At 70.3% G+C, this 55,039-nt stretch carries 46 protein-coding genes and 1 tRNA gene (1 of these 47 cut by a window edge); 26 read left to right on the forward strand and 21 right to left on the reverse strand.

Annotated features, from left to right (window positions below; translation table 11 throughout):
* Both ACIRVK_RS19495 and ACIRVK_RS19500 read right to left on the reverse strand, forming a co-directional pair.
* A protein-coding gene (locus tag ACIRVK_RS19495; protein WP_404248579.1) for an NACHT domain-containing protein crosses the window boundary here: on the reverse strand, window positions 1–1,905 show its 5' portion. The gene continues 1,440 nt to the left of window position 1, outside the view; only the first 1,905 of its 3,345 coding nucleotides appear in the window; the start codon lies at window positions 1,903–1,905; the stop codon falls past the left edge of the window.
* 258 nt (window positions 1,906–2,163) lie between these two features.
* Window positions 2,164–3,903: a dolichyl-phosphate-mannose--protein mannosyltransferase gene (locus ACIRVK_RS19500; RefSeq protein WP_404248580.1), complete on the reverse strand. Its 1,740-nt coding sequence runs from the start codon at window positions 3,901–3,903 to the stop codon at window positions 2,164–2,166.
* Window positions 3,904–3,999: 96 nt separating this feature from the next.
* Here ACIRVK_RS19500 and rsmI point away from each other — a divergent pair, with 96 nt between their 5' ends.
* The 11 genes from rsmI to ACIRVK_RS19555 all read left to right on the forward strand — a co-directional run bounded on the left by rsmI (window position 4,000) and on the right by ACIRVK_RS19555 (window position 17,475).
* Window positions 4,000–4,860, forward strand: coding sequence for a 16S rRNA (cytidine(1402)-2'-O)-methyltransferase (rsmI, locus tag ACIRVK_RS19505; protein WP_404248581.1), 861 nt, complete (start codon window positions 4,000–4,002; stop codon window positions 4,858–4,860).
* Between the two features lie 245 nt (window positions 4,861–5,105).
* Entirely contained in the window at window positions 5,106–5,543 is a 438-nt protein-coding gene (locus ACIRVK_RS19510; protein ID WP_404248583.1) for a hypothetical protein, read from the forward strand.
* Between the two features lie 48 nt (window positions 5,544–5,591).
* The gene (locus ACIRVK_RS19515; RefSeq protein WP_404248585.1) at window positions 5,592–6,524 is read left to right on the forward strand and encodes a TatD family hydrolase; all 933 of its coding nucleotides are present in this window, start codon (window positions 5,592–5,594) and stop codon (window positions 6,522–6,524) included.
* 88 nt (window positions 6,525–6,612) lie between these two features.
* Window positions 6,613–8,007 carry a ubiquitin-like domain-containing protein gene (locus ACIRVK_RS19520; RefSeq protein ID WP_404248587.1) on the forward strand — a complete coding sequence of 465 codons (1,395 nt, stop codon included), beginning with the start codon at window positions 6,613–6,615 and terminating at the stop codon, window positions 8,005–8,007.
* Between the two features lie 55 nt (window positions 8,008–8,062).
* Complete coding sequence (gene rsmA, locus ACIRVK_RS19525; RefSeq protein WP_404248589.1) at window positions 8,063–8,968, forward strand: 16S rRNA (adenine(1518)-N(6)/adenine(1519)-N(6))-dimethyltransferase RsmA; 906 nt, start codon at window positions 8,063–8,065, stop codon at window positions 8,966–8,968.
* Window positions 8,965–9,864, forward strand: coding sequence for a 4-(cytidine 5'-diphospho)-2-C-methyl-D-erythritol kinase (locus ACIRVK_RS19530; protein WP_404248591.1), 900 nt, complete (start codon window positions 8,965–8,967; stop codon window positions 9,862–9,864). The genes rsmA and ACIRVK_RS19530 overlap by 4 nt, the downstream gene beginning before the upstream one ends.
* Before the next feature lie 123 nt (window positions 9,865–9,987).
* Window positions 9,988–11,088, forward strand: coding sequence for a peptidoglycan recognition family protein (locus ACIRVK_RS19535; protein WP_404248593.1), 1,101 nt, complete (start codon window positions 9,988–9,990; stop codon window positions 11,086–11,088).
* Window positions 11,089–11,161: 73 nt separating this feature from the next.
* Entirely contained in the window at window positions 11,162–12,967 is a 1,806-nt protein-coding gene (locus ACIRVK_RS19540) for an ABC-F family ATP-binding cassette domain-containing protein (RefSeq protein ID WP_404248595.1), read from the forward strand.
* 205 nt (window positions 12,968–13,172) lie between these two features.
* Window positions 13,173–14,867, forward strand: coding sequence for a PQQ-binding-like beta-propeller repeat protein (locus ACIRVK_RS19545; RefSeq protein WP_404248597.1), 1,695 nt, complete (start codon window positions 13,173–13,175; stop codon window positions 14,865–14,867).
* 50 nt (window positions 14,868–14,917) lie between these two features.
* The gene (locus tag ACIRVK_RS19550; RefSeq protein ID WP_404248599.1) at window positions 14,918–16,576 is read left to right on the forward strand and encodes a PQQ-binding-like beta-propeller repeat protein; all 1,659 of its coding nucleotides are present in this window, start codon (window positions 14,918–14,920) and stop codon (window positions 16,574–16,576) included.
* A 197-nt stretch (window positions 16,577–16,773) separates the two neighbouring features.
* Window positions 16,774–17,475 (forward strand): LuxR C-terminal-related transcriptional regulator, encoded by a 702-nt coding sequence (locus tag ACIRVK_RS19555; protein ID WP_404248601.1) that lies wholly within the window; start codon window positions 16,774–16,776, stop codon window positions 17,473–17,475.
* Window positions 17,476–17,494: 19 nt separating this feature from the next.
* Here the strand turns inward: ACIRVK_RS19555 and ACIRVK_RS19560 are convergent, their stop codons facing one another.
* Together ACIRVK_RS19560 and ACIRVK_RS19565 are read right to left on the reverse strand one after the other, a co-directional pair.
* Entirely contained in the window at window positions 17,495–17,833 is a 339-nt protein-coding gene (locus ACIRVK_RS19560) for a hypothetical protein (RefSeq protein ID WP_404248603.1), read from the reverse strand.
* Window positions 17,834–17,862: 29 nt separating this feature from the next.
* Window positions 17,863–19,542: a sodium:solute symporter family protein gene (locus ACIRVK_RS19565; protein WP_404248605.1), complete on the reverse strand. Its 1,680-nt coding sequence runs from the start codon at window positions 19,540–19,542 to the stop codon at window positions 17,863–17,865.
* Window positions 19,543–19,664: 122 nt separating this feature from the next.
* On the opposite strand from ACIRVK_RS19565, the gene galT reads away from it, so the two are divergent.
* From galT to galK, 3 genes are read left to right on the forward strand one after another with little or no spacing between them, the layout of a single operon-like run.
* On the forward strand, window positions 19,665–20,723 hold the full coding sequence (gene galT / locus ACIRVK_RS19570; protein WP_404248607.1) for a galactose-1-phosphate uridylyltransferase: 1,059 nt from the start codon (window positions 19,665–19,667) through the stop codon (window positions 20,721–20,723).
* A complete protein-coding gene (gene galE / locus ACIRVK_RS19575; RefSeq protein WP_404248609.1) occupies window positions 20,723–21,685 on the forward strand; it encodes a UDP-glucose 4-epimerase GalE in 963 nt (320 codons plus the stop codon). Before galT ends, galE begins: the two co-directional genes overlap by 1 nt.
* Window positions 21,685–22,839 (forward strand): galactokinase, encoded by a 1,155-nt coding sequence (gene galK, locus ACIRVK_RS19580; protein ID WP_404248611.1) that lies wholly within the window; start codon window positions 21,685–21,687, stop codon window positions 22,837–22,839. Before galE ends, galK begins: the two co-directional genes overlap by 1 nt.
* Here galK and ACIRVK_RS19585 read toward each other — a convergent pair.
* Window positions 22,832–23,287: a GNAT family N-acetyltransferase gene (locus tag ACIRVK_RS19585; RefSeq protein WP_404248740.1), complete on the reverse strand. Its 456-nt coding sequence runs from the start codon at window positions 23,285–23,287 to the stop codon at window positions 22,832–22,834. The genes galK and ACIRVK_RS19585 overlap by 8 nt on opposite strands.
* Window positions 23,288–23,543: 256 nt before the next feature.
* Between ACIRVK_RS19585 and ACIRVK_RS19590 the strand changes: the two genes are divergently transcribed.
* Window positions 23,544–24,317, forward strand: a complete 774-nt coding sequence (locus ACIRVK_RS19590) for a LuxR C-terminal-related transcriptional regulator (RefSeq protein WP_404248613.1) — start codon at window positions 23,544–23,546, stop codon at window positions 24,315–24,317.
* Window positions 24,318–24,431: 114 nt separating this feature from the next.
* Here ACIRVK_RS19590 and tamR read toward each other — a convergent pair whose 3' ends face one another.
* Entirely contained in the window at window positions 24,432–24,929 is a 498-nt protein-coding gene (gene tamR, locus ACIRVK_RS19595; RefSeq protein ID WP_359015623.1) for a MarR family transcriptional regulator TamR, read from the reverse strand.
* 89 nt (window positions 24,930–25,018) lie between these two features.
* On the opposite strand from tamR, the gene ACIRVK_RS19600 reads away from it, so the two are divergent.
* From ACIRVK_RS19600 to ACIRVK_RS19610, 3 genes are all read left to right on the forward strand, one after another.
* Window positions 25,019–25,831, forward strand: a complete 813-nt coding sequence (locus ACIRVK_RS19600; protein WP_404248615.1) for a trans-aconitate 2-methyltransferase — start codon at window positions 25,019–25,021, stop codon at window positions 25,829–25,831.
* Window positions 25,831–26,193, forward strand: a complete 363-nt coding sequence (locus tag ACIRVK_RS19605; RefSeq protein ID WP_404248617.1) for a VOC family protein — start codon at window positions 25,831–25,833, stop codon at window positions 26,191–26,193. The genes ACIRVK_RS19600 and ACIRVK_RS19605 overlap by 1 nt, the downstream gene beginning before the upstream one ends.
* 77 nt (window positions 26,194–26,270) lie before the next feature.
* Window positions 26,271–26,444 carry a CsbD family protein gene (locus tag ACIRVK_RS19610; protein WP_404248619.1) on the forward strand — a complete coding sequence of 58 codons (174 nt, stop codon included), beginning with the start codon at window positions 26,271–26,273 and terminating at the stop codon, window positions 26,442–26,444.
* A 52-nt stretch (window positions 26,445–26,496) separates the two neighbouring features.
* On the opposite strand, the gene ACIRVK_RS19615 is transcribed toward ACIRVK_RS19610, so the two are convergent.
* Window positions 26,497–27,174 carry a TetR family transcriptional regulator gene (locus ACIRVK_RS19615; protein ID WP_404248620.1) on the reverse strand — a complete coding sequence of 226 codons (678 nt, stop codon included), beginning with the start codon at window positions 27,172–27,174 and terminating at the stop codon, window positions 26,497–26,499.
* Complete coding sequence (locus tag ACIRVK_RS19620; protein WP_404248622.1) at window positions 27,171–28,178, reverse strand: acyl-CoA desaturase; 1,008 nt, start codon at window positions 28,176–28,178, stop codon at window positions 27,171–27,173. Before ACIRVK_RS19620 ends, ACIRVK_RS19615 begins: the two co-directional genes overlap by 4 nt.
* Before the next feature lie 310 nt (window positions 28,179–28,488).
* Between ACIRVK_RS19620 and ppc the strand changes: the two genes are divergently transcribed.
* The gene (gene ppc / locus ACIRVK_RS19625; RefSeq protein WP_404248624.1) at window positions 28,489–31,239 is read left to right on the forward strand and encodes a phosphoenolpyruvate carboxylase; all 2,751 of its coding nucleotides are present in this window, start codon (window positions 28,489–28,491) and stop codon (window positions 31,237–31,239) included.
* A gap of 69 nt (window positions 31,240–31,308) precedes the next feature.
* Here ppc and ACIRVK_RS19630 read toward each other — a convergent pair whose 3' ends face one another.
* The 7 genes from ACIRVK_RS19630 to ACIRVK_RS19660 all read right to left on the reverse strand — a co-directional run bounded on the left by ACIRVK_RS19630 (window position 31,309) and on the right by ACIRVK_RS19660 (window position 36,898).
* Window positions 31,309–31,809, reverse strand: coding sequence for a hypothetical protein (locus tag ACIRVK_RS19630; protein ID WP_404248626.1), 501 nt, complete (start codon window positions 31,807–31,809; stop codon window positions 31,309–31,311).
* Between the two features lie 42 nt (window positions 31,810–31,851).
* Entirely contained in the window at window positions 31,852–32,454 is a 603-nt protein-coding gene (gene pth / locus ACIRVK_RS19635; protein WP_404248742.1) for an aminoacyl-tRNA hydrolase, read from the reverse strand.
* Window positions 32,455–32,524: 70 nt separating this feature from the next.
* A complete protein-coding gene (locus ACIRVK_RS19640; protein WP_404248628.1) occupies window positions 32,525–33,118 on the reverse strand; it encodes a 50S ribosomal protein L25/general stress protein Ctc in 594 nt (197 codons plus the stop codon).
* 189 nt (window positions 33,119–33,307) lie between these two features.
* Window positions 33,308–34,288, reverse strand: coding sequence for a ribose-phosphate diphosphokinase (locus ACIRVK_RS19645; RefSeq protein WP_404248630.1), 981 nt, complete (start codon window positions 34,286–34,288; stop codon window positions 33,308–33,310).
* 87 nt (window positions 34,289–34,375) lie between these two features.
* The gene (gene glmU, locus ACIRVK_RS19650; RefSeq protein ID WP_404248632.1) at window positions 34,376–35,824 is read right to left on the reverse strand and encodes a bifunctional UDP-N-acetylglucosamine diphosphorylase/glucosamine-1-phosphate N-acetyltransferase GlmU; all 1,449 of its coding nucleotides are present in this window, start codon (window positions 35,822–35,824) and stop codon (window positions 34,376–34,378) included.
* A 113-nt stretch (window positions 35,825–35,937) separates the two neighbouring features.
* Window positions 35,938–36,014 (reverse strand) — tRNA-Gln (locus ACIRVK_RS19655).
* A 14-nt stretch (window positions 36,015–36,028) separates the two neighbouring features.
* Window positions 36,029–36,898, reverse strand: coding sequence for a hypothetical protein (locus tag ACIRVK_RS19660; protein WP_404248634.1), 870 nt, complete (start codon window positions 36,896–36,898; stop codon window positions 36,029–36,031).
* Between the two features lie 160 nt (window positions 36,899–37,058).
* Between ACIRVK_RS19660 and ACIRVK_RS19665 the strand changes: the two genes are divergently transcribed.
* Window positions 37,059–38,363 (forward strand): sensor histidine kinase, encoded by a 1,305-nt coding sequence (locus tag ACIRVK_RS19665; protein ID WP_404248636.1) that lies wholly within the window; start codon window positions 37,059–37,061, stop codon window positions 38,361–38,363.
* 12 nt (window positions 38,364–38,375) lie between these two features.
* Here ACIRVK_RS19665 and ACIRVK_RS19670 read toward each other — a convergent pair whose 3' ends face one another.
* Both ACIRVK_RS19670 and ACIRVK_RS19675 read right to left on the reverse strand, forming a co-directional pair.
* Complete coding sequence (locus ACIRVK_RS19670) at window positions 38,376–38,870, reverse strand: SUKH-3 domain-containing protein (RefSeq protein ID WP_404248638.1); 495 nt, start codon at window positions 38,868–38,870, stop codon at window positions 38,376–38,378.
* Between the two features lie 76 nt (window positions 38,871–38,946).
* Window positions 38,947–39,486 (reverse strand): YwqJ-related putative deaminase, encoded by a 540-nt coding sequence (locus tag ACIRVK_RS19675; protein ID WP_404248640.1) that lies wholly within the window; start codon window positions 39,484–39,486, stop codon window positions 38,947–38,949.
* Between the two features lie 319 nt (window positions 39,487–39,805).
* On the opposite strand from ACIRVK_RS19675, the gene ACIRVK_RS19680 reads away from it, so the two are divergent.
* From ACIRVK_RS19680 to ACIRVK_RS19690, 3 genes are all read left to right on the forward strand, one after another.
* Window positions 39,806–40,789 carry an SMI1/KNR4 family protein gene (locus tag ACIRVK_RS19680; RefSeq protein ID WP_404248744.1) on the forward strand — a complete coding sequence of 328 codons (984 nt, stop codon included), beginning with the start codon at window positions 39,806–39,808 and terminating at the stop codon, window positions 40,787–40,789.
* 8 nt (window positions 40,790–40,797) lie between these two features.
* Entirely contained in the window at window positions 40,798–43,353 is a 2,556-nt protein-coding gene (locus ACIRVK_RS19685; RefSeq protein WP_404248642.1) for an SUKH-4 family immunity protein, read from the forward strand.
* A 189-nt stretch (window positions 43,354–43,542) separates the two neighbouring features.
* Window positions 43,543–44,430, forward strand: coding sequence for a cellulose-binding protein (locus ACIRVK_RS19690; RefSeq protein ID WP_404248644.1), 888 nt, complete (start codon window positions 43,543–43,545; stop codon window positions 44,428–44,430).
* 25 nt (window positions 44,431–44,455) lie between these two features.
* Here ACIRVK_RS19690 and ACIRVK_RS19695 read toward each other — a convergent pair whose 3' ends face one another.
* Together ACIRVK_RS19695 and ACIRVK_RS19700 are read right to left on the reverse strand one after the other, a co-directional pair.
* Window positions 44,456–46,069 (reverse strand): cation acetate symporter, encoded by a 1,614-nt coding sequence (locus tag ACIRVK_RS19695; protein ID WP_404248646.1) that lies wholly within the window; start codon window positions 46,067–46,069, stop codon window positions 44,456–44,458.
* On the reverse strand, window positions 46,066–46,524 hold the full coding sequence (locus ACIRVK_RS19700; protein ID WP_404248648.1) for a DUF485 domain-containing protein: 459 nt from the start codon (window positions 46,522–46,524) through the stop codon (window positions 46,066–46,068). Before ACIRVK_RS19700 ends, ACIRVK_RS19695 begins: the two co-directional genes overlap by 4 nt.
* Window positions 46,525–47,079: 555 nt before the next feature.
* Here ACIRVK_RS19700 and ACIRVK_RS19705 point away from each other — a divergent pair.
* Both ACIRVK_RS19705 and ACIRVK_RS19710 read left to right on the forward strand, forming a co-directional pair.
* Window positions 47,080–47,868 (forward strand): ABC transporter ATP-binding protein, encoded by a 789-nt coding sequence (locus ACIRVK_RS19705; RefSeq protein ID WP_404248650.1) that lies wholly within the window; start codon window positions 47,080–47,082, stop codon window positions 47,866–47,868.
* Window positions 47,865–50,444: an ABC transporter permease gene (locus tag ACIRVK_RS19710; protein WP_404248652.1), complete on the forward strand. Its 2,580-nt coding sequence runs from the start codon at window positions 47,865–47,867 to the stop codon at window positions 50,442–50,444. Before ACIRVK_RS19705 ends, ACIRVK_RS19710 begins: the two co-directional genes overlap by 4 nt.
* Window positions 50,445–50,526: 82 nt before the next feature.
* On the opposite strand, the gene ACIRVK_RS19715 is transcribed toward ACIRVK_RS19710, so the two are convergent.
* A complete protein-coding gene (locus ACIRVK_RS19715; RefSeq protein WP_404248654.1) occupies window positions 50,527–50,901 on the reverse strand; it encodes a type II toxin-antitoxin system VapC family toxin in 375 nt (124 codons plus the stop codon).
* A 6-nt stretch (window positions 50,902–50,907) separates the two neighbouring features.
* Complete coding sequence (locus tag ACIRVK_RS19720) at window positions 50,908–51,159, reverse strand: type II toxin-antitoxin system Phd/YefM family antitoxin (RefSeq protein WP_404248656.1); 252 nt, start codon at window positions 51,157–51,159, stop codon at window positions 50,908–50,910.
* Window positions 51,160–51,349: 190 nt separating this feature from the next.
* On the opposite strand from ACIRVK_RS19720, the gene mfd reads away from it, so the two are divergent.
* Window positions 51,350–54,904: a transcription-repair coupling factor gene (mfd, locus tag ACIRVK_RS19725; protein ID WP_404248658.1), complete on the forward strand. Its 3,555-nt coding sequence runs from the start codon at window positions 51,350–51,352 to the stop codon at window positions 54,902–54,904.
* The last annotated feature ends 135 nt before the right edge of the window (window positions 54,905–55,039 follow it).

The following is a 55,039-nucleotide window of genomic DNA, read 5'->3' on the forward strand; positions in this document are numbered from 1 at the left end:
GGCGTCGTTATTAATGGAAGGCATTCCGAGCAAAGAATACCGGATCTGTTCAACAGCTTGCTCTTCAGTGCAATCGGTCAATCCATTGCGGAGTAGCCAGTATGCAATTGTGCCCAGGATGTGCTTTTTTTGATGCAGGGTCAGATTTGGTGCATCGGGGTGGACAATCTTTCTTTCGTTGTCGCGGCGAACGAGTAGCATCTCAAGTGCTGCCGCATAGAGCTCCATACGTCCTCGAGGAAGCTGCATACGACGGTCGCGATTCAGGGTGCACAGCAGTGCGCACAGTAGTGGGTTCGCGGCCAGGCGCCTAAGTTGACGCTGAGTATTTACTTGCGTGATCAGCTCAGACTCATACGAATCCAAGTCGGCATGATCGGATTCCTCCGATTCTGAGCCTAAAGTCTCACGAGCCGCGTCGTGCCAGTGACGAATAAAGCTCTCGATGTCACCCTTCCCCATTGGGAGGAGATCCAGCGAAACGAAACTCTCCTTGGCTAGCCATTGTTCCTCAGCGGCGGCCGGGCGGGAAGTTACTATGTAGCGGCAATGAGGATAAGCTGTGATTAGGTCCTGTAGCCAATTCTTGGCCTCTTCCCTCTTGCCTTCAGGAAGTTCATCGACACCGTCAATCAATACCAGGGCCCGCCCCGTTCTCAGCACGCCATTGGCCCAGCCGCTGGGCATTTCGCCTGAGAGATTCTTTCCAACCTCGCTCAAGAATTCGTGTGGAGAAGGGAGGTCTCTGTCAGCAAAACGGCGCAGTGGAAGAATGAAGGGGACGTAGTTATTGATTACGTGCAGTTCGTTGTCGAGAGTACCGCGCGCTGAATTAACCGCGAGCCAAAATAGAAGTGTACTTTTCCCTGACCCGGCATCTCCTCTCAATAGGACTCGATCAAAGCTTGCGATAGCAACCTCCGATCTGACGCTACCTGCTGTGCTGGTTACTGAATTTTCGCCGCGGGAGGCGTCACCTTCACTCTTGAAGGATATGCTGCCTTGGAGTGAGGACTCAGGATGGTTTGCTGAACTGGCGTCGGCCAAGGCAAGACTTATGTATGCCGTGCTGAGCGGGTACGTTCTCGATTCGGGGTGGGCAAGAGTTAGGCCGAAAAGCTCAAGCTGGTCCAGCCTCTGAACGACGTACCTCTTGTATCGTGCTTCAAATTTAGCTGCTGCCGAGTCCACTTCTCCCGAAACGGCCCAACGCACCCGGTCTGTCTCTGTGAGAAGTTGGTTTAGCCTGGCTAGCTGCTCCTTGTTGACAATGGCGAGGAATGAGGGCCAAGTCGAAACAAACTGAATTACTTGGACTGAGCATTCAAAAACTATCCGCTGATAGAGCTGTTCCGCCTTTTCGCTCAACCGCTCGGAAGCGACTTGATTGCGAGCTTCCTTAATGACTTCGTCGGCGTAGGTTGCTGGATCCAGGCTGCACTCGAAGAGGTCGACGTGAGTAGATTGAAATGACTTGTTGGCTGCCTCTATGGCTGCCAAAATCTCATTTTCGGGTATCCCGTAAAATTCGCTCTCGATTAGCGGCTGGAGAGTAACTTTTACGAACTGAGAAAAATGCCTGACGTCCTTCTCTTGTACGTCCCGAGCGGGTCTCACCTTATTGATGAGGCGATTTCCCGCGGGGTTCTTTGCGGCGAGCGCACCGTGATTCGGCGTGGTCACAGCGCGGATTGCTGCTGAGCTGGCGGCCCGCAGTGCAGTACCAGCGAGCTTAAGAACGACGGCTTCCCACCCGAGCACAAGCCCTCCCCAGACCAGGTGCGTGATACGCGACTGTACCGAGACCCGCGGGCCCGTACAGACGTTTCGCGCGAAAGGCCATTGGCATGGCCTGTGGGGGCTCCAGTCACCTTCGCCACACGTGTCACCGTCCACGCCCGGCACGGTGCGCCCTCACCGACCGTAGATTCCCAAGATCAGGACGAGACATGGGCGGCATAGGCCTACCCGACGCTCGGACACGAATAAGTCGCAGGTCAGAGTGGGTGACGAGCCGCGATCTTGGGGGCACTGTAAATCTGCCGGTGCACGGAGCCGGGCCGTCCTCGGGCCGTTCGAGGGCGACCCACGACAACCGCCAACGACCAACAACGACCACGAGGGCGCGGCAGACCGCCGCGCCCTCGTGGTGCGTCTGTCCAGCTAGACCCAGGTATCCAGCCACATCCTCGACCGCCAGTCGTCGACCGGGATCGCCGTGCCGGTGTACAGGGGCCAGAAGTAGATGAAGTTCCAGGCGATCAGCAGGACGAGGACGCCCGCGCCCGTCGCGCCCGCGACGCGGCGGGTGTCGCTCGAACCCGGTGGGCCGACGATCGCGGCGAGCATCATGGTCACCGCCAGGCACAGGAACGGCACGAAGATGACGGCGTAGAAGTAGAAGATCGTCCGGTCCTGGTACATGAACCAGGGCAGCCAGCAGGCCGCGACACCGCAGGCGACGGCGCCGGCCCGCCAGTCGCGGCGGAAGAACCAGCGCCACAGGACGTACAGGAGCGCGAAGCAGGCCACCCACCACAGCAGCGGGGTGCCGATCGCGAGGACCTCGCGGGCGCACTTCTGCCCTGCGTTCACGGGGCAGCCGTCCTGGCCGGGCGAGGGCGACTCGTAGAAGAACGACACCGGGCGGCCGTCGACGATCCAGCTCCAGGGGTTGGACATGTACGTGTGCGGCGAGTGCAGGTTGACGTGGAACTCGTAGACCTCGTGCTCGTAGTGCCACAGGCTGCGCAGCCAGTCCGGCAGGAAGGTCCAGTGGCCGCCCTTGCCGTCGGTGGCGGCCCAGTTGCGGAAGTAGCCGCCGCTGCCGTTGGTGGGGGAGAGGATCCAGCCGGTCCAGGAGACGAGGTAGACGGCGGCGGCGACCTGGGTCATCGCCAGGTAGGTGACGAACCCCTCGCCCCAGAACAGGGCGGGCCAGCGGCGGCGGGCGCCGGCGACCTTGCGGGCGCTGACGTCCCAGACGAGGGCCATCACGAAGAAGAACAGCATGACGTACAGGCCGTTCCACTTCGTGCCGATCGCCAGGCCCAGCATGACGCCCGCCGCCCAGCGCCAGGGCCGCCAGCCGAGCCAGGTGGTCTCCGCGACGTGCGCGTCCGGGCGGGCCCGGCCGTCCGGGTCGACCGGCAGTGCGGCGGCCAGTCTGGCGCGCGCCCTGTCCCGGTCGACCAGCAGACAGCCGAAGGCCGCCAGCACGAAGAACATCAGCACCCCGTCGAGCAGCGAGGTGCGGCTCATCACGAAGTGCAGCCCGTCCACGGCCATCAGGCCGCCCGCCAGACATCCGAGGAAGGTGGAGCGGAACAGCCGGCGGCCGATCCGGCACAGCAGCAGTACCGACAGCGTGCCGAGCAGCGCCGTCATGAACCGCCAGCCGAACGGGTTGAACCCGAACATCAGCTCGCCAAGCCCGATCACGTACTTGCCGACCGGCGGATGCACCACGTACGCCGCGTCCGCCGGGATGGCGACGTGCCCGTGCGACGACAGGATCAGGTCGTTGGCGTTCTTGTCCCAGTTGACCTCGAAACCGCGGTGGACGAGCGCCCAGGAGTCCTTCGCGTAGTACGTCTCGTCGAATATCACCGCCCGGGGGGTGCCCAGGTTCCAGAACCGCATCACGCCCGCCATCAGCGTCACCAGCAGCGGACCGCCCCAGGCCGACCAGCGCGCGATCCGCTCGGCGAGCGTCGCCGGCACACCCAGGACCCGCCACAGCCGCGGGTTCGGCCGGACGAACGGCGGTACCAGACGCTCGCGGACATCGCTGCCGGGCGGCGCGACATAGCCGAAACGGCGCAGCCGCTGCTGCCACGACGGCCGCTGGTCCTGCGGGTTCTGGCCTTGCCGGGTGTCCGGGGAGGACGCGGTACTGGTCACGGCGCCATCGTAGGGAACCGTTCTGTGTGAGTCCCGTGCATGGCCGGTAAGGGTTCGGGCGCGTTCCCCTCCGCCCGCTCCTGGGAGGATGGGGGCGTGACTGGAACCCTTGTTTTGGCGGGCACCCCCATCGGCGACATCGCGGACGCGCCGCCCCGGCTGGCCCAGGAGCTGGCCGGTGCGGACGTGGTGGCCGCCGAGGACACCCGGCGGCTGCGGCGTCTGACACAGGCGCTGGGCGTCACGCCCAAGGGGCGCGTGGTGTCGTACTTCGAGGGCAACGAGTCCGCCCGCACGCCCGAGCTGGTCGAGGAACTCGTGGCCGGCGCGCGCGTGCTGCTGGTGACCGACGCCGGGATGCCGTCCGTGTCGGACCCCGGCTACCGGCTGGTCGCCGCCGCCGTCGAGAAGGACGTGCCGGTCACCGCCGTGCCCGGCCCGTCCGCCGTGCTCACCGCGCTCGCGCTGTCCGGGCTGCCGGTGGACCGGTTCTGCTTCGAGGGGTTCCTGCCCCGCAAGGCGGGCGAGCGGCTGAGCCGCCTGCGGGAGGTGGCCGAGGAGCGGCGCACGCTCGTCTACTTCGAGGCCCCGCACCGCCTGGACGACACCCTCGCCGCCATGGCCGAGGTCTTCGGCGCGGAGCGGCGCGCGGCCGTGTGCCGGGAACTGACCAAGACGTACGAGGAGGTCAGGCGCGGTCCGCTGGCGGAGCTCGCGGCGTGGGCGGCCGAGGGGGTGCGCGGCGAGATCACCGTGGTCGTGGAGGGGGCGCCCGAGCGGGCCGCGCAGGACGTGAGCGCCGAGGAACTCGTGCGCCGGGTGCGGGTGCGGGAGGAGGCCGGCGAGCGCCGCAAGGAGGCGATCGCGGCGGTCGCGCAGGCGGCGGGACTGCCCAAGAGGGAGGTTTTCGACGCGGTTGTGGCCGCGAAGAACACCGCTGCCCCGGGTGGTTCCTGAGGGTCTCGTGAAGTCGGCCACACCCCCTCTGAGCAGGGCGCATCTCTCCTGAGCACGCGCCCCACGGACGGGCAAAGGGCTGTCGCGGAAAGCAAAGGACCTTGGCCCGTTTCAGGGACCTTTGGTAACGAAAGTCCAAATCGGCTCCAACAGTCCGACAGGCCTGATGCATTCGCTCCGCAGGAGGCGTCCACTGGAGGAAGGGACGCACCCGTCCCTTTGTCCAGCGGACAAGAGGAGCTGGCATGAGCGAGATCGCAGGGCAGACCGGCCTCCGTGGCACGGCGGGCCCGGTCGTGCACGAGTCGTATTCCTTCGCCTGCATGCGCTGCGGAAGCGGCTGGGAGCAGTCGTACGAGATAGAGCACCACAGGGACGCCGAGGGGCACGAGTTCGTGATGTACGTGGCAGGCGGCCACATGGTGCCCTCGCCGCTGTCGAAGCCGACGTGTCAGAACTGCGACAGCCACGACGTACGGATCATGCGGGCGGGGCAGGTGTCGTCGGTGCGCGAGGCGGAGCACCGCTCCACGCGCCGTGCGTCGCAGGCCGGGTCCGTCGCGCCGCAGCCCCCGGCCGACGCTCAGCGCGGCGAGGGCGCCGAGGCCGCCGGCGCCAAGGCGGGCGACCACCACTGGCACCTGTCCGACCTTCTGCAGGCCTTCCACCGCAAGGAGAGCTGACCGCTCCCCGAGCAGGGCGGGCATGCCCCCCTTTCGTAGGATCGGGGCATGCCTTCCTCCACCTCCAGCGGCACCTCCGGCGGTGCCTCCCGCGCCGACAAGAACGCGGCGCCGCCGCTCCCGGAGCCCCTCCGGGTGCCCGTCGCCGACTCCCACACCCACCTCGACATGCAGTCCGGCACGGTGGAGGAGTCGCTCGCCAAGGCCGCCTCGGTCGGCGTGACGACGGTCGTGCAGGTCGGCTGCGACCTCCGCGGCTCCCGGTGGGCCGCCGAGACGGCCGCCGCCCACGAGAGCGTCCACGCGACGGTCGCCCTGCACCCCAACGAGGCGCCGCGCATCGTGCACGGCGACCCCGACGGCTGGTCCCGGCAGGGCGCGCGTCAAGCGGGGGGCGCGCAGGCGCTCGACGAGGCGCTCGCCGAGATCGACCGCCTCGCCGCGCTCCCGCAGGTCAAGGGCGTCGGCGAGACCGGCCTCGACTACTTCCGCACCGGGCCCGAGGGCAAGGAGGCGCAGGAGCGTTCCTTCCGCGCCCACATCGAGATCGCCAAGCGGCACGGCAAGGCCCTCGTCATCCACGACCGGGACGCCCACGCGGACGTGCTCCGCGTGCTGAAGGAGGAGGGCGCCCCCGAGCGCACCGTCTTCCACTGCTACTCCGGCGACGCGGAGATGGCGGAGGTGTGCGCGCGTGCCGGGTACTTCATGTCCTTCGCCGGCAACGTCACCTTCAAGAACGCCCAGAACCTGCGGGACGCCGTGGCGGTGGCGCCGCTGGAGCTGCTTCTGGTGGAGACGGACGCGCCCTTCCTGACGCCGGTGCCGTACCGCGGACGGCCCAACGCGCCGTACCTCGTTCCGGTCACGGTGCGTGCCGTGGCCGCCGTGCGCGGCATCGACGAGGACGCGCTGGCGTCGGCACTCGCCGCCAACACCGCACGCGCCTTCGGTTACCGACCCACCCGAACACAACTTTGAGTAGCCGCGTCGCTTGGGAGAGTGACGGTCGCTCCGCTAGGTTCTGGGGGCCCTTTCCGGACCCCTCCGGCCCCAGGAGCGTGTCGGCGTGAGCAACTCGCAGCAGCAGACGTACGAGCTGTACCGCAGGCAGCCGGCCTTCGAGCCGCCCACCGACCTGCACACCGCGCAGACGCCGGCCTACGGCGTGTACGCGGCCCCGGCGGACTACACGGACGTGAGCCGCCAGGACACCTACCGGCCCGCGTACGAGACGCGCGAGCCCTCCGCAGCGATGTTCCCGCGCCAGCAGACGCGCGGGGTGCGTCGGCAGGCGCCCCTCGTGGCGCAGGACCTCCCCGGCGTGGGGCGGGCCGCCCGGCGGCGCAGGGGCCGCGGCGTGGAGCGCTCGGACGGGTCCGTGCGCCGGCTGCTGCCGCAGGCGCTGGTCGTGGCCTTCCTGGCCGGCGGCACCACCGCGTTCGTCGCCAAGGACAAGGCGGTCGAGCTGACCGTCGACGGCAACCCGCGCACCCTGCACACCTTCGCCGACGACGTGGACGAACTCCTCGCTCAGCAAGGCGTGCGGGTCGGCCCGCACGACGTGGTGGCACCCGCCCCCGACACGGCCCTGTCCGGCGGCGGCGAGGTCGCCGTGCACTACGGCCGCCCCCTACGGGTCACCATCGACGGGCAGCGGCACGAGGTGTGGACGACCGCGCTCACGGTGGAGGAGGCACTCCGCCAGCTCGGGGTGCGCGCCGAGGGCGCGTACATGTCCGTCGCACGCTCCCAGCGCATCGGACGCGCCGGGCTCGCGCTCGACGTCCGCACCGAGCGCGCCGTGACGGTCCTGGCCGACGGCCGCGCCCGCACCGTACGGACGAACGCCGCGACCGTGCGCGACGTCGTCCGGGCGGCCGGCGTCTCGCTGCGCGGGGAGGACACCACGTCCGTCCCCGGGGACAGCTTCCCGCGCGACGGGCAGACCGTGACCGTGCTGCGGGTGACCGGGGCGCGGTTGGTGCGCGAGGAGGCGATCCCGTTCAAGGTGGAGCGCCGGGAGGACCCCACGCTCTTCAAGGGCACCGAGGTCGTCGAGGAGGTCGGACAGCCGGGGCTGCGGCGGGCCACGTACGCGCTGCGGACCGTCAACGGGGTCCGGCAGAGGCCCCGCAAGGAGGGCTCCGAGGTGGTGCGCCGGCCGCGGACGCAGATCGTGAAGGTCGGGACGAAGCCCCTGCCGACGTCCGTCTCCGGCGCCGAGGGGCTGAACTGGCACGGACTGGCCGCCTGCGAGTCGGGCGGGCGGCCCAACGCGGTCGATCCGTCGGGGACGTACGGCGGGCTCTACCAGTTCGACACGCGGACCTGGCACAGCCTCGGCGGCAGTGGGCGGCCGCAGGACGCGTCGGCGGCGGAACAGACCCTGCGGGCGAAGAAGCTGTACGTGCGGCGCGGGTCGACGCCCTGGCCGCACTGCGGTGCGCGGCTGCACGGCTGAGCGGGCCCCCGGCCGCCGCGCGAGGGCCGCGGGCGCTCCCCGTACCCTTGTCGCCGTGAGCACCAGCCCCTCCCCAGACGCCCTCCTCGGGCCCGCCGACGTCCGCGAACTCGCGGCAGCGCTCGGTGTGCGGCCCACCAAACAGCGCGGTCAGAACTTCGTGATCGACGCGAACACGGTGCGCCGCATCGTGCGCACCGCGGAGGTCCGGCCCGACGACGTGGTGGTGGAGGTCGGCCCGGGGCTCGGTTCGCTCACCCTCGCGCTGCTGGAGGTCGCCGACCGCGTCATTGCCGTCGAGATCGACGACGTCCTGGCCGCCGCGCTGCCCGCCACCATCGCGGCGCGCATGCCGGGGCGCGCGGACCGGTTCGCGCTGGTGCACGCCGACGCGATGCACGTGAGGGACCTGCCGGGCCCGCCGCCGACCGCGCTGGTCGCGAACCTGCCGTACAACGTCGCCGTGCCCGTCCTGCTGCACATGCTCGACACCTTCCCGAGCCTCGAACGCACCCTCGTCATGGTGCAGTCCGAGGTCGCCGACCGGCTCGCCGCCGCACCCGGCTCGAAGGTGTACGGCGTCCCGTCCGTGAAGGCCAACTGGTACGCCGACGTCAAGCGGGCCGGCGCCATCGGGCGCAACGTGTTCTGGCCCGCGCCGAACGTCGACAGCGGCCTGGTCTCGCTGGTCCGCAGGGCCGAGCCGGTCAAGACCAGCGCCTCCAGGGGCGAGGTGTTCGCCGTGGTCGACGCGGCCTTCGCCCAGCGCCGCAAGACACTGCGGGCCGCGCTCGCCGGCTGGGCCGGTTCGGCGGCCGCGGCGGAGGCCGCCCTCGTCGCGGCCGGGGTGTCCCCGCAGGCCCGGGGCGAGTCCCTGACGGTCGAGGAGTTCGCCCGCATCGCGGAGAACGCGGAGAACAAGGTCAGGATCGCCGACACCGAGGAGCCCGGTCGCCAGTGAGCGTCACCGTTCGCGTACCCGCCAAGGTCAACGTCCAGCTCGCGGTGGGTGCCGCCCGGGCCGACGGGTTCCACGACCTGGCCAACGTCTTCCTCGCGGTCGGCCTCTACGACGAGGTGACCGTGACGCCCGCCGACGAACTGCGCGTGACCTGCACGGGTCCCGACGCCGACCAGGTGCCGCTGGACCTCACGAACCTGGCGGCCCGGGCCGCGACCGCGCTCGCCGCACGCCGCGGGATCGAACCGGCCGTGCACCTCCACATCGCCAAGGACATCCCGGTCGCCGGCGGCATGGCGGGCGGCAGCGCGGACGGCGCGGGCGCGCTGCTGGCCTGCGACGCGCTGTGGGGCACCGGAGCCTCCCGGGCCGAACTGCTCGCCATCTGCGCCGAGTTGGGCAGCGACGTGCCGTTCAGCCTGGTCGGCGGCGCGGCCCTGGGCACCGGGCGGGGGGAGCGGCTGACGGCGCTGGAGGTCGGCGGCACCTTCCACTGGGTGTTCGCGATGGCCGGGCGGGGGCTGTCGACGCCGGCCGTGTTCCGGGAGTTCGACCGGCTGGCCGAGGGCCGCGCGATCCCGGAGCCGGTGGCCTCGCAGCGGCTGCTCGACGCCCTCGCGAAGGGCGACCCGGACGCGCTCGCCGCCGCCGTCTCCAACGACCTGCAGCCCGCCGCCCTGTCCCTCTTCCCCGAACTCGCCGACGCGCTCGCCGCGGGGCGCACCGCGGGCGCCCTGGCCGCGCTGGTCTCCGGCTCGGGCCCGACGACCGCCTTCCTCGCCCGGGACGCCGAGTCGGCGGCCAAGGTGGCCGAGGCGCTGCGGAGTTCGGGCACCTGCGCCACGGTCCGTACGGCGGCGGGGCCGGCGCCGGGCGCCACGGTGCTCGGCGGCTGACGGCCGTCCCGGCACACGAACAATCTTCGCCCGATCTCCACACGGAAGTAGCACTTTCGGAGTACGGATGGGACGGGTGGGACGGATAGGTTCCCTTGATACTTCAAGCGAAGGATCGAGTCCGTGTCCCAACCCCCCACCTCCTCACACCGCAGGAAGCGCTCCCTGCCCCGCCGCGGCGTCATCGCCGGCGCCGCCGCCGTGGCCGGCGGGGCCGCGCTGACCCCGGTGGTCTTCGCGGCCACCGACGCCGGTTCCGGTTCCGCCGACAACGCCGGCTCCGCCACCACCTCGCAGCAGTTCCCCGCCACCCGTACCGCCGCCGCGGACGGCACCGGTACGGCCACCACCCCCTTCGCCGCCTCCTATGTCGGCGTCCGCTGGAGCGGTGCCGCCGACGGGGCGGGCATCCGCTTCCCGGGCGACCCGTCGTTCCGGACCCTCGGCAGTGGCTGCGCGACCGTCGACGGCGGCGGTACGGCCCTGGTGGCGGCCGGCGACGCCAAGACCTACGACGTCAAGGCGCCGGACGGCACGACGGACGTGCGCTCGCTCGCCATCGACACCCGGCGCGGCCCCGACCGCACCTTCGACGTGCCCAGCGAACCCACGCGCGTGCGGGGCGTGCGCTACCTGTCCCGGCCCGCCTGGGGCGCCGACGAGTCCAAGCGGTACAAGGACGGCAAGGTCAACTCGCCGGAGAAGTACTACCCGTTGCAGGCGATCACGGTCCACCACACGGACACCCCGAACAACGACCCCGACCCGGCGGCGACCGTCCGCGCGATCTACGAGTACCACGCGGTCACCCTGGACTGGGGCGACATCGGCTACCACTTCCTGATCGACGAGGCCGGCGACGTCTACGAGGGCCGCTACTCCGGCGACGACGGCATCCCCGCCTTCGACCCCGCCGGCGACGTCGTCACCGCCTTCCACACCGCCGGCTTCAACTCCGGCAACCTCGGCATCGCCCTCATCGGCACCCTCGTCGACCAGGGGCCCACGGACGCCGCCAGGGCCTCGCTGACCCGTCTGATCAGGGTCGTCGCCCGCTTCAAGGGCCTCGACCCGCAGGCGCGGATCACCTACACCAACCCGGTCAACAGCGTCACCAAGGACGTCACCACGGTCGGCGGCCACCGCGACTGGCTGCAGACCGACTGCCCCGGCCAGCGGATGTACGACCTGCTGACCGAGGTACGAGCGGCCGCGTCCCGCTGACCTGCGCGGGGATCGGCCGCGACTGGCGGCCATTACGCTGGGAGGCTGATCGATCCCCCCGGGCAGGAGCGTAATGGCCGTCAATCTGGTCAATGTCGAGAACGTCAGCAAGGTGTACGGCACCCGTGCCCTCCTCGACGGCGTCTCCCTCGGCGTCTCCGAAGGGGACAGGATCGGGGTGGTCGGCCGCAACGGCGACGGCAAGACCACGCTGATCCGGATGCTGGCCAAGCTGGAGGAGGCCGACACCGGACGCGTCACGCACTCCGGCGGCCTGCGGCTCGGCGTGCTCACCCAGCACGACTCCCTCGACCCGGCCGCCACCGTCCGGCACGAGGTCATCCGGGACCTGGCCGACCACGAGTGGGCGGGCAACGCCAAGATCCGGGACGTGCTCACCGGACTGTTCGGCGGGCTCGACCTCCCCGGGTTCCCACAGGGCCTCGACACCGTCATCGCGCCCCTGTCCGGCGGCGAGCGCCGCCGTATCGCGCTGGCCAAGCTGCTCATCGAGGAGCAGGGCCTCCTCGTCCTGGACGAGCCCACCAACCACCTCGACGTCGAGGGCATCGCCTGGCTGGCCGGACACCTGCGCGAGCGCCGCTCCGCGCTGGTCTGCGTCACCCACGACCGCTGGTTCCTCGACCAGGTCTGCACCCGCATGTGGGACGTGCAGAAGGGCGACGTCTACGAGTACGAGGGCGGCTACTCCGACTACGTCTTCTCGCGTGCCGAACGCGAGCGCATCGCCGCCACCGAGGAGGCCAAGCGGCAGAACCTGGTGCGCAAGGAGCTGGCCTGGCTGCGGCGCGGGGCACCCGCGCGGACGTCGAAGCCGCGCTTTCGGGTCGAGGCCGCCAACGAGCTCATCAAGGACGTGCCGCCGCCCCGGGACAGCAGCGAGCTGATGAAGTTCGCCTCCTCGCGGCTCGGCAGGACGGTCTTCGACCTCGAGGACGTCACCGTGCAGGCCGGCCCCAAGGTGCTGCTCAAGCACGTCACCTGGCAGCTCGGCCCCGGCGACCGCATCGGCCTCGTCGGCGTCAACGGCGCCGGCAAGACCTCCCTCCTGCGGGCGATGGCGGACGCGGCCCGCAGCGACGGCGAGACACAGCCCGTCGGCGGCCGCGTCACCGTCGGCAAGACCGTCAAGCTCGCCTACCTCTCCCAGGAGGTCGCCGAGCTGAACCCGGCCACCCGGGTCCTGGAGGCCGTCCAGCAGGTGCGCGAGCGCGTCGACCTCGGCAAGGGCCGGGAGATGACCGCCGGTCAGCTGTGCGAGACGTTCGGCTTCGGCAAGGAGAAGCAGTGGACGCCGGTCGGCGACCTCTCCGGCGGTGAACGCCGCCGCCTGCAGCTGCTGCGCCTGCTCATGGACGAGCCCAACGTCCTCTTCCTCGACGAGCCCACCAACGACCTCGACATCGAGACCCTCACCCAGCTCGAGGACCTGCTCGACGGCTGGCCCGGCTCGATGATCGTCATCTCCCACGACCGGTTCTTCATCGAGCGCACCACGGACCGCGTGTTCGCCCTCCTCGGCGACGCCACCCTGCGCATGCTGCCGCGCGGCATCGACGAGTACCTGGAGCGCCGGCGGCGGATGGAGGAGGCGGTCGCGGCGGCCGCGACGCCCACCGCGGAGAAGGCCGCGCCGGAGAGGAGCGCCGCCGACCAGCGCGCCGCCAAGAAGGAACTCCAGAAGATCGAGCGGCAGTTGGACAAGGTCTCCGAGCGGGAGACCAAGCTGCACGCCCAGATCGCCGAGAACGCCACGGACTTCGCGAAGGTGGCCGAACTGGACGCCGAGCTGCGGGAGTTGGGCGTCCAGCGCGAGGAACTGGAGCTGCGCTGGCTGGAACTCGCCGAGGACGCGTGAAAGGTGAGTGAAGGCCGGTAACGAAGGCCGGTAACGGAGACATCACGGGCCGGTCGTCCCTTGGGAACAGGGGATGAACCGGCCCCGTGCGTTGTCGGTGGCGGGTGATAGAAAGGGCCGCCTGAGAGTCTTCTGAGACCACCGCGGGTCGTCGCGTACCCAGGTCGTGGCCGGAAATCAGTGATCGAACGGGGGAGAGGCGCTGATGGCTCAGCCGCCTGGTCAGCCGCCGCAGGGCGGCTTCGGACCACCGCAGGACCAGCCGCCGCAGGGCGCCTTCGGAGCACCGCCACCACCACTGGGCCCGCCCGCCGCGCCACAGCCCGGGTACGGCTATCCGCAGGCGCCCCACCAGCAGCCGGGCCCGTACGCCCAGCCCGGACCGTACGGCCGGCCCCCGCAGCCGGGTCCTTACGGCCGGCAGCCGGGTTACGGCCACCCGCCGCAGCCCCAGTACCCGGGCGGCCCCGGCAGGACCCCTCTCAAGAGCAGGACCGGCCTCGTGATCGCCGCGGCCGTCGCCGCGCTGGCCGTCGTCGGCGGCACCGTCTACGCGGTGACCGGCGGCGGTTCGGACGGCAAGAAGCCGGTGGCGGGGAAGAGTGACGGCGCCAGGCCGTCCGCCTCCGACACCCCGGTCGACCAGGGCGACGGCAGCGGCAACGGCGGCGCGGACCCGGAGAACCTCAACAAGGGCCGTCAGCCCGGCGAGGCGAGGGTCCTCTGGTACAAGTCGGCGCCGGACGCGCCCGGCGCGGGCGCCGACGCGCCCGGTATGTGGATCACCGGCAGCACAGCCGTGAAGGCCGCCTACAAGCAGGTCTTCGCCTACCGCGTCGCGGACGGCAGGCAGGCCTGGGCCACGGTCAGCTTCCCGCAGAAGATCTGCGCGGTCACCGCGGGGAAGTCCGCGAACGACAAGGTCCTGGTGGCCTACGAGAGCGGCACCAGCGACCGCGCCAAGTGCAACCAGCTCCAGCAACTCGACCTGAACACCGGCGCCCGGGGCTGGAGCACGACCCTCCCCGACGGCGCGCTGTTCGACAGCGCCATCAGCATCAGCATGTCCATCACCGGCAAGACCGTGATGGTGGGCCGCTCGCAGTCCGGGGCGGCCTTCGACATCGACAGCGGCCGGAAGCTGTTCGACAAGAAGAGGTACGGCGACGCGTGCTTCCCGACCGCCTTCGCGGGCGGCGGCAGGCTGATCTCCGTCGCGTCCTGCGACGCCGGCGGGGCGAACGAGCACGACGAGATGCAGGAACTCGACCCGCGGACCGGCCGGGTCAGGTGGACCCGGAAGTTCGACAAGGGCTGGACGGTCGCCCGCACGTACTCCGTCGACCCGCTCGTCGTCTACAGCACGAACGAGACCAAGAAGGCCTGGAACATCTCCACCTTCGGCGCGGACGGCAGGTTCCGCTCCCAGGTCGGCTTCGACGAGAACTTCGCCCCCCAGTGCGGCTGGGCGATCATCTCCCGCGACCTGCAGGGCTGCGAGGGCGTGGCCGCCGACGCGAGCACGCTGTACCTGCCGACCGACGCGAAGAGCGGGGCGAACGAGATCGTCGCCATCAACCTCGCCGACGGCAAGGAGAAGTGGCGGGTCACGTCCCCGGCGGCCGAGTCGATGCTGCCCATGAAGGTCGAGGGCGGCAGGCTCGTCGCCTATGTGGAGCCGTCGTACCGCGAGGGCGGCCGGGTCGTGTCGATCCCGACGGCCGGCTCGGACCACAGGCCGGCCACGCTGCTGCGCAACCCGGCGTCCACCGCGGCGATCGAGAACGGCTTCTTCTCCAAGGCCTTCGCCTGGGTCGACGGCCGCTTCTACCTCTCGACCACACGGCTGAACGGCAACGACACCACGAAGGAGAAGTTGATGCTCGCCTTCGGCAAGTAGCGCTTCCCCGCCCGCCGTCCGCCCCACCGCCGCCACGAGGTACCCACACCATGACCCAGCCCCCGCCCCCCAACCAGCCCCCACAGCAACCGGGCTTCGGCCCACCCCAGCCCCCCGGCCAGTCCCCCCAGGGCCCGCCCATCCCGCCGCCCGGTTACGGTTACCCGGGGCAGCAGCCGAACCCCTACGCGCAGCCCGCGCCGCCGTACGGGCAGGCGCCGAACCCCTATGGGCCGCAGGGCGGTTACGGCTATCCGCAGCAGGCCGTGCCGCCGCCACCGCAGGGCCAGGGCGGGCGGAAGGGCAACGCGCAGGTGGCCATCATCGTGTCCGCGGTCGTCGCCGTCGCGCTGATCGTCGGCGGTGGCGTCTGGTACGCGAACTCCGGCAAGAGCTACGGCAAGAAGGACCACACCGCGAACTCCAGCGGGGGCGACGCCTCTCCCAAGGGCGACGAGAAGGCGCCCGCGAACACCGCCTCGCGGGTGCTGTACCAGATCCCGATGCCCAAGGTCGACGACACCACCGCGGTCGCCGGCTCGTGGCTCACCGACAAGGCGTACGTCAAGAGCGGCGTCGCCGAGATCAACGGCTGGGACCGCGACAAGGGCTCCAAGCTCTGGACGATCAAGCTGCCCGGTCCGGTCTGCACGACCAGCAAGTACACGACGGACGACGGCCGCACGGCCGTCGTCTTCCAGCCCAGGACGCCCCCGAAGGGCCGCACGGCCGGCTGCACCCGGGTCGCCGCGATCGACCTGAACGCGGGCCGCATGCTGTGGTCCAAGGCCGTCGACTCCGGTGACCGGCCGATCACCTTCGACAACGTCACCGTCAGCGGCACCACGGTCGCCGTGGGCGGCACCAGCGGCGGCGCCGCCTTCGACCTGGCGAGCGGCCGCCGGCTGTGGGCCCCCAAGGCGACCGACACCTGCTACGACGCCGGGTACGGCGGCGGCCCGAAGCTGGTCGCGGTCCGCAAGTGCGGCCCCTACGGTCAGCGCCAGTTGCACATCCAGACCATCGACCCGGCCTCCGGGAAGGTGATCTCGGAGTACAGGATGTCCCAGGGCATCGAGTACGCGGCCGTCGTCTCGACGAACCCGCTGGTCGTGGCGGCCGACGTCGGCAACAGCGCGGGCGACGGCAGCGGCATCTCCGACTTCTTCTCCATCGACGACCGCACCGGGAAGCTGCTCACCCGGATCTCCGCGCCGGGCAAGCAGTACGCGGCCCGCTGCGACGACATCTCGGTCATCGAGCACTGCAGCGGCCTCGCGGTCGGCAACGGCAGGCTGTACATCCCGACCGAGCAGCACGACGGCTCCGGCCAGTTCAGCCGCACCAACGAGATCGTCGCCTTCGACCTGACCACCGGCAGGCAGACAGGCCAGCGCGCCGACGCCGGCAACGGCTACACGATCACCCCGCTGCGCATGGACGGCGGCAACGTGATCGCGTACAAGCGCCCCCCCTACGACAAGGGCGGCCAGATCGTCAGCATCGACGGCGGCAGCTTCAAGGAGACCAAGCTGCTGGAGAACCCGTCGACGCAGTCGGTGCGGGACGCCGAGGCGACCATGTCGCCGGACTTCTCCGAGATCCTCTACGGTCAGGGGCACCTGTACATGTCCGGGGTCTACGCGGACAAGCCGTCGGGTGCGAGCGACCGGAAGTACCTGGCCCTGGCCTTCGGCACTACCGGCTGAACCACCCGATTTGCAAGATATTCCGTCGATCCGGGGCACTTCTGGCCGGTAGGGGGAGCGCAACGTCGAACAAGCGTGTAGCTTCCGGGGGCATGAAGAGCGGGGGAGCCGGGAGGGGGCTCCTGTCCGCGCGGACCAGTGGGCATCCATAGTGGGGGATCCGTGGAGATCCACTGGGGGGACTGGGGGGTTGCTCGATGGGAGTGCGGCTCATGGTGGTCGACGACCACCGACTGCTCGCCGAGGCGCTTGCCTCGGCGCTCAAGCTGCGCGGGCACCGGGTGCTGGCCGCGGCGGCGCCCGCCGCCGGCGCGGCGGAACTGGTGATCACCCGTGCGCCGGAGGTGTGTCTGCTGGGTACGGCGACACCGGCCGAGCCGGGCATCTTCGACCCGGTGGTGCGGATCAAGCGGGAGCGTCCGCAGGTGGCGGTCCTGGTCCTGGGCCCGGTGCCCAGCCCGCGCGGCATCGCGGCGGCCTTCGCCGCAGGCGCCTCCGGTTACGTACGGCATGACGAGCGCATCGAGGGCGTCGAGCGGGCGATCATGAAGGCGCGGGCCGGCGAGGCGGCGGTGGCGCCCCAGCTCCTGCAGGGCGCCTTCAGCGAGCTGCTGAACCCCGCCGCCCAGCCCGACGACGAGGGCCAGCGGCTGCTGCAGATGCTCACCCCGAGGGAGGTCGAGGTCCTGGTCCGGGTCGCCGACGGCGAGGACACCCGCCTGATCGCCGCCGGCATGGGCATCGCCCCGTCCACCGCCCGCACCCACGTCCAACGGGTCCTGATGAAACTCGGCGTCGGCTCCCGCCTGGAAGCAGCGGCCCTGGCGGCCCGCACGGGCCTGCTGGACCGGGCGGGACCGGTGGCGCCCACGACCGGAACGGGGCCGCAGGCGCCGTAGCCCGCGGCCCCGCGGCCCGTCACGCGGCGGGCTTGTCCGGCAGGTCCTCGGGGGTGACCTCCGGGACCGTCGGAGGGGTCGGCCGCAGCTTCAGCCAGGCCAGGAAGAAGATGCCCAGCAGCAGCATCCCGATCCCGGTCCACAGGTTGATGTTGACGCCCTGCGCCTTGTCGATCGCCGCCTGGCCGTCGGTGATGCCGGCGATCGTGACGATGACGCCGTAGAGGACGAACAGGCCGCCGATGATGCGCCGCAGGTCGAAGATGCGGGCCGCGGTGGCCGACTTCTGCTGCAGTTCGGTGACCTCGCGCTGGACGTCCCTCTCGGAGTACCCGGAGTATCCGGACTGATCGGTCATGTTTTTCCAACTCCCCGGTCAGGATGCCATCAGAACGAGAACGGGATGTAGCAGGCGGCCGCGATGACCACCGCGCCCCAGCCCAGCAGGGCCGGCCGGCGGTACCAGGCGTCGTCGCCCACGGCGGGTGCCTCGGTCATGCCGGGGGACGTGGTGCCGTAGACCAGGCCCTGCAGCTCCTCGGCCGGCTTGGGCCTGGTGAACAGGGACACGACGACCATCACCACCGCGCCGGCGACGAAGCCGACGATCGCGGAGACGAAGTTGGCGCCCTGGTCGGAGGGGATGCCGATGATGCCCTTCTTGTAGATCACGAAGTAGTTCACCATCGCGGCCACGGTGCCCGCGAGCAGCCCCCAGAAGCCGGATTTCGTGGACGCCCGCTTCCAGAACATGCCGACGACGAAGACGACGAACATCGGGACGTTGAAGAAGGAGAACAGCGTCTGCAGGTAGCTCATGATGTTGGAGAACGAGGACGCCAGGAACGCCGTGCCGACCGAGGCGCAGACGCCGATCACCGTGATCAGGCGGCCGAAGCGGACGTAGTACTCGTCCTCACGGCCCCGGACCACGTACCGGCCCCAGATGTCGTTGGTGAACACGGTGTTGAAGGACGACACGTTGGCCGCCATGCCCGCCATGAACGCGGCGAGCAGACCGGTCACCGCGATGCCGAGGACGCCGTTGGGCAGCAGCTGGGACATGAGGTAGGGGATGGCGTCGTTGTACTGGTAGCCGGACTTCGCGGTGCCGAAGCCGGGGATCAGCGCGGCGGCGACCAGACCCGGGATCATGACCAGGAAGACGATGAAGATCTTGGGGTACGCGGCGATCAGCGGGGTGCGCTGACCGGCGGAGAGGTTCTTCGCGGACAGGGCGCGCTGCACCTCGGCGAAGTTGGTGGTCCAGTAGCCGAAGGACAGCACGAAGCCGAGGCCGAGCACGATGGTCAGCCAGTTGGCGCCCAGCGGGTTGGAACTGCCGATCCCGGTGCCGCCCCAGGCGGTGGTGAAGTTCGCTCCGTGGGTCGCGGTGAGCTTGTCGGTCAGGCCGCCCCAGCCGCCCACCTTCTTCAGGCCCAGCACGACGATCGGGATGAGGGCCGCGAGGATCACGAAGAACTGCAGCACCTCGTTGTAGATCGCGGAGGACAGACCGCCGAGGGTGATGTAGGCCAGCACGAAGGCGCCGGCCACCACGATCGCCACCCACTGCGGCCAGCCCAGCAGCGCCTCGACCACGATGGCCAGGGCGTACAGGTTGACACCGGCGATCAGAATGGCGGCGAACGCGAACAGGATGGAACTGAGGAGGTGTGCCCCCTTGTCGAACCGCAGCAGCAGCATCTCCGGGACCGAGCGGACCTTGCTGCCGTAGTAGAAGGGCATCATCACCAGGCCCAGGAAGACCATGGCGGGGATGGCGCCGATCCAGTACCAGTGCACGGTGTACGCGCCGTACTGCGCGCTGTTGGCCGCCATGCCGAGGATCTCGGTCGCCGCCAGGTTGGCGGAGATGAAGGCGAGGCCGGTGATCCAGGCGGGCAGGGACCGGCCGGAGAGGAAGAAGTCCAGACTGGTCTTCACCGATCTGCGGGCGGCGAAGCCGATGCCGAGGACCACCACGAAGTAGATGGCGAGGATCGTGTAGTCGAGCCCGTTCGTGGGGAGACGCAGCCCGGCGGCCAGGTATGGGGGGATATGCACCTGGTTATTCAACACTTCTGTTGATGTCCTTTGTTTGATTGTGCCGTTGACGCTCGTGGTGAGTTGTGTTTCGATGTGTTGAGTTCTGTTTGATGATTGAGTGGCTCGAATAGGGAGTCGCAGTGAAGAAGACCTCGACCCGACTGGCCGACGGTCGCGAGTTGATCTACTACGACCTGCGCGACGACAACGTCCGCGACGCGGTGGACAAGCGCCCGCTGGATCGGACCCACACCACCTCCGAGATCCGCCGCGACCCCCTCCTGGGTGACAGCGTTGCCATCGCCTCGCACCGTCAGGGCCGCACCTACCACCCCCCGGCCGACGAATGCCCCCTGTGTCCCTCCCAGGACGGCCGACTGAGCGAGATCCCGGACTCCTCCTACGACGTCGTGGTCTTCGAGAATCGTTTCCCCTCCCTTGCCGGTGACTCCGGCCGCTGCGAGGTCGTCTGCTTCACCTCCGACCACAACGCCTCCTTCGCCGACCTGACCGAGGAACAGGCCGCCCTCGTGCTGGAGGCGTGGACGGACCGCACCTCGGAGCTGTCCCATCTCCCCTCCGTGGAGCAGGTGTTCTGCTTCGAGAACCGTGGCCCGGAGATCGGTGTGACGCTCGGTCATCCGCACGGCCAGATCTACGCGTACCCGTTCACCACGCCCCGCACCGCCCTGATGTTGCGTTCCCTCGCCGCGCACAAGGAGGCGACCGGCGGGCAGAACCTCTTCGATCATGTTCTCGAGCGTGAACTCGCCGACGAGCGGGTTGTCCTGGAGGGTGAACACTGGGTGGCCTTCGTGCCGTACGCGGCGCACTGGCCCTACGAGGTCCACCTCTACCCCAAGCGCCGGGTCCCGGACCTGCTCGCGCTCACCGAGGAGGCGCGCACAGAGTTCCCCCAGGTTTATCTGGAACTCTTGAGGCGCTTCGACCGGATCTTCGGTGCGGGGGAGCCGCCCACGCCGTACATCGCGGCCTGGCACCAGGCCCCCTTCGGCGCGCTGGAGGAGTTCGAGGCCGTCAACCGGGACGACTTCGCGCTCCACCTCGAGCTTTTCACCATCCGCCGGACGTCCGGCAAGCTGAAGTTCCTCGCGGGTTCCGAGTCCGGCATGAGCGTGTTCATCAACGACATCCGGCCGGAGGCCGCGGCCGAGCGACTGCGAGAGGTAGCGAGTTGATGAAGTACCTGGTGACGGGTGGCGCGGGTTACATCGGCAGTGTCGTGGCCCAGCACCTGCTGGAGGCCGGGCACGAGGTCGTCGTCCTCGACAACCTGACGACCGGCTTCCGCGAGGGCGTCCCCGCCGGGGCCACCTTCGTCGAGGCCGACATCCGCGACGCCGCGAAGTGGCTGGACTCCTCCTTCGACGCCGTCCTGCACTTCGCCGCCTCCTCGCAGGTCGGCGAGTCCGTCGTGAAGCCCGAGAAGTACTGGGACAACAACGTCGGCGGCACCATGGCGCTGCTCGGCGCGATGCGCGAGGCCGGCGTGCGCAGGCTCGTCTTCTCCTCCACCGCGGCCACCTACGGCGAGCCCGAGCAGATCCCGATCGTCGAGACCGCGCCCACCAAGCCGACCAACCCCTACGGCGCCACCAAGCTCGCCGTCGACCACATGATCACCGGCGAGGCGAACGCCCACGGCCTGGCCGCGGTCTCGCTGCGCTACTTCAACGTGGCCGGCGCCTACGGCACCTGCGGCGAGCGCCACGACCCCGAGTCGCACCTCATCCCGCTCGTCCTGCAGGTCGCCCAGGGCCGCCGCGAGGCCATCTCCGTCTACGGCGACGACTACCCGACCCCCGACGGCACCTGCGTCCGCGACTACATCCACGTCGCCGACCTGGCCGAGGCCCACCTGCTCGCCCTGACGGCCGCCACCGAGGGCGAGCACCTGATCTGCAACCTCGGCAACGGCGAGGGCTTCTCGGTGCGCGAGGTCATCGAGACCGTCCGCAAGGTCACCGGCCACCCGATCCCCGAGATCGTGGCCCCGCGCCGGGGCGGCGACCCGGCCGTCCTGGTGGCCTCGGCCGCCGCGGCCCGCGAGAAACTGGGCTGGAACCCGTCCCGCGCGGACCTCGCGGGAATCGTGGCGGACGCGTGGGAGTTCGCCCAGAACATCTCAAGGGAGCAGTAGTGGGTGCACAGCAGGTCCGGGAAGGCTTCACCGCGCTGTACGGGGCCGAACCGGAGGGTGTCTGGTCGGCGCCGGGACGCGTCAACCTCATCGGTGAGCACACCGACTACAACGACGGCTTTGTGATGCCCTTCGCGCTGCCGCACGTGGCGACGGCAGCCGTCTCCCGGCGCACGGACGGCGTCCTGCGCCTGCACTCGGCGGACGTCGAGGGCGGCGTCGTCGAACTGCGCCTGGACGACCTGGCCCCCGAGACGGACCGGAACTGGACGGCGTACCCGGCCGGCGTGGTCTGGGCGCTGCGCGCGGCCGGCCACGCCGTGACCGGCGCCGACGTCCACCTCGCCTCCACGGTCCCCTCCGGCGCGGGCCTGTCCTCGTCGGCGGCCCTGGAGGTCGTGATCGCGCTCGCGCTGGGCGACCTGTACGAACTGGGGCTGCAGCGCTGGCAGCTGGCCCGCCTGTGCCAGCGCGCCGAGAACGTCTACGTGGGCGCCCCGACCGGCATCATGGACCAGACGGCCTCCGCGTGCTGCGAGGAGGGCCACGCCCTCTTCCTCGACACCCGGGACCTCTCCCAGCAGCAGATCCCCTTCGACCTGGCCGCCGAGGGCATGCGCCTGCTGGTGGTGGACACCCAGGTCAAGCACTCCCACAGCGAGGGCGAGTACGGCAAGCGCCGCGCGGGCTGCGAGCGGGGCGCGGCCCTGCTCGGCGTCGACGCCCTCCGGGACATCACCTACGCCGACCTCGACGCGGCCCTGGCCCGGCTGGGCGACGACGAGGAGGCGGTGCGTCTGGTCCGCCACGTCGTCACCGAGGACGAGCGGGTCGAGAAGGTCGTCGCCCTGCTCAAGTCGGGCGAGACCCGCGGCATCGGCCCCGTCCTCGTCGAGGGCCACGCCTCCCTGCGCGACGACTTCCGCATCTCCTGCCCGGAGCTCGACCTGGTCGTCGACACCGCCCTCGCCTCCGGCGCCCTCGGCGCCCGCATGACCGGCGGCGGCTTCGGCGGCTCGGCGATCGTCCTCGCGGAGGCCTCCGACGTGGAGACGATCACGAAGGCGGTCCTCGAGGCGTTCGCCTCCGGCGGTCATGCGGCGCCCAGGGTGTTCGAGGCGGTGCCTTCGGCGGGGGCCCGCAGGATCAGCTGAGCCGCTTTGTCAACGTGTACTCCGTGATCCCCGGCGGATAGTCGGGGATCACGCACACCACCTCGTAACCCTGCTTCTTGTAGAACTCCGGTGCCTGGAAGTCCCAGGTCTCCAGGCGGGCGGAAACGCATCCGCGTTCGTCCCGTGCCAGGCGCTCCGCCGTCGCGAGCAGTTGCGAACCGAGGCCGGTGCCGCGGTGGCGTTCGTCCACCCACAGATAGGTCACGTGCAGCCACGTCGTCCACGTGTGCCCGACCAGTCCGCCCGCCAGTTCGCCCGTCCCGTCCAACCCCCAGACGTGGAGCGGACGTTCCCGTTCACCTGGGGTTCCACGCAGCGCCCGCAGCACCGGGGAGGCCGCCGTGTTGGTCTCCCGGAGCCGGGTTCGAAGAAGATCGCGCCGCTGACTGTCGACTTCTGTCTCAAGACGAAACATGCGGCTCACGATAAACGCGCCGGACAGCCAGTTCTGCAAATAACCTTCCCCTCCCGGCCCCCGGCCGTACCCTGATGAACAGCACCGGTGGGGGCCGGTGCCGATCAGGGGGCGAGACAGTCGGGTTCGACGCCCGAAGTGGGGGTAACAGTTTCCGCACGGCGGCGGCCGCGGCGGGCCATCGCGCTTCGGGCGTCGCACCCGCGCCCGTTCCGTCTCCCGACAAAGGGGTCCCCTGCTCTTCAAGGAGCTTGGGGAAGGGGGTTTCGTGGTTCGCATCCGAGTCCTGGTCGTCGACGACCACCGCATCTTCGCCGAGTCGCTCGCCGCAGCCCTGGCGGCCGAGCCCGACGTCGACGTCTCCGCCGCCGGCAGCGGTCCCGCGGCGCTGCGCAGCCTGGAGCGCGCGGCCGCCGAGGGCCGCCGCTTCGACGTCCTGCTCGTCGACTCCGACCTGGGCGGCAACCTGCCCGGCGTGCGGCCCGCCGTGCCCGTGCACGACAGCGACGAGGACGGGCTGGTCGACGGGATCTCGCTGGTCGCCGGGGTGCGCACCGCGCAGCCGGGCGTACGGATCGTCGTGCTCGCCGAGAAGGACGATCCGCGCCGCGCGGCCCTCGCTCTGCAGGCCGGTGCCTCCGGCTGGGTCGCCAAGGACTGCTCGCTGTCGAGGCTCCTCAGCGTCATCCGGGGCGTCCTGCGCGACGAGACCCATCTGCCGCCCGCCCTGCTGACAGGCGTCCTGCGGGAACTGACGGCCGCCCGCAAGCACCGCACCGAGAGTGAACGCCTGGTCGAGTCCCTCACCCCGAGGGAGCGCGAGGTCCTCCGCTGCATGGTCGCGGGCCTGGGCCGCAAGGCGGTGGCCGAACGCCTGTTCCTCTCCCCTCACACGGTCCGCACCCACATGCAGAACGTCCTGGGCAAACTGGGCGTCCACTCGACACTGGCCGCGGTCGCGCTGGCGCGCCGGGCAGGGGTAGGCCCGGTTGACCTGGCCCCGTCCGGCCGAATCCTCCCAGAGGAAAGCAGCAGCGCTTGACGAACACCGGCGAGCACCAGCGCCCCGATTAGGGGCGCGGGGCTGTATTCGATATGCGGCTCCGCCGCGCGGGCGCGACAAGCCACAACGAACCCGCAGACGAAAACGACGCCCCTACCCAGGGATGTTGTCAAATGGCGCGGTCAGTTGGCGCAGCAGTCCCGCCAATTCCCCCCGCTGCGCTCGCGAGAGCTCCGCGAGGATCGCCCGCTCCTGGTCCAGCAGTCCGGCAAGGGCCTGGTCCGCGCGGTCCTGGCCCTCGTCCGTCAGTCGCACCAGCACCCCGCGCCGGTCGCTGGGGTCGGGCAGCCGTTCCACCAGGCCCTTCTTCGCGAGCCGGTCGATGCGGTTGGTCATCGTGCCCGAGGTGACCAGGGTCTGGGTCAGCAGCTGGCCGGGGGAGAGCTGGTAGGGCGCGCCGGCGCGCCTGAGTGCCGTCAGCACGTCGAACTCCCACGGCTCCAGCGCGTGTTCGGCGAACGCCAGCCGACGGGCCCGGTCCAGATGCCGGGCCAGTCTGCTCACCCGGCTGAGCACCTCGAGCGGTTCCACGTCGAGGTCCGGGCGCTCCCGGCGCCACGCTGCGACCAGCCGATCGACCTCGTCCTCCATGGCGATCAGTGTAGTGGTTGTGTCGATGTGAAGTCTCTTGATGCCAAGTATCTTGACATCAAGGTAAATTCAACGGGAAGGTGGATGCCATGAGCACTCCCGCCTGGGATCCGGCCCAGTACCTCCGCCACGCCGGCCACCGCGCCCGCCCCTTCGTCGACCTCCTCGCCCGCGTCCCCGACCTGCCGAGCGCCGCCCCGGCCGTCGCCGACCTCGGCTGCGGCCCCGGCAACGTCACCGTCCTGCTCGCCGAGCGCTGGCCGACCGCCCACGTCACCGGGTACGACAACTCGCCCGAGATGCTCGACCGGGCGCTCACCGAGCACGAGGGGCCCACCCCCGGCGGGGGGCGCCTGGACTTCTCGTACGCCGACGTCCGCACCTGGGCGCCCCCGCAGCCGTACGACCTGATCGTCAGCAACGCCACGCTGCAGTGGGTGCCCGGGCACGTGGAGCGGTTCGCGGAGTGGATCGCGGGGCTCAAGCCCGGCGGGACCTTCGCCTTCCAGGTGCCCGGCAACTTCTCCGCCCCCAGCCACCGGCTGATGCGCGAGCTCGCCCACGCGCCCCGCTTCAAGGACCGGCTCGCCGACACCCTGCGCCACGACGACGCCGTCCTCGCCCCCGAGGCCTACCTGCAGCGGCTGACCGCCCTCGGCTGCGAGGCCGACGTGTGGGAGACGACGTACATGCATCTGCTGACCGGCGAGGACCCCGTCCTCGACTGGGTGAAGGGGACGGGGCTGCGGCCCGTCCTGACCGCCCTCGCCGACGATCCGGCGGCCCGGGAGGACTTCCTCGCCCAGTACCGGGCGGCCCTGCGCGAGGCGTACCCCGCCACCGCGCACGGCACGCCGTTCCCGTTCCGCCGCGTCTTCGCCGTGGCCCGCAGGGAGGCCTGATGCTCACCGTCGTCGACCACGTCCAGCTCGCCGCGCCCGCCGGTTCCGAGGACCTGCTGCGCGCCTACTACGTCGACGTCCTCGGCATGACCGAGGTCCCCAAGCCGCCCGTGCTCGCGGCGCGCGGCGGGTGCTGGTTCCAGGCCGGGCAGGTGCGGCTGCACCTGGGGGTGGAGGAGGAGTTCCGGCCGGCCCGTAAGGCACATCCGGGGCTGCTCGTCACCGGCATCGAGGCCTACGCCGCCCGGCTAGAGGCGGGCGGCGCGCGGGTCGTCTGGGACGGCGACCTGCCGGGGCACCGGCGTTTCTACTCCGAGGACCCGGTGGGCAACCGGCTGGAGTTCCTGGAGCCGGAACGCTGAGCGCCCGTTTGGGTACGGCCGCTTCGGTTACCCGCGGTGGTGACACCGACGTCGAACTCGACCGGGAGTGATCCACGGTGGCGAAGGACCAGAAGGCGAAGGCCAAGGCGGAACAGGCCAAGGGCAAGGCCAAGGAGGCCATGGGCCAGGCCGTCGGCAACGAGAGCAAGACGGCCAGGGGCAAGGGTGAGCAGTCGAAGGGCGACATGCGCCAGGCCAAGGAGAAGGCGAAGGACGCCTTCAAGCACTGAGTAAGCGCAGACGGGACGAGTCCCGTGCCGGCCGATCGCGCCGGTGCGGGACTCAGCTCTTGCGGCGGCCTATCAGATGCGGCTTGGCCTCCAGGCCGTCCAGCCCGTGCCAGGCCAGGTTCACCAGGTGGGCGGCGACCTCCGCCTTCTTCGGGCGCCGCACGTCCAGCCACCACTGCCCGGTCAGCGCGACCATGCCGACCAGCGCCTGCGCGTACAGCGGGGCCAGCTTGGGGTCGAAGCCGCGGCTCTTGAACTCGCGGCCCAGGATGTCCTCCACCTGGGTGGCGATGTCCGAGATCAGGGACGCGAAGGAACCCGTCGACTGCGGGATCGGCGAGTCGCGCACCAGGATGCGGAAGCCGTCCGTGTACTCCTCGATGTAGTCCAGGAGCGCGAACGCGGCCTGCTCGCACAGCTCACGCGGGTGACCGGCGGTCAGCGAGCTGGTGACCATGTCCAGCAGGCGCCGCATCTCGCGGTCCACCACCACCGCGTACAGCCCTTCCTTGCCGCCGAAGTGCTCGTACACCACCGGCTTGGACACCCCGGCCTTCGCCGCGATCTCCTCCACCGAGGTGCCCTCGAAGCCCTTCGCGGCGAAGAGGGTCCGGCCGATCTCCAGCAACTGCTGACGGCGCTCGGCACCGGTCATCCGGGTCCGCCGCACGCGCCGGGGTTTGTCGTTGCTCTCGGTGCTGCTGGAGTCGGTCGCCACGGCGTCAATCATGCCGCCTCGGCGGTCTCCTTCCGGCGCCGAGAGCCCTCTTCCCCGGTGTTACGGCGCGAATCGATACGCGAGCGTGACGGCCAGCGCACGTCGTACGCCCAGCCGAACGCCTCGAACCAGCGGATGATGCGCGCCGAGGAGTCCAACTGGCCGCGCATCACACCGTGCCGCGCGGAGGTCGGGTCGGCGTGGTGCAGGTTGTGCCAGGACTCGCCGCAGGAGAGCACCGCCAGCCACCACACGTTGCCCGAGCGGTCCCGCGACTTGAAGGGACGCTTGCCGACCGCGTGACAGATCGAGTTGATCGACCAGGTCACGTGGTGCAGCAGAGCCACCCGAACGAGTGAGCCCCAGAAGAAGCCGGTGAACGCGCCCCACCAGGACCAGGTCACCAGACCGCCGATGATGGGGGGGAGGGCCAGGGACAGCGCCGTCCAGAACACGAACTGGCGGGAGACCGCGCGGGTCGCCGGGTCCTTGATCAGATCCGGCGCGTACTTCTCCTGCGGGGTCTGCTCCTCGTCGAACATCCAGGCGATGTGCGCCCACCACAGGCCCTTCATCAGTGCCGGGACGGTCTCCCCGAAGCGCCACGGCGAGTGCGGGTCGCCCTCCGCGTCGGAGAACTTGTGGTGCTTGCGGTGGTCCGCGACCCAGCGGACCAGGGGCCCCTCGACCGCCATCGACCCCATGATCGCCAGAGCGATCCGCAGGGGCCGTTTGGCCTTGAAGGAACCGTGCGTGAAGTAGCGGTGGAAGCCGATCGTGATGCCGTGGCAGCCGAGGTAGTAGAAGAAGACCAGCAGACCGAGGTCCAGCCAGCTCAGCCCCCAGCCCCACGCCAGCGGCACCGCCGCCAGCAGCGCGAGGAACGGAACGGTGATGAACAGCAGCAGCGTGATCTGCTCGATCGACCGCTTCTGCTCACCGCCCAGCGTGGCCGAGGGAGTCGGGGTGTCGGTCGACTTCGGGGCGTCGTCGATCACATCGGAGCTCGTGGTCATGGGCGTCCCCTGGGGGGTTCGAGGGTTGAGACAGATGCCGCCGGGCTTCGACAACCGTGCCCGGGTCCCGTTACAACGGTCCCTACGGTTGCGTAACCTACGGCATCGTAAGTATGGCAGTGCGCTGCCCGGCGGCAAGAGCCCGACATTCTGCGCGTCCGCATGGACACCTATCCTTGGAGTCGGTCGGACAGCGCGGTCCGCTCTGATTCCTTCCCGGATGTCAGGGCCGTATGCGGCACCCGCCGCGCGGCCCCGGCCGCCGGGTTCCCCTCCCGGACGAGCTTCAACACTGCAAGGAGCCGCACCTGTGAGCAGTGCCGACGACCAGAACCCGACGACCAACAGCGAGCTGCGCGCCGACATCCGCCGGCTGGGTGACCTCCTGGGCGAGACCCTCGTCCGCCAAGAGGGCCCCGAGCTGCTGGAACTCGTCGAGAAGGTCCGCCGCCTCACCCGCGAGGACGGAGAGGCCGCCGCCGAACTGCTGCGCGGTACCGAACTGGAGACCGCCGCCAAGCTCGTACGCGCCTTCTCCACCTACTTCCACCTGGCCAACGTCACCGAACAGGTCCACCGCGGCCGCGAACTGCGCGCCCGGCGCGCCGCCGAGGGCGGACTCCTCGCCCGTACCGCCGACCGGCTCAAGGACGCCGACCCCGAGCACCTGCGCCAGACGGTCGCCAACCTCAACGTCCGCCCGGTCTTCACCGCCCACCCCACCGAGGCCGCCCGCCGCTCCGTCCTCAACAAGCTCCGGCGAGTCGCCGCACTCCTGGAGACCCCCGTCATCGAGTCCGACCGCCGCCGCCACGACACCCGCCTGGCGGAGAACATCGACCTCGTATGGCAGACGGACGAACTCCGCGTGGTGCGCCCCGAGCCCGCCGACGAGGCCCGCAACGCCATCTACTACCTCGACGAACTGCACGCCGGCGCCGTCGGCGACGTCCTCGAGGACCTCACCGCCGAACTGGAGCGCGTCGGCGTCAAGCTCCCCGACGACACCCGCCCCCTCACCTTCGGCACCTGGATCGGCGGCGACCGCGACGGCAACCCCAACGTCACCCCCCAGGTCACCTGGGACGTCCTCATCCTCCAGCACGAGCACGGCATCAACGACGCCCTGGAGATGATCGACGAACTCAGAGGCTTCCTGTCCAACTCCATCCGCTACACCGGCGCCACCGACGAACTCCTGACGTCCCTGCAGGCCGACCTCGACCGCCTCCCCGAGATCAGCCCCCGCTACAAGCGACTCAACGCCGAGGAGCCCTACCGCCTCAAGGCCACCTGCATCCGGCAGAAGCTGGAGAACACCAAGCAGCGCCTCGCCAAGGGCACCCCCCACGAGGACGGCCGCGACTACCTCGGCACCAGCGAACTCCTCGCCGACCTCACCCTCATCCAGACCTCCCTGCGCGAACACCGCGGCGCCCTCTTCGCCGACGGCCGCATGAACCGCACCATCCGCACCCTGGCCGCCTTCGGCCTGCAACTCGCCACCATGGACGTCCGCGAACACGCCGACGCCCACCACCACGCCCTCGGCCAGCTCTTCGACCGGCTCGGCGAGGAGTCCTGGCGCTACGCCGACATGCCCCGCGAATACCGCGCCAAGCTGCTCGCCAAGGAACTCCGCTCCCGCCGGCCCCTCGCACCCACCCCGGCGCCCGTCGACGCCGCCGGCGCCAAGACCCTCGGCGTGTTCGAGACCGTCAAGCGCGCCTTGGAGGTCTTCGGACCCGAGGTCGTCGAGTCGTACATCATCTCCATGTGCCAGGGCGCCGACGACGTCTTCGCCGCCGCAGTCCTCGCCCGCGAGGCCGGCCTCATCGACCTGCACGCCGGCTGGGCCAAGATCGGCATCGTGCCGCTCCTGGAGACCACCGACGAACTCAAGGCCGCCGACACCATCCTCGAGGACATGCTCTCCGACCCGTCCTACCGGCGCCTCGTCGCCCTCAGGGGCGACGTCCAGGAGGTCATGCTCGGCTACTCCGACTCCTCCAAGTTCGGCGGCATCACCACCAGCCAGTGGGAGATCCACCGCGCCCAGCGCCGCCTGCGCGACGTCGCCCACCGCTACGGCGTACGCCTCCGCCTCTTCCACGGCCGCGGCGGCACCGTCGGCCGCGGCGGCGGCCCCTCGCACGACGCGATCCTCGCCCAGCCCTGGGGCACCCTGGAAGGCGAGATCAAGGTCACCGAACAGGGCGAGGTCATCTCCGACAAGTACCTCGTGCCGTCACTGGCCCGCGAGAACCTCGAACTCACCGTCGCCGCCACCCTCCAGGCCTCCGCCCTGCACACCGCCCCCCGCCAGTCGGTGGAGGCACTGGCCCGCTGGGACGCCGCCATGGACGTCGTCTCCGACGCCGCCCACGCGGCCTACCGCCGCCTCGTCGAGGACCCCGACCTGCCGACGTACTTCCTCGCGTCGACGCCGGTCGACCAGCTCGCCGACCTGCACCTCGGTTCCCGGCCCTCCCGCCGCCCCGGCTCCGGCGTCTCCCTCGACGGCCTGCGCGCCATCCCGTGGGTCTTCGGCTGGACCCAGTCCCGCCAGATCGTCCCCGGCTGGTTCGGCGTCGGCTCAGGCCTCAAGGCACTGCGCGAAGCGGACCTCACTGCAACATTGGGAGGAGAGGGCGTGCTCGACGAGATGCACGAACAGTGGCACTTCTTCCGCAACTTCATCTCCAACGTCGAGATGACCCTCGCCAAGACCGACCTGCGCATCGCCGCCCACTACGTCGACACCCTCGTCCCCGACGAGCTCCAGCACGTCTTCGACACCATCAAGGCCGAACACGAGCTGACCGTCGCCGAAGTCCTCCGCGTCACCGGCGAGGCCGAACTCCTCGACGCCACCCCGGTCCTCAAGCAGACCTTCGCCATCCGCGACGCCTACCTGGACCCCATCTCCTACCTCCAGGTGACCCTCCTCAAGCGCCAGCGCGACGCCGTGGCCGCCGGCGAGGAACCCGACCCGCTGCTCTCCCGCGCCCTCCTCCTCACCGTCAACGGCGTGGCCGCCGGCCTGCGCAACACCGGCTGAGCACCCGCACACGACGGTGCCCCCGAGCCTCGGACTCGGGGGCACCGTCTTCTCAGAACCGCGAAAGCCTCAGATCATCACGAACGCCGCCGTCAGCAGCGCGACCCCCGACAACGCCAGCACCCCCGCCAGCCGCGTCCGCCGCAGTCCCCCGGCCACCACCACCGACGCCAGCAGCAACGCCCCGCCCATCGGAACCCACGCGTACAGCACCCCCGACGGCCCCGACCGCACGACCTCGTCGCTCCCCGGCAGCACCACCACCGAGTAGGTCCGCCCCTTGCGCACCGCGACCGTCTTCTCGATGACGACCCGCTCCCGCGCCGGCGCCCCCGGAGCGGCAGGCGTGTACGGACCGGTGCAGGCATCCGCAGCACACCGCGTCACCTCGATCGTGCCGCGCTCCCGCCCCTTGGTCAGCATCACGTACGGAGCCGTCCGCCACGACGCCCACACCCCGGCGATCAGGATCAGCACCGCGACCGCCGCCATCGCCACCAGCCGCCCGAACCGCAACGCCGTGACGGAGACCTGACGGGCGGCGGTAGCTGCGGGCATGGCCGGGATCATTGGCCATGCCCGGACGGTCAGTCAAACCCGCCGGGGGACAAGTCAGGAGTTGTACGTGCTTTGCGCCCGCTCCAAGCCCTCGATCACCAGACACTCCACCGCGTCCGCCGCCCGGTCCACGAAGTAGTCCAGCTCCTTGCGCTCCCCCGACGCGAAGTCCTTCAACACGAAGTCCGCGACCGGCATCCGCCCCGGCGGCCGCCCGATCCCGAACCGCACCCGGTTATAGTCCGCACCGAACGCCTTCGTCATCGACTTCAGCCCGTTGTGCCCGTTGTCCCCGCCACCCAGCTTCAACCGCAGCGTCCCGAAGTCGATGTCCAACTCGTCGTGCACCGCCACGATGTTGGCCACCGGCACCTTGTAGAAGTCCTTGAGGGCGTTCACCGGCCCACCGGAGAGGTTCATGTACGACATCGGCTTCGCCAGGATCACCCGCCGGTTCGCCGGACCCACCGGACCGATCCGCCCCTCCACGACCTGCGCCTGGGCCTTCCCGGCCCGCTTGAACCTCCCCCCGATCCGCTCGGCCAGCAGATCGGCCACCATGAACCCCACGTTGTGCCGGTTCATCGCGTACTCCGGCCCGGGATTCCCGAGGCCGACAACCAGCCACGGAGCGCCTTCGGGGGTCGTCACGTCCAGTTCTCCTCGATACGCGCCAGCCGCTGCCCCTCACCGGAACAGCGGCTGACGAAACGACGATCGGTGCGGATCAGGCCTCGGCGACCTCTTCGCCCTCGGACTCCTCGCCCTCGGACTCCTCCGCCTGCGCGGCCAGCACCTGCAGCACCACCGCGTCCTCCTCGACGGCCAGCGTCGTGCCGTTCGGCAGCGTGATGTCCTTCGCGAGGACGGAGGCGCCGGCCTCCAGGCCCTCGATCGAGACCGTGACGGACTCGGGGATGTGCGTGGCCTCCGCCTCGACCGGCAGCGCGTTCAGCACGTGGTCGAGCAGGTTGCCACCCGGAGCCAGCTCGCCCTCGGTGTGCACCGGAATCTCGACCGTGACCTTCTCGCCCCGCTTGACCAGCTGCAGGTCCACGTGCTCCAGGAAGCCCTTGATCGCGTCACGCTGCACGGCCTTCGGAATCGCCAGCTCGGTCGACTTGCCGTCGATGTCCAGCGAGATCAGCACGTTCGGCGTACGCAGCGCCAGCAGCAGGTCGTGACCCGGAAGCGTCAGGTGCAGCGGGTCCGAACCGTGCCCGTACAGCACACCGGGAACCTTGCTGGCACGACGGATACGGCGGGCGGCACCCTTGCCGAACTCGGAACGAGTCTCGGCGGAGATCTTCACCTCGGACATGATCACTCCTCGCAGAAATAGGAACGGACGTGGTCACCCGGCCACGAACGGCCTGCTACGAAGAGCGCGTCGATAACGGACAACCGAACCCCCACGAACAGGGAACGGCCTCCCTCGCCGAGCAACTGGAGCAGTCTACTCGGCCAGGGAGGCCACAGAAAAATCGATCACTCTCGCAGGAGCACCGGCCTACTGCTCGTCGAACAGGCTCGTCACCGAACCGTCCTCGAACACCTCACGCACCGCACTCGCGATCGTCGGCGCGATCGACAACACCGTGATCTTGTCCAGATCCCCGCCCAGCTCACCCGGCGTCGGCAACGTGTTCGTGAACACGAACTCACTCACCCGCGAGTTCTTCAGCCGGTCCGCCGCCGGACCCGACAGCACACCGTGCGTCGCCGTCACGATGACATCCTCCGCACCATGCGCGAACAACGCGTCCGCCGCCGCGCAGATCGTCCCACCAGTGTCGATCATGTCGTCCACCAGCACACACACGCGGCCCTTCACCTCACCGACCACCTCATGCACGGTGACCTGGTTCGCCACGTCCTTGTCCCGCCGCTTGTGCACGATCGCCAGCGGCGCACCCAGCCGGTCACACCAACGGTCCGCCACCCGCACCCGGCCCGCGTCCGGAGACACCACCGTCAACTTGTCCCGCTGCACCTTCTCGCCCACATAGTCCGCGAGCAGCGGCAGCGCGAAAAGATGATCCACCGGACCGTCGAAGAAGCCCTGGATCTGGTCCGTGTGCAGATCCACCGTCAGCAGACGGTCCGCACCCGCGGTCTTCATCAGATCCGCGATCAGACGCGCCGAGATCGGCTCACGCCCACGGTGCTTCTTGTCCTGCCGCGCATAGCCGTAGAACGGCACGATCACCGTGATCGAACGCGCCGAAGCACGCTTCAACGCGTCGATCATGATCAACTGCTCCATGATCCACTGATTGATCGGAGCCGTGTGGCTCTGGATCACGAAACAGTCCGCGCCACGCGCCGACTCCTGATACCGAACATAGATCTCACCATTGGCGAAATCGAAGGCCTTCGTCGGAACAACCCCGACACCCAACTGCTGGGCGACCTCCTCGGCAAGCTCGGGGTGGGCGCGGCCGGAGAAGAACATCATCTTCTTCTCGCCGGTCGTCTTGATCCCGGTCACAGCACTGTCTCCTCAGAGGTGTCTCAGCAGGTGGGGTGCGGATGTGCACTTATCACGGTACGCCGTGTACGACCCGACCGTTTCCGGTCAGGCATCGCCTTCCTCCCGACGACCGGCAGCCTCAGCCGCCCTCGCCGCCGCGCTCCCCGGACGCTTCCGAGCCACCCAACCCTCGATATTCCGCTGCTGACCACGGGCCACAGCCAGCGAACCGGGCGGAACGTCCTTCGTGATCACGGACCCGGCAGCGGTGTACGCACCGTCCCCGACCGTGACAGGAGCCACAAACATATTGTCCGAACCCGTCTTGCAGTGCGATCCGACGGTGGTGTGATGCTTGCTCTCCCCGTCATAGTTCACGAACACACTCGCAGCACCGATGTTCGTGTACTCACCGATCGTCGCGTCCCCCACGTACGACAGATGCGGAACCTTCGTCCCCTCACCGATGGAGGCGTTCTTCGTCTCCACATACGTACCGATCTTGCCCTTCGCACCGAGCCGCGTACCCGGACGCAAATAGGCATACGGCCCCACGTTCGCCTCCGGCCCCACCACCGCGCCGTCCGCCACCGTGTTGTCCACCCGGGCCCCCGCACCGACCCTCGTGTCCGTCAGCCGGCTGTTCGGCCCCACCTCCGCGCCCTCACCGACATGCGTGGAACCATGCAACTGCGTACCCGGATGCACCACCGCATCCCGCTCGAACGTCACCGTCACATCCACCCACGTCGTCGCCGGATCGACGACCGTCACCCCGTCCAGCATCGCCCGCGTCAGCAACCGGTCGTTCAGAATCCGCCGCGCCTCGCTCAACTGCACCCGGTTGTTGATCCCCGCGATCTCACGGTGATCCCCGGCGACCGACGCCCCGACCCGGTGCCCGGCCTCGCGCAGGATCCCCAGCACGTCCGTCAGGTACTCCTCACCCTGACTGTTGTCCGTCCGCACCTTCTTCAACGCCTCCGCGAGCAACTGCCCGTCGAACGCGAACACCCCGGAGTTGATCTCCCGGACCGCCCGCTGCGCCTCGCTCGCGTCCTTGTGCTCGACGATCCCCGTGACGGCACCGGTCGCCTCGTCCCGGATGATCCGCCCGTACCCCGTCGCATCCGGCACCTCGGCGGTCAGCACGGTCACGGCGTTGCCGTCGGCGGAGTGCGTGGCGGCCAGCCGTTTCAGCGTCTCGCCGGTCAGCAGCGGGGTGTCCCCGCACACGACCACCACGGTCCCCTCCACCGACCCGCCCAGCCCCTCCAGGGCGATCCGCACGGCATGCCCGGTGCCGTTCTGCTCCTCCTGTACGGCGGTGCGCACGGCGGGGTCGATCTCGGCGAGCCGGGCACTGACCTTCTCCCTCGCATGCCCGACGACCACGACCAGGTTCTCGGGGTCCAACTCACGGGCGGCGGCCAGCACATGGCCCACCAGGCTGCGACCACAGATCTCGTGCAGGACCTTCGGTGTGGCCGACTTCATACGGGTGCCCTCACCCGCTGCGAGAACGACGACGGCTGCCGGGCGAATGGCGCTCACGGGGTTGCCCTTCGGCTTTGGGATGGGTGGGGACATCCGCAGGATACCGGGGCGTTTCAGCGGGGGGCATGGGAGCGGGCCCTGACTGTGCGGTCAGGGCCCGAACCGGCTAGCTCCCGGGGCAGGAGTCGAACCTGCGTCTTACCTGGATTCAAAGTCCAGTCGCCCCTACCGACAGAGCAACCCGGGAATGCCGGGGTCAGCCTACGGGGTTCGCTGTTTCGCTGCCACCACCACCCCGGACCGCCAGCCCTCGATGCGGCGGTATAGGTCCGCGCTCTTGAGGGCTTTGATCACCAGGCAGCCTCGGTACGTCTCGCCGGTGTTCTTACGGGTGGTCTTGGGGTTGTGCTTTTTGAGCGTCGTCTTGTTGAACGCAGACCTGTCGGCGCCGACGAACTCGGCCCAGTATTGTTCGGTGCCGGGCACGTCTGCCTGCTCGTGGATCATGACGCTGTAGCGAAGGTGCTCACGTGCGACGCCGAGCAGGTCGAGCCAGGCCAGGAACACCCGGATCATGCCAGGGTCGCTGTTGACGAAGGTGACCCGCTCGCGGCGGGCGTATGACTTGTCCTTGCTGCCCTCGGCCCAATACAGGCCCACGCCGACCAGGAACAGTTCGCGATCGGTCAGCTTGCCGATGTCCTCTGCGGCTACCCGCTTGGTGTGCCGGCGCTCCTCCTCTCTGATCTGCAGCTTGGCTTCCCAGCCCCGCCTCGCAATCGCTGAGGCTTCCTCTCTCGTCCGCTTTTTCCGCTCCGGCCTCGGTAGATCCCGCACCCACAGTGAGATCGAACTCTTCGAGCACCCCAGCTCCACCTGGATCTGGTCGTAAGTCCAGCCCTGGAGTCGGAGTTCCCTGGCTCTGTCCCGCAGGTCGTCCTTCGCGTTCGGCCGTTTTGTCCATTCCGGAGGGGGTTCGCCCTCCGGGAGGCGGTTGAGGATGTCGTTGTTGTCGACGCGCAGCCGGTCTCGGATCTGGCGTCGGCTGAGTCCCTCGCGTCGCAGTGCGACCGCCCGCTCCCGCAGGGTCTCGAAGTCGGCGTATCTGCCGTTTGGATGTGCCGTGGGCATACCGCCGCGGCGGAATCCGGGCTTCCGGGGTCGAACGGTGAGCGATTCAGCAGTTCGAGGGAAAGGGGGATGTTCGTGGCTGATCCGTCACGGAGTGTGGTGTAGGCCAGTCCCGGAAACTCACCGGAAAACCGGCCACGAACGACCGTAGGCTGGAGGCATGACCACGACGGGGGAAGACCATGCCACGGTCCGGGGAGGGCCGTGGTGGTGGGGCAGGTGGCGCGGTGCCGCCTTGGATGTGGGGCTTGCTGTCGCGTCCGCGGTGGAGTGTGCGTTCGAGGGGATCCGGTTCGCGCAGGACGCGGGGATTCCGCTGGTGGCGGGGATCGTGTTCGGGGTGGTGGCCGGGTCCGCGTTGCTGGTGCGGCGGAAGTGGCCGATAGCCGTCGTTCTCGTCTCGATCGCGATCACGCCGGCCCAGATGGGCTATCTGATGGGGATCGTCGGGCTGTACACGCTCGCCGCCTCGGAGTTGCCGCGCCGGATCATCGCCTCGCTCGCCGGTATGTCGCTCGTCGGCATGCTGATCGTGATGTTCGTGCGGGTGCGGCAGGACATGGCGCACGGGAATCTGGACCTGGGGGACTGGTTCGTGCCGTTCGCGTCGATCACGACGGCGATCGGGATGACCGCGCCGCCGCTGTTGCTGGGGCTGTACGTGGGGGCGCGGCGGCGGCTGATGGAGAGTCTGCGGGAGCGTGCGGACAGCTTGGAGCGGGAGTTGCAGTTGCTCGCGGAGCGGGCCGAGGAGCGTGCGGAGTGGGCGCGGGGTGAGGAGCGGACGCGGATCGCGCGGGAGATGCATGACGTGGTCGCGCATCGGGTGAGTCTGATGGTGGTGCATGCGGCGGCGTTGCAGGCGGTGGCGCGGAAGGATCCGGAGAAGGCGGTCCGCAATGCCGCGTTGGTGGGGGACATGGGGCGGCAGGCGCTGACGGAGTTGCGGGAGATGCTGGGGGTGCTCAGGAGCGGGGACGGTTCGGGGGGTGCGCGGCAGGCGGTTCCGTTGGCGGCGGTGGGGGTGGCTGCCGCGGTGGCCGCTTCGGGGGACGCCGATGAGGGTGAGGGGCCGTGTCTGTCGGAGTTGGAGGAGTTGGTGGGGCAGTCGGCGGCGGCGGGGATGGTGGTGGCGCTGTCGGTGGAGGGGGATGTGCGGTCGTATGCGGCGGAGATCGAGCAGACGGCGTATCGCGTGGTGCAGGAGGCGTTGACGAACGTGCACAAGCATGCGGCGGGTGCGAAGACGTATGTGCGGGTGGCGCACCGGGTGTCGGAGATCGCGATGCAGGTGGAGAACGAGCCGCCGCCGGAGATTGCGTCGGCGTCGGCGGCGAGGCTGCCGTCGGGGGGGAACGGGTTGGTGGGGATGAGGGAGCGGGTGACGGGGCTGGGTGGGGTGTTCGTGTCGGGGCCGACGGATGCGGGGGGTTTTCGGGTGTCGGCGGTGATTCCGGCGGTGTGAGTCTCGGGCGGGTCAGCCTGGTGTGAGGCGTAGGGGTTCGATGCCGGTGGTGAGGCCGGCGAGGGCTTGGTCGATGTCGGGGCCGAGGTACCAGTCGCCGGTGTGGTCGAGGGCGTAGACGCGGCCTTCGGTGTCGATGGCGAGGAGGGCGGCGGTTTCGGTTTCGGTGCCGAGGGGGCTGACCTCGGTGTCGAGGGCGCGGCCGAGGTCGGCGAGGGTGCGGGCCATGTGGAGGCCGTGGAGGGGGTCGACGTGGATCGCGGTGGGGGCGACTTGGCGGCCGGGGCCGGTGGGGGTGATGTGGAGGCCGCCGAATTCGGCCCAGGCCTCGACGGCGGCGGGGAAGACGGCGTGCCGGTGGCCGGCGGGTGAGGTGTGTTCGCGCAGGGTGTCGGCCCAGATCTCGGCTTGTTTTATGTCCCAGCGTCCGGGTTGCCAGCCGGCGGCACGCAGGGCGGCGTCGACGGGTACGGGGAAGCGTGTGCTGGTGGTGCGGTCGGGGTGCATCTGCCCTTCGATCGTCGAGTTCGCCGGTGTCGCTGTTCGGCTGGTGGGCCGTGTTGTCGTACGGGTGGGGTGGGGGTCAGTTGCCTGTGGCGGCTGGGTCGACGATGCGGACGCCGAAGTGGGCGCTGAGGGCGGTGCAGGCGCGGCAGGGTGTGGCGAAGCTGCCGTGGAGGGGGTCGCCGTCTTCGCGGATGCGTCGGGCGGTGAGTTTGGCCTGCTTGAGGGCTTTGCGGGCTTCGCCGTTGGTCATCGGGCGGCGGGCGGCGCGCTTGCTGCGGGCGGCGTCGGCGGCGGCTATGTGGCGGGAGATGAGGATCGTCTCGGCGCAGCGGCCGGTGAAGCGGTCGCGTTGGGCGCTGGTGAGGGTGTCGAGGAAGTCCTGCACGAGGGGGTGCAGGGGTGGTGGTTCCTCGCCGCGGGCGGCGGTGCCGGTGAGGGTGGCGCCGCGGACGGAGAGGGCGGCGGCGACGGTGGGGAGTATGCCGTCGCGTCGGTGCAGGAGGGTGGGTGCGACCGTGGTGGCGGTGGCGCTCCAGCCGATGCGGGGGTCGCCGGACACGGTGGTGGGCGTACCGGTGTGCGGTGCCGTGTGTGGTCCCGTCTGCGTCGCGTTCATGATCGTCTTTCCCTCCCGAGCATCCCCCGGAGGAGACAGAGTGCCAAACTCCGTTGCTGGTGCGGTAGCTGGGGCCGTGCGACACGCCCGGGTTTGGGCGTGCTGTCACGGCGGGGTGACGGCTGGTCACGGATGTGGAGGGGTGGTCGGCCGGTGCCCGGTGACCGGTGCGGGCGTACCGCATAGGCTGTCGGCACCGCTTTCGGGCGGGTGGCGTCGCGACGGAGGTCGGGACGGACGAGACAGTCGATACGGGGCGTGGTGGGGGCGGATGCCGGTCGCCGCGGGTCGTACCAGAGTGCCGCAGGGGGCAACCGCCATGACGACAGGTCGGCTCGGGCAGCAGGCCGCGCCGCCGAACGCGGCCTATGCCGGGCAGGTCGTGCACTTCCCGGATCCGGTTCGGGCGGCGCGTCACCCGAGAGGGGTACGGGTCGATGAGCGTGGTTATCCCGATTTCTCGCCGTATGCGCGGGCGGCGGCGGAGATCGCGGAGCCGCCGGAGGGTTTCGGGGTCGACGAGTTGCGGCTGACGGACTATGTGTCGGCGAACGCGGCGCTCGCGGCGAGTGGTCATGCGTTGTGGGACACGGTTCCGTCGGTGGCGACTCCGCACGGCTGGACGTGGCATCACGTGGTGGGTTCGCGGCGGCTGGAGCTGGTGCCGGTCGAGGTGAAGGCGTTGCTGCGGCATCACGGTGGGATCGCCACGGCGGGGGTGGACCAGGACAAGCGGGGCACGCGGCCGTTGCAGGAGACGCGTCCGGCGCATTTCGGGCTGCCGAAGTCGGGGGTGGCGGTGACGGAGGCGCAGGTGCAGGGGGTCGAGGAGGACCTCGGGTACCGGTTGCCGGGTGCGTACCGGTCGTTCCTGAAGGCGGCGGGCGGGTGTGCTCCGGTGGGGACCGCGTTGGACGCCGAGGTGGGGCTGTTGGTCGACCAGCCGTTCTTCACGGTGCGGGACGAGGCGGCGGTCAATGACCTGGTGTATGTGAACAAGTGTCTGCGTGACCATCTCACCAAGGACTATCTGGGGGTTGGTTTCGTGCAGGGCGGGCTGCTCGCGGTGAAGGTGCGGGGCGGGCGGACCGGTTCGGTGTGGTTCTGTGCCTATGACGACGCGCGTGACGTCGATCCGTCGTGGGCGCCGGCGGAGCGGGTGGAGCGTCTGCTGCTGCCGTGCGGTGAGGACTTCGATGTGTTCCTGTCCCGACTCGCCGGTTCTCCGCCGGAGTTGGAGACGGTGGCGAACCTGATGGTGGACGGCGGTTTCGCGCGGTCCGTGCCCGTGGCGGGGGAGTGAGCGGGGCGATGGTGACGTTCGCGCAGGCGCAGGAGCGCGCCGAGGAGTGGATCAACGGGGACGTGCCCTCGTACCAGCATCGTGAGGTGCGGGTACGGGAGTTCGAGCTCGGGTTCGTGGTGTGGGCGGAGGACCGGGCGGAGGGTCCGCGTTCCGACGGGGGCGCGCAGCGGCTGGTGATCGCCCGCGACAGCGGCGAGGCGACGCTGTGGCCCGCGCTGCCGGTGGGTGAGGTGATCCGCCGGTACGAGGAGGAGTACGGCCGTCCGGACGTGGACGAGGAGTCCGCGGCGCCGGCGGGGGCTTCCGCCCGGGTGGACCTGAACCAGACGTCTTTCCTGCTGAGCCCGCCGGAGTGGTTGCAGGAGGCGGCGGACAAGCTGGGCATCGGTGAACGGCGGGACGGGGCGCTTCCCGAGACGCAGCCCGGGGCTGCCATGGCGGCCTCCGGGGCCGTGGACGCTCCGGTCGCGCCGGACGTGCCCGCGGGGGCGACGCCGTGGGCGGGGACCGACACCAACGCGGACGCGGGCGAGGACCGGTCCGTGCCGCTGCCGGCGACCGTGTTCGCGCCGCCGTTGAACGACGTGGACGACACCCCGCCGGACGCCGAGACGGCCCTGATCTCGGGCGGCAGCCGGCTTCCGCCGACGGCGGTGACACCGGTCCCGGGTGACCGGGGCGAGCAGGGTGATCATGCGGCGCGGGGCGCGGGGGGCGGGCCGGGGGCGCCTGCCCGTCCCGAAGTGCCGGGTGCGCCGTCGTACGGGTATCCGCAGGGTGCGGGCGTGCCCGGTTCGGCGCCTCCCGGGGTGCCCGCGCCGGGTGCCGTGCCTCCGCCGCCGCCCGGCGCGCCGTCCTACGGGTACCCGCAAGGGCCCGGCGGGGCGCCGGGTGTGCCGCAGCCGCCGGGCCGGCCGGGGCTCGCGCCGAACGCCGGGGACATCGCTGACGCCGCGACCAGCAGGGCCGCTCCTCCCTCGCGCCGAGGGTCCGCTCCGCCGCCTCCGCCGGGTGCCCCTGGGGCGCCGGGTGCGCGGCCGGGGAGCCCGCCTCCGCCTCCGCCCGGTCCCGGCGCGGGCGGGTACGTGCCGACGCAGCTCGTCTCGGCCCTCGGCCCCGACGGGCCGGTGGGTGCTGCCGGTCCGCAGCCCCCGGGCGCGCCGCAGCCACCGGCCCCTCAGCCGCCCGGCGCCCCGGGTGCGTCGACCCCGCCTGGTGCACCGCCGTTTCCGGGTGCCCCGGGTACGCCGACCCCGCCCGGCCCACCGGTGCCGCCCGTCGCCGCCCATGCGTCCGCTGCCCCTGGCGCACCCCAGCCACCGAGTGCTCCGGGTGTCCCTGCTGCTCCCGGCGCCGCCCGGGCTGGGCACGGAGCCGTTCACCACGCGGAGACCGTCCTGGCGCCGCCGCCCGCCGGCGCTCCCGGCGCGCCCCCGCGCAGTGGCCCCGGCGTGCCGCCGCCCCCGCCGGCGCCCGGCGCGATGCCCCCTCCCGGGCAGCCCGGACCCGGTGTGATGCCTCCTCCGGGGCACCTCGTGCCCGGGCAGCAGCCGCCGGCGTACGGGTATCCGCCGCAGCCGAGTGGGCAGCCGACTGTCGGGCCGGGGTATCAGGCCGTGCTGCGGTACCGCGCGCAGGACGGTTCCGAGCAGCAGGTGATCCGGCGTTCCGCGCCGGGGACGCCGCATCCGGAGTGGCAGATCTTCCACGAGCTGCGCGGCCTGAACGTGCCGCCGGACCAGGTGCTGGAGCTGCACACGGAGTTGGAGTCCTGTGAACTGCCGGGCGCGTACTGCGCGCGGATGATCCGGGAGCAGTGGCCGCAGGCGCGGATCACGAGCATCGCGCCGTACGGCACGGACCACGCGAGCCGGCAGCAGGGTATGCAGCAACTCCTGGCGCACCAGGGCGAGTTGCACCAGGTGGCCGACGGGCCCGCGCGCCCGGCGCCGGTGCGTGCGCCGTTGCCGCCGGTGCAGGCGGCGCCGCCGGTGCCGCCGGAGGATGTGGCGCAGGAGCTGGCGGGGGCGTTCGGGCCGGGGACCTTCCGGTTCGAGCAGCAGGCCGTCTCCCGCCAGGGCGTGCCGCCGATCGTGGCGCAGTCGCTGGTGGTGGCGGGGCTGCCGCTGGACATGGGTCCGTTCTTCTGGGCGCAGGCCCAGCCGGGCCGTCCGGTGCCGACGCTCGCCGAACTGGCGCAGGAACGCGGCGTGCGGCCGGCCGCGGACGCGGGCTCCTACCTCGTGATGGGCAGCGACTTCGGCAAGGCGCTGTGCGTGCAGTACGGGACGGCGAACATCGTGGCCGTGCCGGTGGAGGCGGGGCCGGGCGGGGCGCCGGTGCCGCCGCAGTTCGTGAACTCGGGGCTGCCGGAGTTCCAGCGCTGCCTCGCTCTGCTCGGGCGGATGTGGCGGCTGAGGTTCGGTCTGAACCAGGAGCAGGCGGGCCGCTGGACCGTCGACTTCCAGGCCCAGCTGGCCTCCCTCGACCCGGCGGCGCTCGGTTCGCCGGAGAGTTGGTGGTCGGTGCTGCTCGAGCAGATGTGGGACGGGTTGCTGTAACCCCCACCTGGGCGTTTCTTGACGCCTTCGGGCCGGGCCCGGTCGTTGTGACCGGGCCCGGCCCTTTTGTGTGCTCGTTCCGACCGTGACGCGTGCGCGGAGTGTCAGGTTATGAGGACTTACGTCCGATACATCAAGATGTGCGCGAAATCATCATTTCGCGTCCGTTCGGCGGAGAGGGGTTCCAGGATGAGCAGCACAGCGGTCTCGCCCCACGGCTTCGGGGCCGTACGGGGGCGCGGCTACCGTCCCGAACAGGTCGACGCGTACGCCGCCGCGCTCTCGCACGACCGGGATGCCGCGTGGGAACGGGCCGCCCGGCTCACCGTGCTCGCCAAGGAGATGGAGGCGGAGGCGGCGCGGATGCGGGAGGCCGTGGCGCACCTCGCGCCGCAGTCGTACGAGTCCCTCGGGGAGGGCGCGCGGCGGCTGTTCGAGGTTGTGCGGGAGGAGGCGGCCGCCGTACGGGAGGGGGCGCGGCAGGAGGCTCGGCGCCTGGTGGAGGAGGCGCAGGCGCGTGCCGACGGCGTGCGGGATGCCGCGCAGGCGCATGCCGACAGTGTGCGCGCCGATGCCGAGGAACGCGCCCGGCAGCGGCTGCTAGCCGCGCAGGCCGAGGCCGAGGAGATCCGGGTCTCCACCCGGCGCGCGGTGAAGGAGGGCCGTGGTGAGGCGCTGGCCGCGCTCCGGGAGGTGCGCGGCCGGACCTCCGCGATGCTGGCCGAGCAGGCGGAGGAGTTCGCCGAGCGGCTGGCCGAGGTGGAGCAGGTGGAGGCCGCGCGGGCGGCCGCGCTGGACGCGCGGCAGGCCGAACGGGTGGCGCGCGCGGAGGCGGTGCTGTCCGAGGCGAAGCGGGAGTTCTCCGAGGCCGAGGAGGCCGCGCGGCAGGGCGAGGAGGAGGCGCGGGCCCGGGCGGCGGAGATTGTCGCCGAGGCGCGGGCCGGCGCCGAGCGGATCGCCCGCGAGACGGAGCGGGTGCTGCGCGAGCACGCCGAGCGGTGGGACGACGTGCAGGCGCAGATGGACAACGTCCGCGACAGCCTTACGGCGTTGACGGGATCGGCGCCCGGGGAGTGAACGGACTCCGGCGGGCGGGGGCGGGTCAGCCGCCTCTGCGTACCGCTCCGGCCAGGATCCAGCCCTCCACCGCCTCGTACTGGTGGCGCTGTTCCTCCGCAGTCCGCCGGCCGGACAGGGTTGTGCCCAGCCAGCCGAACAGGAAGCCCAGGGGGATCGTCACCAGGCCCGTCGTGGTGAACGGGAACCAGTTGAAGTCGGCTTCGGGGAAGGCGGACGCGGGGGAGCCGGAGACCAGGTTGGTGCCCGGCATCAGCAGCAGGACCGCGAGTGTGCCGCCGATCAGGGTGCACAGCAGGCCCGTTCGGGTGTAGCGGCGCCAGAAGAGGCTGTAGACCAGGGCCGGGGCGATGGCGGAGGCGCCGAGGCAGAAGGACAGGGTCACCAGGGGCTGCAGGCTGCGGTGTTGGACCAGGGTGGCCAGGAGGATGGCGGGTACGCCGACCGCCAGCGCCGAGATCCGGGCCAGGCCCATCTCGCGGCGCGCCGACAGCTCCCGTACGCGGGTGGCGAAGACGTCGTGGGCGAGGGAGTTGGCGCAGGCCAGGATCATGCCGGCGACGGAGGCGAGGAGGGTCAGGAAGATCGCCGTGGTCACCGTCGTGAACAGGAACGTCTCCGCCGTGGAGACGTCGGGGCCGAAGGCGGCCCGGGAGCCCAGCAGGTAGGCGGTGTTGCCCCGCGGGTCCGCCTGGGCGATCGCCGCCCGCCCGATCAGCGCCGTCGCGCCGAAGCCGACGACCGTCATGATGAGGACGAAGACGACCACCGCGGACACCGCCCAGGACATGGACCGCCGTACCTGACGGGCACTGTCGGCGGTGTACATGCGCATCGTGACGTGCGGGAGGCAGGCGCCGCCGACGACGACCGTCAGCTCCGAACTGATCATGTCCAGGCGGGGGTTGGGACTGCCCGCGAACTCCACGCCCGAGTGCAGGAAGGCGGTGCCGACCCCGCTCTGCGCGGCCGCCGCGTCGAACAGCGCACCCGGGTCCCAGTCGAAGCGCCGCAGCACCAGGGCGGCGACCACCGCACCCGACCCGAGCAGCATCACGATCTTCAGGATCTGGATCAGGGCCGTGCCCTTCATCCCGCCGATCGCGGCATAACTGATCATCAGCGCGCCCAGGCCGATGATGCAGCCCGTCTTCAGGGAGTCGCCGGAGAAGCCGAGGATGAACGCCAGCAGCTGCCCCGTGCCGGCGAGTTGGACCAGCATCAGGGGCAGCAGCGCGGCGATCGTCACCGCGCACGCGGTGACGCGCACCGAGCGTTGCGGCATCCGCCGTGCGAGAGCGTCGCCCATGGTGAACCGGCCCGCGTTGCGCAGGGGTTCGGCCAGCAGGAACATCAGCAGCATCAGCGACAGGGCGGTGCTGAGCGCGAGCACGATGCCGTCGTACCCGCACAGGGCGATGACCCCGCCCGTGCCCAGGACGCTCGCGGCGGAGATGTAGTCGCCGGCGATGGCGAGGCCGTTGCGCACGGGGGAGAGGGAGCCGTAGCCGGTGTAGAACTCGTCGAGGTCGTCGCGGTCGGGGCCGGTCATCACGCACAGCAGGAGCGTGATCGTGGCGATGGCGGAGAAGGCGACGAGGGACATGGCCTGGGCGTTGCCCGTGAAGCCGTTCGTCATCGGGTGGCCTCCCGCTTGGCGTCCACGGCGGACTGCGCGCGGATGCGGTCCGCGATCGGGTCGACGTAGCGGCGCGCGGTGTGCTCGTACAGGGCGATGGCGAGCCAGGTCACCGGGATCTGGACCAGCGCGAGCAGGAGTCCGGTCGGCAGCCCGTCGGTGACGCTGCTCGTCATGACGGACGGTGCGAAGGCCGACAGGACGAGGAAGAGCGTGAAGTAGCCGAGCGCGGTGAGCGAGGCGGTGCGGCGCTGCCAGCGGTAGGCGCTGCGCAGGATCCGCAGGTCGCTGTGGTGCCCGAGCGCGGGCCGCTGCGGACGGCGCCGGGGCGGCTCGGGCGGGTCCTCGATGGGCGGCTGCCAGGGGTAGGTGGCCTCGTAGGAGGGTGAGGAGTCGTGGTGCCGGTACTGCTGCGGGTAGGCGGGGCGGCGGTGCGGGTACGGGTCGTAGGACATCCCGTGCTCCTTGCGTGGCTCGGGTCCGGTGCGGCGGACCGCAGGGAGGGTGGGGGGTGTGCGGAGCCACGCACGCTACTCGCCGGTTTCGCGGGCGCGCGGCGTTTTCACCAAACTGGCCGGTCGGTATGCGCTTACTACACTGACCTGCGGTGTTACCGCCGTTAACTCGGATTTCTTGCTCCCCGCTTGACCCTGACGTCGCGGGAGGGTGGAGCCTTCGGTGGGCCGGTGGGTGGAGTCAACCCCGAGATCGGCTCCACCCGGCGGTGGACTCCCCCTAGGGGTTTCCTCCGTACTACGACTGGGGGAGGTTCGTCCCCCTGGAGGACGAGAGCGGGCACGGCCCGTCCTTAACCTGGCCTTACGCCGCTGAGGAGCGGCCGGGGAGCAGACCGGGGGACGGCCGGGGGGCGGTTCACCGAACCGGCGGGGGTGGGGTTTACCCCCGTACAAGAGGGTGCCGGGCACCAGCGCGCACGGCCCCTCGCACGACCAGACTCATCGACGTACCAGTTCTCGCGACTCACTGTTGACCGACATAGGAGACAAACCATGACTTCGGCCGTGACCATTCCCAGGCACGGGGGCACTGGAGGACGGACGGCCGTCGCCGCGCGGGCGCGGCAGGTCGTCAAGGCGTACGGGGCCGGGGAGACCCGCGTCGTCGCCCTCGACCATGTCGACGTGGACATCGCCCGCGGCCAGTTCACCGCGATCATGGGCCCTTCGGGGTCCGGCAAGTCCACCCTGATGCACTGCCTCGCCGGGCTCGACACCGTCACCAGCGGGCAGATCTACCTGGACGACACCGAGATCACCGGGCTCAAGGACAAGAAGCTCACCCAACTGCGGCGCGACCGGGTCGGGTTCATCTTCCAGGCGTTCAACCTGCTGCCGACGCTGAACGCGATCGAGAACATCACGCTGCCCATGGACATCGCCGGCCGCAAGCCGGACAAGCAGTGGCTGGCGCGCGTGGTGGACACGGTGGGTCTGTCCGACCGCCTCAAGCACCGGCCCACCCAGCTCTCCGGCGGCCAGCAGCAGCGCGTCGCCGTGGCCCGCGCACTGGCCGCCCGGCCCGAGATCATCTTCGGCGACGAGCCGACCGGCAACCTCGACTCGCGCGCGGGCGCCGAGGTCCTCGGCTTCCTGCGCAGGTCGGTCGACGAGCTCGGCCAGACCATCGTGATGGTCACGCACGACCCGGTGGCCGCCTCCTACGCGGACCGTGTGCTGTATCTCGCCGACGGCCGGATCGTCGACGAGATGTACAAGCCGACCGCCGAGGCCGTCCTGGACCGGATGAAGGACTTCGACGCCCGGGGGCGTACGTCATGACCGTGCTGAAGACCTCGATGCGCAACTTCTTCGCGCACAAGGGGCGCATGGCCCTCTCGGCGATCGCCGTGCTGCTGTCGGTGGGCTTCGTCTGCGGGACGCTGGTGTTCACCGACACCATGAACACCACCTTCGACAAGCTGTTCGCGGCCACCTCCTCCGATGTGACGGTCAGCGCGAAGGCCGCCTCCGACAGCGGTCAGACCACCTCCGGCAACGGCAGGCCACCGGTCATGCCGGCCTCCGTGGTCACCCAGGTGAGGTCGGCACAGGGGGTGAAGGCGGCGGAGGGGACCGTCTTCTCGACCTCGGTGACCGTGGTCGACGCGAAGAAGGACAACCTCTCGCCCTCCAGCGGCGCCCCGACCATCGTCGGCAGCTGGAACGGCAACGACGCCCGCACCATGAAGATCACCTCCGGTGCGGCGCCCCAGGGCTCCGGCCAGGTGATGGTCGACGCGGACACGGCCGGCAAGCACCACCTGAGGCTCGGTGACGAGATCGCCGTGATCAGCGCGGTCGGCACGCACCAGGCGCGGATCTCCGGCATCGCCTCCTTCCAGGTCACCAACCCCGGCGCGGCGATCTTCTACCTGGACACGCGGACGGCCCAGCTGACGCTGGTCGGGAAGACCGGGGTGTTCACCAACGTCAACGTCACGGCCGCCTCCGGGGTCAGTGACGCCCGGCTGAAGCAGAACGTCGTCTCGGCACTCGGCGGCCACTACAAGGTGCAGACCGCCAAGGAGACCGCCGACGCCAACCAGAAGAGCGTCGAGAGCTTCATGAACGTCATGAAGTACGCGATGCTCGGCTTCGCCGGGATCGCCTTCCTGGTCGGCATCTTCCTGATCATCAACACCTTCTCGATGCTGGTCGCCCAGCGCACCCGCGAGATCGGCCTGATGCGGGCCATCGGATCCAGCCGCAAGCAGGTCAACCGGTCCGTGCTGGCCGAGGCGCTGCTGCTGGGTGTGTTCGGTTCGGTCCTCGGGGTCGGCGCGGGCGTCGGGCTCGCGGTCGGGCTGATGAAGCTCATGGGCCACATGGGCATGCACCTGTCCACCGCCGACCTCACGGTGACCTGGACGACCCCGGTGGTCGGCCTGGTCCTCGGTGTCGTCGTGACCGTCCTCGCCGCCTATCTGCCCGCCCGCCGGGCCGGCAAGGTCTCCCCGATGGCCGCGCTGCGCGACGCGGGCGCCCCGGCCGACGCCCGCGCCGGTGTCGTACGGGCCGTGCTCGGCACGCTGCTGACCGCCGGCGGCGGCTTCGCCCTCTACCTGGCCGCGTCCGCCGACAAGGCGAGCGGCGGCTCGCTGTGGCTGGGGCTGGGCGTGGTGCTCTCCCTGATCGGGTTCGTGGTGATCGGCCCGCTGCTCGCGGGCGGTGTCGTCCGGGTCCTGGGCGCGGTGCTGCTGCGGGCCTTCGGGCCGGTGGGGCGGATGGCCGAGCGCAACGCGCTGCGCAACCCGCGCCGCACCGGTGCCACGGGCGCCGCCCTGATGATCGGGCTCGCGCTGGTCGCCTGTCTGTCGGTGGTCGGCTCCTCCATGGTCGCCTCGGCGACCGACCAGCTCGACAAGACCGTCGGCACGGACTTCATCATCCAGTCCGACGGCGGTCAGATGATCACTCCGCAGGCGGTCAAGGCCGTGAAGGCGACACCGGGGCTGTCCCGGGTCACCGAGTACCGGCCGACCACCGCCGACTACACCACGCCCGACGGCAAGACGCTCAAGGACACCGAGATCACGGCGGCCGACCCGACGTACGCCAGCGACCTGCGCAAGAAGACCGTCGCCGGCAACCTCGCGGACGCCTACCGGCCCGACTCGATGTCGGTGCACGAGAAGTTCGCCACCGCGCACGGCATCCACCTCGGCTCGAAGATCAAGGTCGCGTTCAAGGACGGGACCGCGGCCGAGCTGACCGTGCGGGCCATCACCACCAGCGACGACGTGATCGACCAGGGCGCGCAGTACACGTCCCTCGCCACGCTCGCCAAGTACGTGCCGGCCGACAAGATGCCGCTGGACCACATGGTCTTCGCGACGGCCAAGGACGGGCAGCAGGCCGCCGCGTACAAGTCGCTGAAGTCCGCGCTGCACGACTACCCGCAGTACAAGGTGCGCGACCAGACCGACTACAAGCAGGCGCTGAAGGACCAGATCGGGCAGCTGCTCAACATGATCTACGGCCTGCTGGCGCTGGCGATCATCGTCGCGATCCTGGGCGTGGTGAACACGCTGGCCCTCTCGGTGGTCGAGCGGACCCGGGAGATCGGCCTGATGCGGGCGATCGGTCTCTCCCGCCGCCAGATGCGCCGCATGATCCGCATGGAGTCCGTGGTGATCGCCCTCTTCGGCGCCCTGCTCGGCCTGGGCCTGGGCATGGGCTGGGGCGCGACCGCCCAGAAGCTCCTCGCCCTGGAGGGCCTGAAGGTCCTTCAGGTTCCCTGGTCGACGCTGGTCACGGTGTTCCTCGGCTCGGCGGTCGTGGGCCTGGTCGCGGCTCTGATCCCGGCCTTCCGGGCGGGGCGGATGAACGTCCTGAACGCGATCGCCACCGAATAGCCACCGCACACGGGGGTTGCGGGGGAGAGCCCGGCGCCGGGGAGTCCTGCGGGACTGCGCGGCGCCGGGCCGCCGCGTCCCCTCAGGCGGGCAGCACCTCGACGTCGTACTTGGGGATCCAGGTGTCGCGGGTGATGATCGTCAGGCCTTCGTGCTGGGCCTGCGCCACGAGCATGCGGTCGAAGGGGTCGCGGTGGTGCCACGGCAGCTCACTGACGCCGACGCTGTGCTCCATGGTGACCGGAAGCGGCTTGAACTGCAGGTCGCGGACGCGTTCGGGCAGGCCTGGGACATGGCCCGGTTTGCCCAGCGAGTACTTGAGGGCGACCTCCCAGGGAGTCACCGCGCTCATGTAGACCTCGGGCCGGGTGCGGAGCAGCTCCCTGAGGTCGTCGGACAGCTCGGGGGAGGCGTCCAGCCACCACAGAGCGATGTGGGTGTCGATCAGATAGCTCATCGTCGGTCACCGCATCCCGAACGCTTCGGCGATGTCGTCGGGCAGCTCGTCGAAGTCGTCGGGGATGTGGATCTGCCCCCGCAGAGCCCCGTGGTCCGTGCGACTCACCCGCTCCCGGAACGGCACCAATTTCGCCACCGGCTCCCCCGCCCGGCTGATGATGATCTCTTCCCCTGTCTCGACCAACTGCAGTATCCGGGAGAAGTTCGTCTTCGCGTCGTGGACGTTGTACTGCCGCTGGGCGTGCTGCGTGCTCATGAGCTCTCCCGACGTAGTGGACTAGGGGTTGGACTAGCCCTGGATCCAGGGTAGCCGCCCCTCCCTCCACCGGACCAGCGCATTCACTCCCCCGAGTGATCACCCCGTCCGCGACGTACCCTGGAGACCCCCGGCCCGCCACGCGTGTCGGGCCCTTCGTGTTGCCCACCCCGGACGAAAGCCGCCCCGAATGAGCCTGCACGGTCTGCTCGACGCCGTCGTCAAGGACCCCGCCCTCGCCGAAGCGATCCGTGCGGGTCAGGACGGCAACCGCATGCACGTCGACCTGGTCGGCCCCCCGGCGGCCCGCCCCCTCGCCATCGCGGCCCTGGCCCGCGAGACCGGCCGCCCGGTGCTGGCGGTGACGGCGACGGGGCGTGAGGCGGAGGACCTGGCGGCCGCGCTCAGGTCGCTGCTGCCGTCGGACGGGGTGGTGGAGTACCCCTCCTGGGAGACCCTCCCGCACGAGCGGCTCAGCCCGCGCAGCGACACCGTGGGGCGCCGGCTCGCCGTGCTGCGCCGACTCGCCCACCCGCGTCCCGACGACCCCGAGACCGGCCCGGTGTCCGTGGTCGTCGCGCCCGTACGGTCCGTGTTGCAGCCGCAGGTCAAGGGGCTCGGGGACCTGGAGCCGGTCGCCCTGCGGACCGGGCAGAACGCCGATCTGAACGAGGTCGTGGAAGCGCTCGCCGCCGCCGCGTACGCGCGCGTGGAGCTCGTCGAGAAGCGCGGCGAGTTCGCGGTGCGCGGAGGCATCCTCGACGTCTTCCCGCCGACCGAGGAACACCCCCTGCGCGTCGAGTTCTGGGGCGACGACGTCGAGGAGATCCGCTACTTCAAGGTCGCCGACCAGCGCTCGCTGGAGGTCGCCGAGCACGGCCTGTGGGCGCCGCCCTGCCGCGAGCTGCTGCTCACCGAGGACGTCCGCGCCCGCGCGCGTGCCCTCGCCGAGGAACACCCGGAGCTGGGCGAACTCCTGAACAGGATCGCCGAGGGCATCGCGGTCGAGGGCATGGAGTCCCTGGCCCCCGTCCTCGTCGACGACATGGAACTGCTCCTCGACGTGCTGCCCAAGGGCGCCATGGCCGTCGTGTGCGACCCGGAGCGCGTCCGCACGCGGGCCGCCGACCTCGTGGCCACCAGCCAGGAGTTCCTGCAGGCCTCCTGGGCGGCCACCGCGGGCGGCGGCGAGGCGCCCATCGACGTCGGAGCGGCCTCCCTGTGGTCCATCGCGGACGTCCGCGACCGGGCCCGCGAACTGGACATGATGTGGTGGTCAGTGTCGCCGTTCGCGGCCGACGAGGAGCTGACGGAGACATTTGCCGCTGACGCGGCGGGCGACACCCTCAAGCTCGGCATGCACGCCCCCGAGACCTACCGCGGGGACACCGCCAAGGCCCTCGCCGACACCAAGGGCTGGCTCGCCGACGGCTGGCGCACCGTGTTCGTCACCGAGGGCCACGGACCGGCCTCCCGTACGGTCGAGGTGCTGGGCGGCGAGGGCATCGCGGCCCGGCTCGACACCGACCTCGGGGCGATCTCGCCGTCCGTCGTGCACGTGGCGTGCGGCTCGATCGACTACGGCTTCGTCGACCCGGCGCTGAAACTGGCCGTCCTGACCGAGACCGACCTCTCCGGCCAGAAGGCGGCCGGCAAGGACGGCGCCCGGATGCCGGCCCGCCGCCGCAAGACCATCGACCCGCTCACCCTGGAGGCGGGCGACTACATCGTCCACGAGCAGCACGGCGTGGGCCGCTACATCGAGATGGTGCAGCGCACCGTGCAGGGCGCCACCCGCGAGTACCTGGTCGTCGAGTACGCCCCCGCCAAGCGCGGCCAGCCCGGCGACCGCCTCTACATCCCCACCGACCAACTGGAGCAGATCACCAAGTACGTCGGCGGCGAGGCCCCCACCCTGCACCGCCTGGGCGGCGCGGACTGGACGAAGACCAAGGCGCGCGCCAAGAAGGCCGTCAAGGAGATCGCGGCCGACCTCATCAAGCTCTACAGCGCGCGCATGGCGGCGCCCGGCCACGCCTTCGGCGGCGACACCCCCTGGCAGCGCGAACTGGAGGACGCCTTCCCCTACGCGGAGACCCCCGACCAGCTCACCACCATCGCCGAGGTCAAGGAGGACATGGAGAAGTCGGTCCCGATGGACCGCCTGATCTGCGGCGACGTCGGCTACGGCAAGACGGAGATCGCGGTGCGCGCCGCGTTCAAGGCCGTCCAGGACGGCAAGCAGGTGGCGGTGCTCGTGCCCACCACCCTCCTCGTCCAGCAGCACTTCGGGACGTTCAGCGAGCGCTACTCCCAGTTCCCGGTCAACGTACGGGCGTTGTCCCGCTTCCAGACCGACACCGAGGCCAAGGCGGTCCTGGAGGGCCTGCGGGAGGGCTCGGTGGACGTCGTCATCGGCACCCACCGCCTCTTCTCCTCCGAGACCAAGTTCAAGGACCTCGGCCTGGTCATCGTCGACGAGGAGCAGCGCTTCGGCGTCGAGCACAAGGAGCAGCTGAAGAAGCTGCGCGCCAACGTCGACGTCCTGACGATGTCCGCGACCCCGATCCCGAGGACCCTGGAGATGGCCGTGACGGGCATCCGGGAGATGTCCACGATCACCACCCCGCCCGAGGAACGCCACCCGGTCCTGACCTTCGTCGGCCCCTACGAGGAGAAGCAGATCGGCGCCGCGATCCGCCGTGAACTCCTGCGGGAGGGCCAGGTCTTCTACATCCACAACAGGGTCGAGTCCATCGACCGGGCGGCCTCCCGGCTGCGCGAGATCGTCCCCGAGGCCCGCATCGCCACCGCCCACGGCCAGATGTCGGAGTCGACCCTCGAACAGGTCGTCGTCGACTTCTGGGAGAAGAAGTACGACGTCCTGGTCTCCACGACGATCGTCGAGTCCGGCATCGACATCTCCAACGCCAACACGCTGATCGTGGAGCGCGGCGACAACTTCGGCCTCTCCCAGCTGCACCAGTTGCGCGGCCGGGTGGGCCGGGGCCGGGAGCGCGGTTACGCCTACTTCCTCTACCCCCCGGAGAAGCCGCTGACCGAGACCGCCCACGAGCGTCTGGCCACCATCGCCCAGCACACCGAGATGGGCGCGGGCATGTACGTCGCGATGAAGGACCTGGAGATCCGCGGCGCGGGCAACCTGCTCGGCGGCGAGCAGTCCGGCCACATCGCGGGCGTCGGCTTCGACCTGTACGTCCGCATGGTCGGCGAGGCGGTCGCGGACTACCGCGCCTCCCTGGAGGGCGGGGTCGAGGAGGAACCGCCGCTCGAGGTCAAGATCGAGCTTCCGGTCGACGCCCACGTCCCGCACGACTACGCGCCGGGCGAGCGCCTGCGCCTGCAGGCCTACCGCGCCATCGCCTCCGCCAACACGGAGGAGGACATCAAGTCCGTCCGCGAGGAACTCGTCGACCGCTACGGCAAGTTGCCCGAGCCCGTCGAGAACCTGCTGCTGGTCGCGGGCCTGCGCATGCTCGCCCGCGCGTGCGGCGTGGGCGAGGTCGTCCTGCAGGGCAACAACATCCGCTTCGCGCCGGTGGAGTTGAGGGAATCCCAGGAACTGCGGGTCAAGCGCCTCTACCCGGGGTCCGTCATCAAGCCGGCCGTGCACCAGGTTCTGGTGCCGCGCCCGAAGACGGCGAAGGTGGGCGGAAAGCCGCTCGTCGGGCGGGAGTTGCTGGGCTGGGTGGGCGAGTTCCTGACGTCGATCCTCGGGTCGTGACACTCGACTCGGGGCGCGCGCAAGGCTCGTGACGCAGGGCTGAGGCCGTCCGCGGAACTCCGGTTCCGCGGGCCGCCTCACCCCGGCCCCTCGGGCTACCGCTGGGGGGGCCGGGCACCGTGCACCCCGAGTTTG

Origin of the sequence: Streptomyces sp. NPDC101152, assembly GCF_044768275.1 — a bacterium.
In the GTDB taxonomy this organism is placed as follows: domain Bacteria; phylum Actinomycetota; class Actinomycetes; order Streptomycetales; family Streptomycetaceae; genus Streptomyces.

Excerpts from the sequence above, each read along its gene's own strand:
- ACIRVK_RS19710 (WP_404248652.1), top strand. The coding sequence starts at position 47,865 with ATGACCGTGCTGAAGACCTCGATGCGCAACTTCTTCGCGCACAAGGGG.
- ACIRVK_RS19705 (WP_404248650.1), top strand. The coding sequence starts at position 47,080 with ATGACTTCGGCCGTGACCATTCCCAGGCACGGGGGCACTGGAGGACGG.
- ACIRVK_RS19555 (WP_404248601.1), top strand. The coding sequence starts at position 16,774 with ATGGGAGTGCGGCTCATGGTGGTCGACGACCACCGACTGCTCGCCGAG.
- ACIRVK_RS19640 (WP_404248628.1), bottom strand. The coding sequence starts at position 33,118 with ATGTCCGAGGTGAAGATCTCCGCCGAGACTCGTTCCGAGTTCGGCAAG.
- ACIRVK_RS19690 (WP_404248644.1), top strand. The coding sequence starts at position 43,543 with ATGAGCAGCACAGCGGTCTCGCCCCACGGCTTCGGGGCCGTACGGGGG.
- ACIRVK_RS19615 (WP_404248620.1), bottom strand. The coding sequence starts at position 27,174 with ATGATTGACGCCGTGGCGACCGACTCCAGCAGCACCGAGAGCAACGAC.
- ACIRVK_RS19680 (WP_404248744.1), top strand. The coding sequence starts at position 39,806 with ATGACGACAGGTCGGCTCGGGCAGCAGGCCGCGCCGCCGAACGCGGCC.
- ACIRVK_RS19540 (WP_404248595.1), top strand. The coding sequence starts at position 11,162 with ATGGCCGTCAATCTGGTCAATGTCGAGAACGTCAGCAAGGTGTACGGC.
- mfd (WP_404248658.1), top strand. The coding sequence starts at position 51,350 with ATGAGCCTGCACGGTCTGCTCGACGCCGTCGTCAAGGACCCCGCCCTC.
- ACIRVK_RS19560 (WP_404248603.1), bottom strand. The coding sequence starts at position 17,833 with ATGACCGATCAGTCCGGATACTCCGGGTACTCCGAGAGGGACGTCCAG.
- ACIRVK_RS19620 (WP_404248622.1), bottom strand. The coding sequence starts at position 28,178 with ATGACCACGAGCTCCGATGTGATCGACGACGCCCCGAAGTCGACCGAC.
- ACIRVK_RS19715 (WP_404248654.1), bottom strand. The coding sequence starts at position 50,901 with ATGAGCTATCTGATCGACACCCACATCGCTCTGTGGTGGCTGGACGCC.
- ACIRVK_RS19665 (WP_404248636.1), top strand. The coding sequence starts at position 37,059 with ATGACCACGACGGGGGAAGACCATGCCACGGTCCGGGGAGGGCCGTGG.
- ACIRVK_RS19695 (WP_404248646.1), bottom strand. The coding sequence starts at position 46,069 with ATGACGAACGGCTTCACGGGCAACGCCCAGGCCATGTCCCTCGTCGCC.
- ACIRVK_RS19685 (WP_404248642.1), top strand. The coding sequence starts at position 40,798 with ATGGTGACGTTCGCGCAGGCGCAGGAGCGCGCCGAGGAGTGGATCAAC.
- ACIRVK_RS19670 (WP_404248638.1), bottom strand. The coding sequence starts at position 38,870 with ATGCACCCCGACCGCACCACCAGCACACGCTTCCCCGTACCCGTCGAC.
- ACIRVK_RS19605 (WP_404248617.1), top strand. The coding sequence starts at position 25,831 with ATGCTCACCGTCGTCGACCACGTCCAGCTCGCCGCGCCCGCCGGTTCC.
- ACIRVK_RS19700 (WP_404248648.1), bottom strand. The coding sequence starts at position 46,524 with ATGTCCTACGACCCGTACCCGCACCGCCGCCCCGCCTACCCGCAGCAG.
- ACIRVK_RS19515 (WP_404248585.1), top strand. The coding sequence starts at position 5,592 with ATGCCTTCCTCCACCTCCAGCGGCACCTCCGGCGGTGCCTCCCGCGCC.
- ACIRVK_RS19675 (WP_404248640.1), bottom strand. The coding sequence starts at position 39,486 with ATGAACGCGACGCAGACGGGACCACACACGGCACCGCACACCGGTACG.
- ACIRVK_RS19720 (WP_404248656.1), bottom strand. The coding sequence starts at position 51,159 with ATGAGCACGCAGCACGCCCAGCGGCAGTACAACGTCCACGACGCGAAG.
- ACIRVK_RS19510 (WP_404248583.1), top strand. The coding sequence starts at position 5,106 with ATGAGCGAGATCGCAGGGCAGACCGGCCTCCGTGGCACGGCGGGCCCG.
- ACIRVK_RS19600 (WP_404248615.1), top strand. The coding sequence starts at position 25,019 with ATGAGCACTCCCGCCTGGGATCCGGCCCAGTACCTCCGCCACGCCGGC.
- ACIRVK_RS19550 (WP_404248599.1), top strand. The coding sequence starts at position 14,918 with ATGACCCAGCCCCCGCCCCCCAACCAGCCCCCACAGCAACCGGGCTTC.
- ACIRVK_RS19660 (WP_404248634.1), bottom strand. The coding sequence starts at position 36,898 with ATGCCCACGGCACATCCAAACGGCAGATACGCCGACTTCGAGACCCTG.
- ACIRVK_RS19630 (WP_404248626.1), bottom strand. The coding sequence starts at position 31,809 with ATGATCCCGGCCATGCCCGCAGCTACCGCCGCCCGTCAGGTCTCCGTC.
- galE (WP_404248609.1), top strand. The coding sequence starts at position 20,723 with ATGAAGTACCTGGTGACGGGTGGCGCGGGTTACATCGGCAGTGTCGTG.
- tamR (WP_359015623.1), bottom strand. The coding sequence starts at position 24,929 with ATGGAGGACGAGGTCGATCGGCTGGTCGCAGCGTGGCGCCGGGAGCGC.
- ACIRVK_RS19545 (WP_404248597.1), top strand. The coding sequence starts at position 13,173 with ATGGCTCAGCCGCCTGGTCAGCCGCCGCAGGGCGGCTTCGGACCACCG.